51 protein-coding genes (2 of these 51 running past the window's edge) are annotated in these 55,952 nt (G+C 65.8%); 24 read left to right on the forward strand and 27 right to left on the reverse strand.

Annotated elements, in window-relative coordinates; genetic code table 11:
* From ACWCIA_RS07390 to ACWCIA_RS07410, 5 genes are all read left to right on the forward strand, one after another.
* Positions 1-23, forward strand: the 3' end of a protein-coding gene (locus tag ACWCIA_RS07390; protein WP_454161945.1) for an SPFH domain-containing protein. The gene continues 898 nt to the left of window position 1, outside the view; 23 of the gene's 921 nt are visible here — the last part of the coding sequence; the start codon falls outside the window, past its left edge; it ends in the stop codon at positions 21-23.
* Positions 24-187: 164 nt separating this feature from the next.
* Positions 188-613, forward strand: coding sequence for a hypothetical protein (locus ACWCIA_RS07395; protein WP_454161946.1), 426 nt, complete (start codon positions 188-190; stop codon positions 611-613).
* A 404-nt stretch (positions 614-1,017) separates the two neighbouring features.
* The gene (locus tag ACWCIA_RS07400) at positions 1,018-3,726 is read left to right on the forward strand and encodes a TonB-dependent receptor (protein WP_454161947.1); all 2,709 of its coding nucleotides are present in this window, start codon (positions 1,018-1,020) and stop codon (positions 3,724-3,726) included.
* Positions 3,727-3,818: 92 nt separating this feature from the next.
* Complete coding sequence (locus ACWCIA_RS07405; protein WP_454161948.1) at positions 3,819-4,514, forward strand: PepSY domain-containing protein; 696 nt, start codon at positions 3,819-3,821, stop codon at positions 4,512-4,514.
* A complete protein-coding gene (locus ACWCIA_RS07410) occupies positions 4,511-6,310 on the forward strand; it encodes a 2Fe-2S iron-sulfur cluster-binding protein (protein ID WP_454161949.1) in 1,800 nt (599 codons plus the stop codon). Before ACWCIA_RS07405 ends, ACWCIA_RS07410 begins: the two co-directional genes overlap by 4 nt.
* A gap of 9 nt (positions 6,311-6,319) precedes the next feature.
* Here ACWCIA_RS07410 and ACWCIA_RS07415 read toward each other — a convergent pair whose 3' ends face one another.
* The 8 genes from ACWCIA_RS07415 to ACWCIA_RS07450 form a co-directional block, all read right to left on the reverse strand.
* Positions 6,320-7,252 (reverse strand): CopD family protein, encoded by a 933-nt coding sequence (locus ACWCIA_RS07415; protein ID WP_454161950.1) that lies wholly within the window; start codon positions 7,250-7,252, stop codon positions 6,320-6,322.
* 1 nt (position 7,253) lies between these two features.
* Positions 7,254-7,619 carry a copper resistance protein CopC gene (locus tag ACWCIA_RS07420; protein ID WP_454161951.1) on the reverse strand — a complete coding sequence of 122 codons (366 nt, stop codon included), beginning with the start codon at positions 7,617-7,619 and terminating at the stop codon, positions 7,254-7,256.
* Positions 7,620-7,684: 65 nt separating this feature from the next.
* A complete protein-coding gene (locus ACWCIA_RS07425; protein ID WP_454161952.1) occupies positions 7,685-8,023 on the reverse strand; it encodes a copper-binding protein in 339 nt (112 codons plus the stop codon).
* A 27-nt stretch (positions 8,024-8,050) separates the two neighbouring features.
* On the reverse strand, positions 8,051-8,494 hold the full coding sequence (locus tag ACWCIA_RS07430; RefSeq protein WP_454161953.1) for a DUF411 domain-containing protein: 444 nt from the start codon (positions 8,492-8,494) through the stop codon (positions 8,051-8,053).
* Positions 8,495-8,518: 24 nt separating this feature from the next.
* Positions 8,519-9,928: a multicopper oxidase family protein gene (locus ACWCIA_RS07435; RefSeq protein WP_454161954.1), complete on the reverse strand. Its 1,410-nt coding sequence runs from the start codon at positions 9,926-9,928 to the stop codon at positions 8,519-8,521.
* Positions 9,929-9,942: 14 nt separating this feature from the next.
* On the reverse strand, positions 9,943-11,364 hold the full coding sequence (locus ACWCIA_RS07440) for a TolC family protein (RefSeq protein ID WP_454161955.1): 1,422 nt from the start codon (positions 11,362-11,364) through the stop codon (positions 9,943-9,945).
* 15 nt (positions 11,365-11,379) lie between these two features.
* Positions 11,380-11,763 (reverse strand): hypothetical protein, encoded by a 384-nt coding sequence (locus ACWCIA_RS07445; RefSeq protein WP_454161956.1) that lies wholly within the window; start codon positions 11,761-11,763, stop codon positions 11,380-11,382.
* 143 nt (positions 11,764-11,906) lie between these two features.
* On the reverse strand, positions 11,907-12,317 hold the full coding sequence (locus ACWCIA_RS07450) for a hypothetical protein (protein ID WP_454161957.1): 411 nt from the start codon (positions 12,315-12,317) through the stop codon (positions 11,907-11,909).
* 224 nt (positions 12,318-12,541) lie between these two features.
* Here ACWCIA_RS07450 and ACWCIA_RS07455 point away from each other — a divergent pair, with 224 nt between their 5' ends.
* Entirely contained in the window at positions 12,542-14,734 is a 2,193-nt protein-coding gene (locus ACWCIA_RS07455) for a copper-transporting P-type ATPase (protein WP_454161958.1), read from the forward strand.
* A 127-nt stretch (positions 14,735-14,861) separates the two neighbouring features.
* Positions 14,862-15,272, forward strand: coding sequence for a hypothetical protein (locus ACWCIA_RS07460; protein ID WP_454161959.1), 411 nt, complete (start codon positions 14,862-14,864; stop codon positions 15,270-15,272).
* Between the two features lies 1 nt (position 15,273).
* On the opposite strand, the gene ACWCIA_RS07465 is transcribed toward ACWCIA_RS07460, so the two are convergent.
* Positions 15,274-17,478 (reverse strand): TonB-dependent receptor, encoded by a 2,205-nt coding sequence (locus ACWCIA_RS07465; RefSeq protein ID WP_454161960.1) that lies wholly within the window; start codon positions 17,476-17,478, stop codon positions 15,274-15,276.
* A 109-nt stretch (positions 17,479-17,587) separates the two neighbouring features.
* Between ACWCIA_RS07465 and ACWCIA_RS07470 the strand changes: the two genes are divergently transcribed.
* The 4 genes from ACWCIA_RS07470 (at position 17,588) to ACWCIA_RS07485 (ending at position 21,017) form a co-directional block, all read left to right on the forward strand.
* The gene (locus ACWCIA_RS07470) at positions 17,588-18,787 is read left to right on the forward strand and encodes a PepSY-associated TM helix domain-containing protein (protein WP_454161961.1); all 1,200 of its coding nucleotides are present in this window, start codon (positions 17,588-17,590) and stop codon (positions 18,785-18,787) included.
* A complete protein-coding gene (locus tag ACWCIA_RS07475) occupies positions 18,784-18,960 on the forward strand; it encodes a hypothetical protein (protein ID WP_454161963.1) in 177 nt (58 codons plus the stop codon). The genes ACWCIA_RS07470 and ACWCIA_RS07475 overlap by 4 nt, the downstream gene beginning before the upstream one ends.
* A gap of 88 nt (positions 18,961-19,048) precedes the next feature.
* The gene (gene lepB / locus ACWCIA_RS07480) at positions 19,049-19,732 is read left to right on the forward strand and encodes a signal peptidase I (RefSeq protein WP_454161965.1); all 684 of its coding nucleotides are present in this window, start codon (positions 19,049-19,051) and stop codon (positions 19,730-19,732) included.
* A 118-nt stretch (positions 19,733-19,850) separates the two neighbouring features.
* The gene (locus tag ACWCIA_RS07485; RefSeq protein ID WP_454161967.1) at positions 19,851-21,017 is read left to right on the forward strand and encodes a multidrug effflux MFS transporter; all 1,167 of its coding nucleotides are present in this window, start codon (positions 19,851-19,853) and stop codon (positions 21,015-21,017) included.
* A gap of 73 nt (positions 21,018-21,090) precedes the next feature.
* Here the strand turns inward: ACWCIA_RS07485 and smpB are convergent, their stop codons facing one another.
* Positions 21,091-21,540, reverse strand: a complete 450-nt coding sequence (smpB, locus tag ACWCIA_RS07490; protein WP_136221348.1) for an SsrA-binding protein SmpB — start codon at positions 21,538-21,540, stop codon at positions 21,091-21,093.
* Positions 21,541-21,635: 95 nt separating this feature from the next.
* Here smpB and ACWCIA_RS07495 point away from each other — a divergent pair, with 95 nt between their 5' ends.
* The 3 genes from ACWCIA_RS07495 (at position 21,636) to ACWCIA_RS07505 (ending at position 23,725) form a co-directional block, all read left to right on the forward strand.
* Positions 21,636-22,067: a type II toxin-antitoxin system RatA family toxin gene (locus ACWCIA_RS07495; RefSeq protein ID WP_454161969.1), complete on the forward strand. Its 432-nt coding sequence runs from the start codon at positions 21,636-21,638 to the stop codon at positions 22,065-22,067.
* The gene (locus tag ACWCIA_RS07500) at positions 22,060-22,386 is read left to right on the forward strand and encodes an RnfH family protein (protein ID WP_454161971.1); all 327 of its coding nucleotides are present in this window, start codon (positions 22,060-22,062) and stop codon (positions 22,384-22,386) included. The genes ACWCIA_RS07495 and ACWCIA_RS07500 overlap by 8 nt, the downstream gene beginning before the upstream one ends.
* A gap of 160 nt (positions 22,387-22,546) precedes the next feature.
* Positions 22,547-23,725, forward strand: a complete 1,179-nt coding sequence (locus ACWCIA_RS07505) for a GGDEF domain-containing protein (protein WP_454161973.1) — start codon at positions 22,547-22,549, stop codon at positions 23,723-23,725.
* Between the two features lie 145 nt (positions 23,726-23,870).
* On the opposite strand, the gene ACWCIA_RS07510 is transcribed toward ACWCIA_RS07505, so the two are convergent.
* Positions 23,871-24,413, reverse strand: a complete 543-nt coding sequence (locus ACWCIA_RS07510; protein ID WP_454161975.1) for a DUF4124 domain-containing protein — start codon at positions 24,411-24,413, stop codon at positions 23,871-23,873.
* Positions 24,414-24,533: 120 nt separating this feature from the next.
* On the opposite strand from ACWCIA_RS07510, the gene guaB reads away from it, so the two are divergent.
* Positions 24,534-25,994 carry an IMP dehydrogenase gene (gene guaB / locus ACWCIA_RS07515; RefSeq protein WP_454161977.1) on the forward strand — a complete coding sequence of 487 codons (1,461 nt, stop codon included), beginning with the start codon at positions 24,534-24,536 and terminating at the stop codon, positions 25,992-25,994.
* Between the two features lie 166 nt (positions 25,995-26,160).
* A complete protein-coding gene (gene guaA, locus ACWCIA_RS07520; protein ID WP_454161979.1) occupies positions 26,161-27,771 on the forward strand; it encodes a glutamine-hydrolyzing GMP synthase in 1,611 nt (536 codons plus the stop codon).
* 122 nt (positions 27,772-27,893) lie between these two features.
* On the opposite strand, the gene ACWCIA_RS07525 is transcribed toward guaA, so the two are convergent.
* Positions 27,894-28,205, reverse strand: coding sequence for a hypothetical protein (locus ACWCIA_RS07525; protein WP_454161981.1), 312 nt, complete (start codon positions 28,203-28,205; stop codon positions 27,894-27,896).
* 357 nt (positions 28,206-28,562) lie between these two features.
* Here ACWCIA_RS07525 and ACWCIA_RS07530 point away from each other — a divergent pair, with 357 nt between their 5' ends.
* From ACWCIA_RS07530 to ACWCIA_RS07545, 4 genes are read left to right on the forward strand one after another with little or no spacing between them, the layout of a single operon-like run.
* Positions 28,563-29,432, forward strand: a complete 870-nt coding sequence (locus ACWCIA_RS07530) for a c-type heme family protein (protein ID WP_454161982.1) — start codon at positions 28,563-28,565, stop codon at positions 29,430-29,432.
* Positions 29,433-29,443: 11 nt separating this feature from the next.
* A complete protein-coding gene (locus ACWCIA_RS07535) occupies positions 29,444-30,136 on the forward strand; it encodes a toll/interleukin-1 receptor domain-containing protein (RefSeq protein WP_454161984.1) in 693 nt (230 codons plus the stop codon).
* Positions 30,129-30,638, forward strand: a complete 510-nt coding sequence (locus ACWCIA_RS07540) for a PGDYG domain-containing protein (protein ID WP_454161986.1) — start codon at positions 30,129-30,131, stop codon at positions 30,636-30,638. The genes ACWCIA_RS07535 and ACWCIA_RS07540 overlap by 8 nt, the downstream gene beginning before the upstream one ends.
* 6 nt (positions 30,639-30,644) lie before the next feature.
* Positions 30,645-31,670 carry a hypothetical protein gene (locus ACWCIA_RS07545; RefSeq protein WP_454161988.1) on the forward strand — a complete coding sequence of 342 codons (1,026 nt, stop codon included), beginning with the start codon at positions 30,645-30,647 and terminating at the stop codon, positions 31,668-31,670.
* 42 nt (positions 31,671-31,712) lie between these two features.
* Here ACWCIA_RS07545 and ftsZ read toward each other — a convergent pair whose 3' ends face one another.
* From ftsZ to ACWCIA_RS07570, 5 genes are all read right to left on the reverse strand, one after another.
* Positions 31,713-32,840: a cell division protein FtsZ gene (gene ftsZ / locus ACWCIA_RS07550; protein WP_454161990.1), complete on the reverse strand. Its 1,128-nt coding sequence runs from the start codon at positions 32,838-32,840 to the stop codon at positions 31,713-31,715.
* Positions 32,841-33,552: 712 nt separating this feature from the next.
* The gene (locus ACWCIA_RS07555) at positions 33,553-36,480 is read right to left on the reverse strand and encodes a TonB-dependent receptor (RefSeq protein ID WP_454161991.1); all 2,928 of its coding nucleotides are present in this window, start codon (positions 36,478-36,480) and stop codon (positions 33,553-33,555) included.
* 137 nt (positions 36,481-36,617) lie between these two features.
* A complete protein-coding gene (locus tag ACWCIA_RS07560; RefSeq protein ID WP_454161993.1) occupies positions 36,618-37,940 on the reverse strand; it encodes a pectate lyase family protein in 1,323 nt (440 codons plus the stop codon).
* Between the two features lie 177 nt (positions 37,941-38,117).
* The gene (locus tag ACWCIA_RS07565) at positions 38,118-39,719 is read right to left on the reverse strand and encodes a carboxylesterase/lipase family protein (RefSeq protein WP_454161994.1); all 1,602 of its coding nucleotides are present in this window, start codon (positions 39,717-39,719) and stop codon (positions 38,118-38,120) included.
* Positions 39,720-39,936: 217 nt separating this feature from the next.
* A complete protein-coding gene (locus ACWCIA_RS07570; protein ID WP_454161995.1) occupies positions 39,937-40,794 on the reverse strand; it encodes an alpha/beta fold hydrolase in 858 nt (285 codons plus the stop codon).
* A gap of 103 nt (positions 40,795-40,897) precedes the next feature.
* Between ACWCIA_RS07570 and ACWCIA_RS07575 the strand changes: the two genes are divergently transcribed.
* Entirely contained in the window at positions 40,898-41,749 is an 852-nt protein-coding gene (locus tag ACWCIA_RS07575) for a LysR substrate-binding domain-containing protein (RefSeq protein ID WP_454161997.1), read from the forward strand.
* 39 nt (positions 41,750-41,788) lie between these two features.
* Here ACWCIA_RS07575 and ACWCIA_RS07580 read toward each other — a convergent pair whose 3' ends face one another.
* The gene (locus ACWCIA_RS07580; protein WP_454161998.1) at positions 41,789-44,767 is read right to left on the reverse strand and encodes an EAL domain-containing protein; all 2,979 of its coding nucleotides are present in this window, start codon (positions 44,765-44,767) and stop codon (positions 41,789-41,791) included.
* A 295-nt stretch (positions 44,768-45,062) separates the two neighbouring features.
* On the opposite strand from ACWCIA_RS07580, the gene ACWCIA_RS07585 reads away from it, so the two are divergent.
* The gene (locus ACWCIA_RS07585; RefSeq protein ID WP_454162000.1) at positions 45,063-47,261 is read left to right on the forward strand and encodes an OsmC domain/YcaO domain-containing protein; all 2,199 of its coding nucleotides are present in this window, start codon (positions 45,063-45,065) and stop codon (positions 47,259-47,261) included.
* A 107-nt stretch (positions 47,262-47,368) separates the two neighbouring features.
* On the opposite strand, the gene ACWCIA_RS07590 is transcribed toward ACWCIA_RS07585, so the two are convergent.
* Positions 47,369-48,286: a LysR family transcriptional regulator gene (locus ACWCIA_RS07590; RefSeq protein WP_454162002.1), complete on the reverse strand. Its 918-nt coding sequence runs from the start codon at positions 48,284-48,286 to the stop codon at positions 47,369-47,371.
* Positions 48,287-48,435: 149 nt separating this feature from the next.
* On the opposite strand from ACWCIA_RS07590, the gene ACWCIA_RS07595 reads away from it, so the two are divergent.
* On the forward strand, positions 48,436-48,660 hold the full coding sequence (locus ACWCIA_RS07595; protein ID WP_454162003.1) for a hypothetical protein: 225 nt from the start codon (positions 48,436-48,438) through the stop codon (positions 48,658-48,660).
* Between the two features lie 44 nt (positions 48,661-48,704).
* Here ACWCIA_RS07595 and ACWCIA_RS07600 read toward each other — a convergent pair whose 3' ends face one another.
* Positions 48,705-49,466, reverse strand: a complete 762-nt coding sequence (locus ACWCIA_RS07600) for a 3-keto-disaccharide hydrolase (RefSeq protein WP_454162005.1) — start codon at positions 49,464-49,466, stop codon at positions 48,705-48,707.
* Between the two features lie 251 nt (positions 49,467-49,717).
* Between ACWCIA_RS07600 and ACWCIA_RS07605 the strand changes: the two genes are divergently transcribed.
* Positions 49,718-50,494, forward strand: a complete 777-nt coding sequence (locus tag ACWCIA_RS07605; RefSeq protein WP_454162007.1) for a class I SAM-dependent methyltransferase — start codon at positions 49,718-49,720, stop codon at positions 50,492-50,494.
* Between the two features lie 133 nt (positions 50,495-50,627).
* Here ACWCIA_RS07605 and ACWCIA_RS07610 read toward each other — a convergent pair whose 3' ends face one another.
* The 7 genes from ACWCIA_RS07610 to ACWCIA_RS07640 all read right to left on the reverse strand — a co-directional run.
* Complete coding sequence (locus ACWCIA_RS07610; protein ID WP_454162009.1) at positions 50,628-51,926, reverse strand: YihY/virulence factor BrkB family protein; 1,299 nt, start codon at positions 51,924-51,926, stop codon at positions 50,628-50,630.
* Positions 51,927-52,286: 360 nt separating this feature from the next.
* Positions 52,287-52,718: a hypothetical protein gene (locus ACWCIA_RS07615; protein ID WP_454162010.1), complete on the reverse strand. Its 432-nt coding sequence runs from the start codon at positions 52,716-52,718 to the stop codon at positions 52,287-52,289.
* A 159-nt stretch (positions 52,719-52,877) separates the two neighbouring features.
* Positions 52,878-53,147 carry a hypothetical protein gene (locus tag ACWCIA_RS07620; protein ID WP_454162011.1) on the reverse strand — a complete coding sequence of 90 codons (270 nt, stop codon included), beginning with the start codon at positions 53,145-53,147 and terminating at the stop codon, positions 52,878-52,880.
* Between the two features lie 199 nt (positions 53,148-53,346).
* Positions 53,347-53,649 carry a hypothetical protein gene (locus tag ACWCIA_RS07625; protein WP_454162013.1) on the reverse strand — a complete coding sequence of 101 codons (303 nt, stop codon included), beginning with the start codon at positions 53,647-53,649 and terminating at the stop codon, positions 53,347-53,349.
* 154 nt (positions 53,650-53,803) lie between these two features.
* Positions 53,804-54,295 (reverse strand): hypothetical protein, encoded by a 492-nt coding sequence (locus tag ACWCIA_RS07630; protein ID WP_454162015.1) that lies wholly within the window; start codon positions 54,293-54,295, stop codon positions 53,804-53,806.
* A gap of 127 nt (positions 54,296-54,422) precedes the next feature.
* On the reverse strand, positions 54,423-54,692 hold the full coding sequence (locus ACWCIA_RS07635) for a hypothetical protein (protein ID WP_454162017.1): 270 nt from the start codon (positions 54,690-54,692) through the stop codon (positions 54,423-54,425).
* Positions 54,693-54,771: 79 nt separating this feature from the next.
* On the reverse strand, positions 54,772-55,952 hold the 3' portion of the coding sequence (locus ACWCIA_RS07640) for a right-handed parallel beta-helix repeat-containing protein (protein WP_454162018.1). The gene runs 298 nt beyond the window's last position; 1,181 of the gene's 1,479 nt are visible here — the last part of the coding sequence; the start codon falls outside the window, past its right edge — the gene reads right to left on this strand; its stop codon occupies positions 54,772-54,774.

Consider the following 55,952-nt stretch of genomic DNA (forward strand, 5'->3'; position numbering starts at 1 on the left):
AGATCGTTAAAACACAAAAATGAGCCGCACCTGATTTGTCACTGAGCCGAGCCTGAGCCGAACCTGCGCAACGTAGGGTCGCGCAGGCGAGTGGATGGCATCGCGCCGGCCCGGACAGATTGCCGGGCGGATCATTTTCCGTCCACTCCTTGCTGTTTCTGCCTGCGGAACGTGCTACATTGCCCACATGCGCCATCGCTTACGTCTCTACGTCCTGTGCCTGCTGATCGTCTCGCTGCCCGTGCAAGGCATTGCAGGCGTGGTGAGGATCGCCTGCGGGATGGCGCACGATGCGCCGGCAGCGACGGACGTCCAGCCGGCAGCGCGGGTTGCCGCAACGGAGGCCGACATCGGCCTGCCTGGTGCCGGGCACCAGCACCCCGGCGCGCCTGGGCCGGGTGCCGGTCCCGATGGCGCTTGCGGCGACGACGGCGCCGGTCACCGCGCCGGCTGCGGAACCTGCGGCGGCTGTTCCATCGGGGCCTACGCGCCGCCACCCGGCCTCGCGGCGACTGCCGTCGAGGAAGCCGCAAACGGCATCCAGCCGCGTCCCCCTTCGCCCTTCTCGGGGCACATTCCTTCCCGCATCGAACGCCCCCCACGTCGCGCCTGATCTGGCGCCCGCCCTCGATTCGCCGCACCTGAGTTGCCGCCCCATGCTGGCTTGACGGGCTGTGCGCTCCCCCGCGCCATCGCCACGGCGCGGCTGCGCGACGCGTCCTGCGGCGGAGACGGGCAGGGCCGCGTCAATGAATGCGGCGCAGGCGGCGCAAGCCGGTCACATAATGTCTCCAAGGACCGATTCCAAACAAGTGTCGGCGATTTCGCACGCCTCCAAAGTTTATTCTGCGGTTTCGAAAAATAATTGATCTTTATTGCATAAAATAAAAAAGGGAACTACAGTAGTACAACGCAATCTGTCTAGACAACATGGCTGCCGAGATCGCGTTACGCTGCCGGCGTCCTGCATGGAGCGGGTGGTTCCAGCTCTTTTACAACAATAAATCTGGAGGGTAGATGGTTCACAAGCACATACCAACAACCGTCAGCGCGCTCGCACTGGTGCTGCTGTACCAGGGCGCCTGGGCACAGCAGGCGACCGGCTCCGGCGACGCCGCGACTCCCGGCGTGGCGCGTGTCCAGGTCACCGGCAGCCGCATCAATCTTCGCCAGGAGCAGGTGTCGGGCGTCGGGCCGGTGACGGTGATCGATGCGGAAACGATCAGCCGTTCCGGGGCGATCTCGGTCGAAACGCTGCTGCAGCGCCTGCCGTCGTCCGCCGGTACCGCGGGCAACCAGAGCAGCGCCTACTGGACCAGCAACGGCTACGGCACGACCCAGGTCAACCTGCGCGGACTGGGCATCGACCGTACCCTGGTGCTCCTCAACGGCCGCCGTGTGGTGTCCGGCGGCACCGGCGCCAACAGCTCGGTCGACCTGAACATGATTCCGGTCGCCATGATCGAACGCATCGAGGTGCTGAAGGATGGGGCATCCGCGATCTACGGCGCCGATGCCGTCGCTGGTGTCGTCAACATCATCACCAAGAAGGCGATCGACGGCGTCGAAGCCTCGGTGCGCTATGGCAGGACCGAGCGCGGCGACGGCGACGAGAAATCCGCCGACATTGTCTGGGGAACGCGCAGCGAGCGCGGCAGCCTCATGGCCTCGCTCAACTATTCCGAGAGCGGTGCGGTCAACCTGGCCAGCCGTGCGCCCTGTGCGCTCTTCGAAGAGGATGGGGAACTGGTCTGCTCGGGCAGTTCCTCCACCATTGGCGGGCGCGCGCGCCTGGCCGATGGACGCCGCATCAATTTCAACCAGGATCCGAACGGAAATCCGCGCGGCTTCGAACCTTACAGCGCCGCCAGGCACGCCTACAACAGCAACCCCTCGCTCAACGCGGTGAACCCGATCAAGCGCATCGGTGTCAGCGCCTTCGGCAACATGCGCCTGTCCGACTCGCTCGACGCATTCAGCGAGCTGATGTTCACGAACCGGCAGTCCGAACAGCTCGCCACTCCGGGCGCGATCGGCGTCTACCGGCCCATCAGTATCGCCGCGAACCACCCGACCAACCCCACCGGACAGGACCTGATCCTGGAGCGGCGCCGGGTTGCCGAGGCCGGAGCACGCAACTTCTTCCAGGAGACGAATACCTTCCGCGTCGTCGCCGGCCTCAAGGGGGCGCTCGCAGGCACCTGGGATTGGTCGGCGTCGGTCAACTGGGGCCGCAATACTGGCGTCGACGGCATGACCAACATCATCAACCTCGATCGCGTCGATGCCACCCTGAACGCCGCCACCTGCGGCAGGAGCGCATCGGCCGCGCCCTGCGGCAACTACCTCGGCTACGGCAACCTCAGCCAGGCAGCGCTCGACTACATCCACTTCACGACACGCGACCACGGCGGCAACGACCAGAAGAGCTTCAACGCCAGCATCAGCGGCGAGCTGTGGTCGCTGCCGGCAGGCGCGGTCGGCTTTGCCTCGGGCTTCGAATACCGCCGCGAGAAGGGCTGGCGCGACCCGGACAGCCTGGTCGTCTCCGGTGCGGCCAACACCACCGCCCAGGACCCGATCGCCGGCGAGTACAGTGCGCGCGAGGTGTTCGCGGAACTCGCGGTGCCGCTGCTGGCCAGGTTGCCGTTCGTGGAGGCGCTGAACCTGAACGCCGCTGCGCGCTACTCGGATTACAACCTGTTCGGCTCGCAGACCACCTACAAGCTGGGGCTCGACTGGCAGGTGATGAAGACGCTGAAGATGCGCGCCAACAGGTCGACCGCGTTCCGCGTGCCGAACGTGCCGGAACTCTTCGGCGGGGTATCCGAAGGCAACCTGACCACCACCGATCCCTGCAATAACTGGAACACGCTCGATCCGAATTCGACGCTCTACAAGAACTGCCAGGCATCGGGCCTGCGCCCAGGCTTCAGGCAGTTCGGTCCGTCGATCCTGACGACGGGCGGGGGTAACCGGAACCTCGGGCCGGAAGAGGCCGACACTTTCACCGTCGGTGCTGTCTGGACCCCGTCGAAGTCGCTGACCTTCACGGTCGACTACTTCGACATCGAGATCGACAACGCGATCGAAACCGTGCCGGGTTCGACCAAGCTGTCGGTGTGCTACAACTCGCCGGGCCTGGCGCACATCTTCTGCGGACCGTCGAGCTTCACCCGCGATCCGCAGACGGGTGAAATCAATTTCTTGTCGTCCCAGCCGGAAAACGCGGCCCAGCAGCGCGTCTCCGGCCTCGACGTCGGCGCGATGGTCGACTTCAGTCTCTTCGGGTGGAGCTCGTCGTTCACGGCGGACGTGTCGCGGCTGCACCGTTTCGACGTGACCCCCTTCCCGGGCGGCGAGACCATCGAGTACGCCGGCCGGATCACCGGGGGCCGCGGCAGCTATGCGCAGTGGCGCTCGAACGTCTCGCTGGCCACGGTTGCCGGCCCGTGGTCGGGCGCGTACACGATCCAATACATCGGACATGCCGACGACATCAACGCCGCGCCGGGAGACATCGGATCGCGCGCGCCCAGCGTCGCTTACCACAACGCCAGCGTGAAGTATGCGCTGAGCAAGGCGGTGGCGATTTCCTTCGGCATCGACAACCTGTTCGACAAGCGTCCTCCCTACATCCAGAGCTGGACCGACGGCAACACGGACACGATGACCTACGACCTGCTGGGCCGCCGCTGGCACGTACGCCTGGGCTACAGGTTCTGAGCGCAGCTCCCTTGCGCAGCCGGCCCGCCGCAGTGTAGCTCCGGATATACTGCCGGGCCGGCCGCGCCGGCTAACTCAACTTTTCTTCGATCATGATGCGAACAGCTTTCTGGGTGCGGCGCGCCCACAAATGGATCGGCCTGGTCATCGGCGTGCAGGCACTGTTCTGGATGATCAGCGGCCTCTACATGGTAGTCGTGCCGCTGGAGGTCGTCCACGGCGACCACCTGGCGCATGTACCGACCGTGCGCCTCGACCCCGCCGCCGGCCGGCTGCCCCAGGCCAGGCTGCACGAAGCCTATCCCGGCATCACCTCCATCCGCCTGAAAAACCTGCTCGGGAAAGAAGTGTACGAGATCCGGCAGGGCAAGCAGGCCAGCCTGGTGAACGCGGCCGACGGCGTCAGGATCAGCCCGCTCGGGCGGGAAGAGATCGTGGCGCTGGCCGATGCCGCCTATGTCGGCGAAGGCGGCATCCGCGGCGTCGAGTGGGTGACGAAGGCGCCGCAGGAAGTCGGCGCCCGGCCGGTGCCGCTGTGGGCCGTCCACTACGACGAGCCGGGCAGGACGACCCTGTATTTTTCGCCCCAGACGGGGGACCTGGTGGCGCGCCGCCACGAACTCTGGAGGTGGTTCGATTTCCTCTGGATGTTCCACATCATGGATTATGAGGAGCGTGCGAACGTGAACAATACCCTGCTGCGCGCGGCATCGATCACCGGCCTGCTGTTCGCCCTGAGCGGCGCCTGGCTCCTGTTCTACAGCTTCCAGCGCAGGAGGGCTGCATGAGCCACTGGATGCGGCGCCTGCACAAATGGGTGGGGCTGGTCCTCGCGGTCCAGTTCCTGCTGTGGATGTCGAGCGGCGTCATGATGAGCGTGCTCGACACCGACAAGGTGGGCGGGGCCGAATTCCGGGTCAAGCCGCCGCCGGTGCCCGCCTGGCCGCGCGGTGCGCTCGACGCGGACGCCGTCCTGGCCGCCAGCGCGGAGGCCGTCATGGCGCTCGATTCCGGCTGGCTGCTGGACCGGCCGGTGTACCGCCTGCAAAACGACAAGCGCAGCTGGCTGGTCGGCGCGCTCGACGGCAAGCCCGTGCGCGTCGACGCCGGCCTGGCCGCGCGGATCGCCCGCGCCTCGTATTCCGGGAGCGGCCAGGCAGCCGCGCCGCGCCTGCTCGCCTGGTCGCTGGAAGCGCGCGAACACAAGGAACCGGTCTGGCGGGTGGATTTCGACGACGCGGCCGAGACCTCGGTGTATGTGTCGAGCGTTTCCGGCGCGGTACTCGAGCACCGCAACAGCACCTGGCGCCTGTTCGACCTGTTCTGGATGCTGCACATCATGGACTACAGCGAACGGACCGACTTCAACAATCCGCTGCTGGTCTCGAGCGCCATCGGCGGGCTGTGGATGGCCCTGACCGGGGTCTGGCTGCTGTTCGCCAGCATCCGGCTGGCGGAATTCGTCCCCGCGCGCTGGCGCCGTCGCGGCGTCGTCCACCTGGTCGGCGCTGACGGCGTCCGGCTGCGGGCGGTCGACGCCGCGCGTGGCGAGACCGTGTTCGGTGCGCTCGGCCGCGCAGGCTTGCAGCTGCCCTCGAACTGCGGCGGCGGACAAAGCTGCGGACTGTGCGCGGTGCGCTGCGCGGGCAAGGTTCCTTCGCCCACCGCTGCCGACCGCGCCCTGCTGTCCCCGCAAAAACTCGACGCCGGCTTCCGGCTCGCATGCAATTTGCCGGCGGGAGACGGCCTCGAGATCGACGCGGGCGAAGCCGGCGCGCTGGCGGAACGCCTCGGCGTCGTCACCGGCGTCAAGGCGGTGACGCCGTTCCTGCGCGAGATCACGATCCGGCCGCAGCAGGCGCTGGCCTGCCGTCCGGGAGCCTACGTCCAGCTGCACGTGCCGGTGTACACCTGCGACGGCAGCCGCCTCGACATCCCCGACGAGCACGCCCGGGACTGGCAGGAGGCCGGCCGTCCCGCCGCCATGGGCAGCGACCAGCCGGTACGGCGCTCGTATTCCCTCTCGGTGCCGGTCGAGCAGGCCGGAGGCCAGCTGACCTTCCTCGTGCGTTTCGTGCCCGGTGCGCGGCCGGGCAGGGGATCGGGCTACATGTACATGCTCAAGGCCGGCGACGAAGTGCGCTTCAGCGGACCCTTCGGCGACTTCGCGCTGAAGCCGGGCGGCCGGGAAAAGGTGTTCATCGGCGGCGGGGCCGGCATGGCGCCGCTGCGTGCGATGATCCACGCGCTGCTCGCAGGCGGGGCCCGCGAGCGGCTGCATTTCTGGTATGGCGCGCGCAGCAGGCGCGACGCGCCGTATGTCGGCGAGATGCAGGCCTTCGCGGCGCACCACCCGAACTTCCGGTGGCATCTCGTCCTCTCGGAGGAGCCGGCGCAAGCGGGCATGACGAACGGGTTCGTGCACGAAGCGGCGCTCGACGGCCTGCTGTGCGCGCACCCCGACCTCAAGTCGCTGGAGTTCTACGTGTGCGGCCCGCCGGCGATGCTGGCCGCGACGCGCGCCATGCTACGCTCCCTCGGCGTGGACGACGCGCAGGTAGCCTACGACGACTTCAAGATCTGACCGCGAGCGTCACGCCGGCGGCGGGGTGGAACTCAGGAAGGCGGCCGCGGCCAGCGCCGCGACCAGGATGCCGGACTCGAGCCGCAGGACGAGCACGAAGCGGCGCGCATCCCGGTCCAGTGCATGGCCCTTGCGCAGGGCGGACAGCAGGGGAGGCATGACGACGAAGCGGTTGAAGCCGCCAAGGGCGGCCGCCGCCAGTACCAGTCCCAGCTTGACCAGCAGGGCCGTCGCATAGGGGTTGCCGGTCGCATTGTCGACGCTGCCGAGCGTTCGCCACGCGCTGGCCGCGCCGGTGGCGAAGATCCCGGCCAGGGCCAGCGTTGCCGACCGCGAGAGGGCCTCGACATAGCGGGCATGGTCCGCCCGTTCGCGCGCTTTCGGGCCCGGCGGCCGGGGCAGCGTGACCAGGCCGGCGACGAGCACCTCCCCGAGCCAGACGCTGACCAGGACCAGGTGCACCCAGTCGATGGCAAGGGCCCAGCCGGCGCCGTCCGCCGCGCCGGCATGGCTGACCATGCTGCGGCTGTAGAGGAGCACGCCCAGCGACGCGGCGCGGACGAAGTGGACGACCGGCGCCGCCTGCGGCGCGGGATCGGTGGCGCTGCAGATGGCGGCGGCGACCAGTGCGCTGGTTCCGATCATCCAGGCGACACCATAGTGGGTGGCCGTCAGGACCGAGTGCACCGCCGCGCGCGCCTCGGCGACGGGCACTTCCGCCAGGAATGCGGCCTGCAGCCAGAGGATGGCGCCATGTAGTGCGATGGCGGCCAGCACCCAGGCCAGCATCGCCTTGCGCAGGCGCGGCACCTGCGCGACCGCCCAGTCGGACGCGCCGCGCCGCAGCCAGGCGGTGGCGGCGCTCGCACCGACCAGCAGCGCGGCTGCAAGGTTGAACAGGAAGCTTGCGGCGCGCTGGGCCAGGGCGAGGTCCCACTCCATGTCACTCGACCCGGAAGCCGAATTCGCCCTTGACCTTGTGGCCGTCGCGCGTCACGGTGCTCCACTGCACGCGCCAGGCGCCGGCATGGAGGGGCGGGACGGTGGCGACCAGCGCCTTGTGGTTGCCCGTGTCGATCGCCATCTTAATGGGCGCGACCACGCTTCCCTTGTCGTCGACCAGTTTGATTTTGCTGAAGGGCAGTTCGAGCGGGTCGCTGAACTGCAGGCGCACCTGGGCCGGAGCGGGACTGGCCACGCTGCCGGCCTGCGGCGAGGACGATTCGAGCTTCGTATGGGCCAGGACCGGAGGGGCGGCTGCGACGCCGGACGCCACGGCCGCGGCGGCAAGGAACTGCTTGATGTTCATGGGCTTCTCCCGGAGCGGCCGGGTCCGGGCGCGCCTGGCGCATCCGGACCCGGCCCCGCCTTCCTTTATTCGACTTTCTGCAGCTGGACGACGGTGATCGCGCCGTTGACGCGGTCGGCCGAGAACTTGACCTTGTCGCCGACCTTGACCTGGTCGAGCATGGCGGCGTCCCTGGTCCGCAACGCCATCGTCATCGCCGCCATGTTGAGGTTGGTGATCTCGCCGTGGCGCAGCGTGATCTTGCCGGTTTCCTTGTCGATTTTCTTCACTTCGCCGTCGACGACCGCCAGCGCAGCGGCCGTGTGTGTTGCGTGCGCACCGTGGTGCTGGTGTTCCTGGGCCGAGGCGCCGGCCGTGGCGGCGGTCATGGCGATGGCGATGGCGAGTCTGGAAATTGCGTTCATGTCGAATCCTTTCGTGTGGTGGTCGGGTCAGTTGTAGTGCTTGTATACCGAGGTGCGGCCGCCCGCTTGCACCAGCAGCACGTCGTACGGGTCCTTGCGGGGTCCTTCCATGCCAGGGGAACCGAGCGGCATGGCCGGTACCGCCAGGCCTTTCGCCTTCGGCTTTTCCGCCAGCAGGCGCTTGATCTCGCGCGCCGGCACATGGCCTTCGATGGCGTAGCCGTTCACCATGCCGGTGTGGCAGGAGCCAAGGGCTTCCGGTATGCCGCCGCGCGCGCGGTAATCGGACGGGTCCTCGACGTTTTTCACGCGGGTCTTGAAGCCGTTCTTCTTCAGGTGCTCGACCCATGCCTCGCAGCAGCCGCAGTATTCGCTCTTGAATACGTCGATGACGGGGGCCGCCGCCATCGCGGCAGCTGGAAGGCAGAGGCTGGCAGCCAGCGCGGTGCGGGAAACGATCGTTCGGATCATGCGTCTTCTCCTTGTCTGTTGCTGTCAGTAATGGCCTTGGTGGCCGGTCGGCTTGCGGACGTTGACTTCGATGTCCTTCCTGGCTGGCCCCTTGGCGTCCGCGGCGGCCGGCATCGACTGGCCGCCGGCGTGGTCGTGGCGCATGGCGGGCGGCGGCGCCCCTTTCCACTCGTAGGCCACCGTGCCGGCCGGATGCTTGTACCATCCCGGATCCTTGTAGTCGCCCGGCTTCTGGTCCTTGCGCACCTTCAGCACGGTGAACATGCCGCCCATCTCGACGCCGCCGAACGGGCCTTGTCCAGTCATCATCGGCAGCGTGTTCTCGGGAAGCGGCATCTCCATGTCGCCCATCGAACCGCCTTTTTCTCCCATGACCATGTAGTCCGGCACCAGCTTGGCGATCTTCTCGGCCACGCCACGGTGGTCGACGCCGATCATGTTCGGCACGGTGTGGCCCATGGCGTTCATGGTGTGGTGCGATTTGTGGCAGTGGAAAGCCCAGTCCCCGGGCTCGTCGGCGATGAATTCGATGGCGCGCATCTGGCCGACCGCGACGTCGGTCGTGACCTCCGGCCAGCGCGAGCCGGGCCGGGTCCAGCCGCCGTCGGTGCCGGTGACCTCGAACTCGTGGCCGTGCAGGTGGATCGGGTGGTTCGTCATGGTCAGGTTGCCGGCGCGGATGCGTACGCGGTCGCCCTGGCGCACGTTCATCGAGTCGATGCCGGGGAAGGCACGGCTGTTGAACGTCCAGATATTAAAATCGGTCATTTCGTTGACGCGCGGCGTGTAGCTGCCCGGCTCGATGTCATACGCATTGAGCAGGAACACGAAGTCGCGGTCGACCGCATGGTGCGCCGGGTTCTTCGGGTGCGTGACCCAGAAGCCCATCATGCCCATCGCCATCTGCACCATCTCGTCGGCATGCGGGTGGTACATGAAGGTGCCCGGGCGGCGGGCGACGAATTCGTACACGAAGGTCTTGCCAGGCTGAATGCCTGGCTGGTTCAGGCCGGTGACGCCATCCATGCCGTTGGGCAGGCGCTGGCCATGCCAGTGGATACTGGTGTGTTCCGGCAGCTTGTTGGTGACGAAGATGCGCACGCGGTCGCCTTCGACCACTTCGATGGTCGGCCCCGGGCTCTGGCCATTGTAGCCCCACAGGTTCGCCTTCATGCCAGGTGCGATCTCGCGCACGACCGGCTCGGCGATCAGGTGGAACTCCTTGACCCCATTGTTCATGCGCCACGGGAGCGACCAGCCGTTCAGGGTGACGACCGGGTTGTAGGGACGGCCGTTGGGCGGCGCCAGGGGCGGCTGGGTCGCCGCGCTGGCCATGCTCGGCGCTTCCGGCAGCGTGGCCGCGCCTGCGCGCGAAACCAGGCCGGCGCCGACCATTGCTGCGGCGCCGGAGAAGAAATGTCGACGGGAAGTCATGGTCTGATCCTTGTTCAATGTTCGGGTGCCGCTTCGGCCGGGGCGGATGCCGCGGGCGAGACCGTGCCGCTGCCGCCGCCGCTGCCGTTGATGGCCGCCTGCAGGTCGGTCTCCGCGACCCAGTAGTCGCGCTGCGCCTGGATGGACGCGTTGACGCCGTTGATCTGGCTGCGGGCGTCGGCCAGCAGTTCGAAGACGCTCATCAGCATGCCGTTGTAGCGCAGCAGGGTCTCCTCGGAGATCTTCTTCTGGAGCGGAACGACTTCGTCCCGGTACTGCTTCGCGACGTCGTAGGCGGTGCGGTAGGCGGAATAGGATTCGCGCACCTGGGAGCGCGCCACCGTCGCCGTATGCGCGGTGCGGTGCACGGACTGCATGTAGAGCGCCTGCGCCTTGGCCACGCGCGCGCCGCCCCAGTCGAAGACGGGGATGGCAAGCTCGATCTCGTAGCCGTTCTCGCGCGGCGAGCCGGACTTGCTGGTGTTGGCGTAGCCGGCGTCGAGCACGTTGACGAAGCCCGTGGCCCGGGTTAGCCCCAGGGCGCGCGCGGTCGACTCGGTATTGAGCCTGGCCAGGCGCACGTCGAGACGCTGCTGCATCGCCAGTGCTTCGATGTTGGCGGCCTCGCGTGGCGCAGCCGGCAGGTCGGGGAGGCGGTCGGGCAGCTGGAAGGCAGTGTGCGCGCCCCATACGCCCATCAGGCGGGCAAGCTGCTCGCGCGCGGCCAGGGCCCCGTGGCGCGCGCGCGCCAGCTGCGCGGCCGCCTCGGCCGAGAAGGCCTGCTCGCGCGCCTGGTCCAGTGCGCTCAGGTTGCCGACTCTGGCCATGCGCCGTGAGAGTTCTGCGCTTGCATCCGCTGCCTCGCGTACCTGCCCGGCGTAGAGCGCCGCCTGGGCGCTTGCCACCGCCGCGAACCAGGCCTTGCGCGTGTCGGCCGCCAGGCGCACGGCCTCGCCGGCGGCGGCCAGCCTGGCGCCCTCGAAGCGGCGCGCCTCGATATCGCGCCGCAGCGGAATGGTCACGAGGCCGACCAGGTCGAACATGATGCTGCGTTCGATCTCGGTTTCGCCGCCGCCGGACATACGGCTGAAACTGAAGCCGGGATTGCGCATCCGGCCCGCCTGCACCAGGTCGGCCTCGGCCACGCCCAGCTCGGCGAGCGAGGCCCGCAGGCCGCGGTTGTTGAGCAGGGCCACGCGCACCGCATCGTCGGCGGACAGCGGGGCCTGCATGAGCCGCGCGACCTCGTCGCGGGCCGGATCGGCGTCGCCGGTAGCGCGCGGCAGGCGCACGTCCTGGCCGCTGCGCTCGGCCGTCATGGCCGAGACGGCATCGAGGCCGCCGTCCCGGGAGAACGTGGAGCATCCGGCCAGGGCCAGGGCCAGGGCGCCCGCCGCGAGGGCGCGCAGCGTTGGAAGAGAAGGCTGTGTCTTCATTGTTCTTGGCTTGCCTCAGTGATGTTTGCTGTGATCGACGGGCGCAGGCTGGCGCGCCGGGGCCGGCGGCACGGCAGGCCGCGGCGCGGGCGCCTGGGCGGGCTGGGCCGCCGGCACGGCGCCGGCGTGGCCCGCATGGGCGGCGTCCGCCTGGTGCGTTCCATGGCCGGCGTGCGCGGAGGACGCGGCTACCTCCTCGTTGGCGGCACGCCAGAGCTTGTCGGGGGTGGCCTGCTCTGCCGCCTGCACGGGGCGCGTGAACACCGATTCGTACACGATCGGCGTCACGGCCGCGCCCGGATCGGCGGGGCCGGCCGTGCCGGGAGTTGGCTGGGCCAGCGCAGCGAAGGGCGCGGCCAGGAAGGCGCCAAGCATGGCGGCCAGGAATGTCTGGTTCATTGTCAGTCCTCAAGATCGGCGTGCGCGGCCATGCAGGATGCAGGCGAACGGGCACGCAAACAGGCGCAGAAGGTGCAACGGGTGCAACGGGTGCAACCGGCGTCAGCGGGCCGTGCAAGGGCCGCGCTCAGCGCTCGGCTGGATCAGGCGGCGTGACGCCGGGGAGGACGCTGGAGGCCCTCCGGAATGAATCCGGGGACCAGGGCCGACGGCGCGGCGCGGAAGGCGTCCGAGCCGTCGAAGGTGGGTACGGGGAGGAAGGCCGAAGGCGGCGCAACCGCGCCGATGCACAGCGCCGAGCAGGCGCTGCAGGATGAATGGGGGTGCTGCTCCGCCTGTGCGTCCGGCGTCTGGGCAACGGACACTGCCTCGCCGCCGCCGCCGCCGCCGCTGCCGGCGTGGTCGCCGTGATGGGCGTGCATGCCGGCATCCATGTCCTGTCCGGCCGGCGCGGGCATTGCCGCGAATTCGCGGTGGTTCGGCGCGCACGACATCCCGACGCTGGCAGCGAGTGCTTGCAGCGGCAGGATGGCCATCAGGAGCCAGACCAGCAATGTCTTGAGCGTGCGGTTCATGGGTGCGGCGAGTATAGCATGGCCGGTTTTGCGCGTGAACGGGTTTAAGCCTGGCCAAAGCCGGCATGTTGCACGCGGCCCGCGAGCGCCGCGGCGCGGAAGGCGCGCGCACTTGACCTTCCGGTTGCGGGAAGGTTTACAGTGACGTCATTGGATGCGCGCAGTCCCGTTACGGGATGTGCCTTCCCGATACAGGAGGAGCCATGGAAAACCGTTCTCATGCGCATCCGGGCCAGCCGCCGGGCCACGACCGTCTCCCCACGGCGGCTGCCATCCCCGCCGCCGCGCCTGCGGGCACGATGTATACCTGCCCGATGCACCCGGAGGTCGGGCAAGCGGAACCGGGAGTTTGTCCCATCTGCGGGATGGCGCTCGAGCCGCTGCTGCCGGTGCCCGACGAAGGCGAGCCGCCCGAGCTGGCCGACTTCAGGCGGCGTTTCTGGTGGACGCTCCCGCTGACCATCGCCGTGGCGGTCCTGGCCATGGCCGGCCACCGTCTCCCCGGCGGCCGGCAGGCCTGGCAGGGCTGGATCGAGCTCGCACTGAGCACGCCGGTCGTCGTGTGGGCGGGCCGGCCGTTCTTCGTGCGCGCCATGCAGTCGATCCGGAACCGCAGTCCCAACATGTGGACCCTGATCGGGCTGGGTGTCGCGGCCGCGTACGGCTACAGCGTGACGGCAAGCTTCGCCCCCGGCCTGTTTCCGCCGGACTTCGCCGCGCACGGCCGGATCGGCGTGTACTACGAAGCCGCCGCCGTCATCGTCTCGCTGACCCTGCTCGGCCAGGTCCTGGAGCTGCGCGCCCGCTCGCAGACCTCGGCGGCCATCCGGTCCCTGCTTGGCCTCGCGCCGCGGATGGCAAGGCGCATCGGCCCGGACGGCGCCGAGGAAGACATCGCACTGTCGCACGTGCACATCGGCGACGCGCTGCGCGTGCGCCCGGGCGAGAAGGTCCCGGTCGACGGCGTGGTGACCGAAGGCGAGAGCGCCGTGGACGAATCCATGCTCACCGGCGAACCGATTCCCGTGACCAAGCAGCCCGGCGACAAGGTGATCGGCGCGACGCTCAACACCAGCGGCAGCCTGGTGATCCGGTCCGAACGCGTGGGCGTGCAGACCATGCTGGCGCAGATCGTCCAGATGGTGGCGCAAGCCCAGCGCTCGCGGGCGCCGATGCAGCGCCTGGCCGACCTCGTGGCGGGCTATTTCGTGCTGGCCGTCGTGGCGATTTCGCTGCTGACCCTGCTGGGCTGGGGCCTCTTCGGCCCCGATCCCGGCTGGGTGTACGGTTTCGTCAACGCGGTCGCCGTGCTGATCATCGCCTGTCCCTGCGCGCTCGGCCTGGCTACCCCGATGTCGATCACGGCCGCGACCGGACGCGCCGCTTCCCAGGGCGTGCTGTTCCGGGACGCGGCGGCGATCGAGGCCATGCGCAAGGTCGATACCCTGATCGTCGACAAGACGGGAACGCTCACCGAAGGCAAGCCGGCATTCGACCGCGCGGTCGCCGCGCCGGGCTTCGGCGAAGACGAGGTGCTGCGCATCGCAGCCGGCATCGACCAGGGCAGCGAGCATCCGCTGGCGCAGGCCATCGTCACGGAAGCGCGCAGGCGCGGGCTGGTCCTGGACAAGCCGGAGTCCTTCGAGTCGTCCAGCGGCATCGGCGTGCGCGTGACCTTGCGGGGCCGGCGCGTCGTGCTGGGTAACACGGTGCTGATGGAGGGCGAAGGCGTCGACTGGACGCCGTTGCAGCGCCAGGCCGAAGAACTGCGCGCGGCCGGGGCCAGTGTCGTGCTCGCGGCACTCGACGGGCAACTGGCCGGCCTCGTCGCCGTGTCGGATCCCGTCAAGAACACCACCCCGGAAGCCCTGGCGGCGCTGCATGCCGCCGGCCTGCGGGTCGCGATGGCGACCGGCGACGGGACGAGCACTGCGAAGTCCGTGGCGGCGCGGCTCGGCATCGACGAGGTCCACGGCGAAGTCAAGCCGCGCGACAAGCTGGCGCTGGTGGAGCGCCTGCAGGCCGAAGGGAAGGTCGTGGCGATGGCCGGCGACGGCATCAACGACGCGCCGGCGCTGGCGAAGGCGGACGTCGGCATCGCCATGGGCACCGGCACCGACGTCGCCATCAATTCGGCCCATGTCACGCTGGTCAAGGGGGACCTGCGGGCGATTGCGCGGTCGAGGCTGCTATCCCTCGAGACGGTGCGCAACATGCGGCAGAACCTCGGCTTCGCGTTCGTCTACAACGCGCTCGGCATACCGCTGGCCGCGGGACTGCTGTATCCGCTGACCGGGCAGCTGCTGTCGCCGATGATTGCCGCGCTGGCGATGAGCCTGAGTTCCGTCTCCGTCATCGGCAACGCCCTGCGGCTGCGGAGCGCGCGCATAGGCTGAGTCGTAAAGTTTCGTTTAAGATATTTACTGCTACCAGCCGGCGAGTCGGACGGCCCGCTCGCCAGCGCGACGCGGATCGCCACACCACAACAAGCGTAACAGCGGAAAGTCATGAATGAACGCAGAAATGAGTACCGAACAAGGCACCCCGGGCGTCGATTCGCCGCACCACATCACGGCCTCGCGCCGCATCCTGGCCGCGATCCTGGTGACGATGTTCGTCTCCGGCCTGATGAGCGGCCTGGCGGAAGAACGGCAGGTGCAGGAGCCGGTGTGGTGGTCGGTGCTGTCCGCTTTCCTGTCGAGCTTCCTGACCTTCTGCTGGTTCCGGCTCGACCGCGACGCCCGCGGCGTGCGCCGCTCGGTGTGGGCGAACGTCGCCATCCTGCTGCTCGAACCGCTGGCGATCCTCGTCTACGTGCTGGTCAGCCGCCCGCGCGGTGAAAGGTTGCGCGGCTTCGGGCGGCTGGTCGGCTTCTTCCTGCTGATGATGGTGGCGGTCACCCTGGGAATGATGGCCGCCATGGCTCTGGCCTGAATCAGAAGTCGATCGACCCCGATACCGTGACCGTGCGCGGCGCACCCGCCACCAGGTAGCCGAAGCCGGGGTAGCCGCCGGCCGACGCCCAGTAGTCCTTGCCCGTGACGTTGTCGACGCGCGCGCGCAGCGTGAGCTCGCGGTCCATCAGGCGCGTGGCCCAGCTGGCGCCGAGGTCGAGGCGGGTCCAGGCGGGCACGCGCTGGGTGTTGGCGGCGTCCGCGAACTGGCTCGAGGTCGAGACGGCGCGCGCGTTCAGGGACAGGCCCGGCACGCCCGGCACGTCCCAGTCGGCGCCGAGGTTGAACTGGACTTCCGGCACGCCGATCGCGTCGCGTCCCTCGAGGGCGGCGCTCGCCGTGCGGCGTTGATCGCTCTCGAGCAGGGTCAGGCCGCCCAGCAGGCGCAAGCCTTTCGTGGGCAGGCCGAACACCGACAGCTCGACGCCGCGGTTGCGCTGCTCGCCGAACAGGCCGAAGGTCCTGTCCTGGATATAGGACTGGGGCTGGGCGGTGGTAAAGAAGGCCGCGCTCATGCCCAGCTTGCCGCCATCGTACTTGGCGCCGATTTCCTTCTGGCGCGAGCGGTAGGGCGCGAACACGGCGTTCGGGTTCGTCAGGGGGCGGCCCTGGCTGTCCGCCGCCGGCGCCACCGCGCCGGGCTGCAGGGCCTCGATATAGTTCGCATACAGCGACAGGCCATCGAAGGGCTTGTAGACCAGGCCCGCGACCGGCGTGTTGGCGCTCGATTCGTAGCGCGAATTTTCCACGCCGCTGACGTAGTCAAAACCGGCATCCTTGATGCGCTGGTGGCGCAGGCCGACGGTCAGCAGCACCTTGTCGTCCATGAAGGAGAGCGTGTCGGCGATGGCGCCGCTGGAGAGGATGGTCTTGCGGGTCAGCAGCGGGTCGGCCATGTCCCCGCCCGGGAAGAAGCCGGTCGGCGGTTCGGCCACGTCGACCGGGCGGTAGATGTTGGTCAAAAAGCCCGCGAAGTCGCCCAGGGCGAAGGCGTTGCGCGACTCCGAATGGTAGCCCGATGCGGTGGCCGACAGGCTGTGCTTCACAAAGCCGGTGCGTAGCGAGCCGCGCACGCCCACTTCGCCGGTGCGCACCTCGTCCTCGCGCACGTTGTCGAAGCGGCTCATGTTGGCGTCGCCATTGACGCCCGTGATGGTGGTGGTCGTCAGCACGTTCAGCTCGTCGCCCTTGCGCGCGCCGAAGGCGGCCCAGGCCACCGCGTCCTTGCCGAGATCGAGCTCGCCGCGCAGGGTGCCGAAGACGTCGCGTTCCTTCGAGATCGTCCACGGTTGCGCCCAGTTGCTGTCGGAATCCGGCGCCTCGATCACCGGCAGGCCGGCCGCCATCGTCACGCTCGGGCGCGCGTTGTGCAGCTGGTGGTTCTGGTAGCCGACGTCGGCCGAGACGCGGTAGCCGTTGCCGCGGTAGTCGGCGCCGACCGAGAACACGGAGAGCTCGCGCTCCTCGCGGTCGATGGCGGTCTCGCCGTCGCGCCGCACCGCATTGATGCGCAGGCCGGCGCGGTCCTCGGGGCCGAAGCGGCGCGCGAGGTCGACTGCGCCATAGACCTGGCCGCCGCCCTCGACGCCCAGCGTGGCGCGGTTCAGCGGCGCGTTCGGGGCGCGCTTGGGCACCAGGTTGATCATGCCGCCGATGCCGCCGCCGCCCGGCGCCGCGCCGTTGATGAAGCTGTTCGCGCCGCGGAACACTTCCACGCGCTCGAGCAGCTCGGAGGCCACGAACTGGCGCGGCAGCAGGCCGTACAGGCCGTTGTAGGCCAGGTCGTCCGAATTCACGGCGAAGCCGCGGATCACGTACAGCTCCTGGTAGTTGCCGAAGCCGCGCGCGACGCGCACCGAAGGATCGTTCTGCACCACGTCGGCCACGCTGCGCGCTTGCTGGTCCTGGATCAGCGCCTGCGTGTAGTTGTTCGCGTTGAAGGGCGTGTCCATCATGTCGAGATTGCCGAGCAGGCCGAGGCGCCCGCCGCGCGCCACCTGGCCGCCGGCGTAGTCGCGCGGCAGGCCCTGGGCGGAGGCGTCGGCCGAAGCGGTGACGACCACGGTCTGGATGGGTTGCTCGGGTGTGGCGGATGGCGTCGGCTCGGCGGTCTGGGCAGCGGCCTGGGAAGCGAGGAGGAGGGCGCCGAGGGCGAGCGGGGTGAGGGCGAAACGTGTGCGGTTCATAAAGATGTTTTGTTATTAGTGAGAATGGTTCTCATTATTATGCGTGCAAAGCTTGCGAATGTAAATGAGAACCACTATCATTTGCCGCTCATCATCGATGTTTGTCCCTATGTCCTCGACTTCCCTACGCCGCTGGAGCTGGATCCACAAATGGAGCAGCCTGGTCTGCACCGTCTTCATGCTCCTGCTGTGCCTGACCGGCCTGCCGCTGATCTATCACCACGAGATCGGCCACCTGCTGGGCAACGATGTCGAGGTGCCGACGCTGTCGGCCGCGCAGGAGGCGAACCCGCCGCGCGCCAACCTCGACGACGTGATCGCCGCCGGCCGCGCCCTGTATCCGAACAAGATCATGATGTACATGTCGCAGGAAATCGACGAGCCGGCGATCTGGAACGTGACCCTGGGCGACCATCCGGAAGACGAACACTACAAGCCGATCGCGGTCGATGCGCGCACGGCGAAGGTCATCACCGAACCGGCCTTCGAGGGCGGGGCCTTCATGTCGACCATGTTCCGCCTGCACGTGGACCTGTTCGCGGGCCTGTACGGCAAGCTCTTCCTGGGTTTGATGGGCCTGCTCCTGCTGGTGGCCATCGTCAGCGGGGTGGTGCTGTACGCGCCCTTCATGCGCAAGCTCGACTTCGGCACCGTGCGCCATGGCCGCACGAGCCGCTTGAAGTGGCTCGACCTGCACAACCTGCTCGGCATCGTCACCCTGGTGTGGGCGCTGGTGGTCGGCGCCACCGGCATGGTCAATACCTGGGCCGACGTGCTGCTCAAATACTGGCAGTCGACCGAGGTGGCCGCCATGCTCGCGCCCTACAAGGGCCTGCCGCCGCCGAAGGAAACGCGGATGGCGTCGATGGACGCGGCGGTGAAGCTGGCCGAGCGCGCGGCGCCGGGCATGCAGGTCGCCTTCGTGGCCTTCCCCGGCACGCCCTTCGCCAGCACGCACCACTACGGCGTCTACATGCGCGGCAGCGAGGCCTTCTCGTCGCGCCTGTACAAGCCGGTGCTGATCGACGCCCATACCGGCGCGATCACCGACCAGCGCGAGCTGCCCTGGTACCTGACGGCGCTGCTGGTGTCGCAGCCGCTGCACTTCGGCGACTACGGCGGCGGCTGGATGCAGCTGCTGTGGGCGCTGCTCGACGTGGCGACGATCATCGTCCTCGGCAGCGGCCTGTACCTGTGGATCAAGCGCGGGCAGGCCGAGAAGCGGCACGTGGAGGCGGCGCGCCAGTCGCGCCAGGCGCCCGAGCCCGCGCCTGTCCTGTCCGCGGCGCGCGGCGGGGAGGGGCGATGAGCGGCCGCTTCATGGCGGTCTGGGGCATGCCGATCCTGCTCGGCGTGCTGACGATGATCGGCCTGGTGAGCGCCTTGCTGGGCGACGGAATCTGGGACCTGGTCTCCGCCTTTGCCCTCGGCGCGCCAGTCGCGGTGGGCGCCTGGTACGGGCTGCGCCGCAAGCCGCGCTGATCTTGCCAAAGCCTTAAGGATTTCCAAAGCAAGCGCAGAAAAACTCCCGGTATAAAGTCGACATCGACACCACAACCAGGAGACTGCAATGAAGGGCTTCATCCGCGCCAACAAGGGGTTTTTGCTGTTCATGTGCCTGTTCGGCGTGTTCCGGACGGCGGTCGCGGACTGGAACCCGGTGCCCACGGCCTCGATGCGGCCCACGCTGCTGGAGGGCGACGTCGTGTTCGTCAACCGGCTCGCCTTCAACGTCAAGGTGCCCCTGACCGACCATGTCCTCGCGCACACCGGCGAGCCGCAGCGCGGCGACGTGGTGACCTTCAGTTCGCCGCTGGACGGCACCCGCCTGGTCAAGCGCCTGGTCGGCCTGCCGGGCGACGTGGTGGAGCTGCGCGGCGAGCGCCTCGTCATCAACGGCGTCGAGGCGCCCGTGGCGGACGCGCGCCAGGTGATGGAGCCGCGCGGGGCAGGGCAGGTGGCGGCCCTGCGCCTGAGCGAGACGCTGGGCGAAGGGGTGGAAAAATCGCGCCACACTATCCAGATCATCCCGCAGGCCCCTGGCTTCGGGCGCGACTTCGGCCCGGTCAAGGTGCCGGCGGGCGAGTACCTGATGCTCGGCGATAACCGCGACGACAGCGCCGACTCGCGCTACTTCGGTTCCGTGCCGCGAAACCTGCTGATCGGGCGCGTCGAGCGCCTGATGGTCTCGGTCAACATGCTCGGCCACTACGCGCCGCGCTTCGAGCGCTTCGGCATGGCGCTGAAGGAGTAGAAGCGGCGGCGGAATGAGGCCGCCTCCGATGTCCTGACGGAAATCTCTGTACAATCGCCGCCTTGTTTGCCATTCGTGCGCCGCCTCTTTGCGGCGCGCGTCGTTTTGAAAGTCCGCGATGCACAGAATTCTTACCGTCGTCCTGGCCTGCCTCGGCATGGCCGGCGCCCTCGCCATCGACACCTACCTGCCGTCCATGCCCGCGATCGGGCGCGAGTTCGGGGTCGGCCCGGTGGCCGTGCAGCAGACCCTCTCGGTCTTCCTGTTCACGTTCGCCTTCATGATGCTGTTCTACGGCACCCTGTCCGATTCCTTCGGCCGGCGCCGCGTGATCCTGGTCGCCCTGGTGCTCTACACGATCGGCTCGATCGGCGCCGTCTTCGCCCCGACCTTCGGCTGGTTGCTGGCCTGCCGCGCGCTGCAGGGCCTGTCGGCCGGCGCCGGTTCGGTGGTGGGGCAGGCCATCGTGCAGGACCGCTTCAAGGGCGCCGAGGCGCAGAAGATGATGTCGAACATGATGATGGTGTTCGGCCTGGCCCCGGCCATCGCCCCCATCATCGGCGGCTGGCTGCACGTGCACTTCGGCTGGCGTTCCACTTTCCTGTTCCTGGCCGGCTTCGGCGTGCTGCTGATCGCGATGACCCTGCGCCTGCTGCCCGAGAGCCTGCCGGCCGAGAAGCGCCAGGCCTTCCACCCGGGGACCATCGCCCGCAACTACCTGAAGGTGCTGCGCCATCCGCAGTTCCTGCTGCTGTCGCTGTCGGTGGGCCTGGCCTTCGGCGGCCTCTCGCTCTACATCGGCTCGGCCGCCAACTTCGTGATGGAAATCCTCGGGCTGCCCGAGACGGCCTTTGCCTGGATGTTCATTCCCCTGATCGGCGGCATGGTGCTCGGTTCGGGCTGGGGCGGCAAGCGCGCGGCGACCATGGCGCCAGGCCGCATGAAGTGGATCGGCTTTACGACCATGCTGGTGGCGGCGGTGCTGAACATCGGCTACAACGCCTTCTTCCCGGCCGCCGTGCCCTGGGCCGTGCTGCCGCTGGCGGTCTACACCTTCGGCCTGGCGGTGGCGATGCCGGCGATCCAGATGAATGCATTGGGGCTGTTCCCGGAGAACCGCGGGCTGGCCTCGTCGATGCTGGGCTTCATCCAGATGATGTCGTTCGCGCTGGTGTCGGGACTGGTGGCGCCGCTGCTGTTCGACAGCGCGTTCAAGCTGGCCTGCGGGGTGGGGGTGGGACTGGCGGGGAGTTTTGCGGCGTGGAGGTTGAGCAAGCTGGCTTGAGTGCAGCGGTATGCATGGGCCGCTTGAACGCGTGGACGGGAGACCCGTCCACCCTACGTCCTGCCGGCGGCGATCACCGCCGATGCGTCTTCATCGCCGACGCCACTTCCCGCTTGGCGTCGCGGTCCTTCTCGGTGGCGCGCTTGTCGTGCTGCTTCTTGCCCTTGGCGAGGCCCACCTCGCACTTCACGCGGCCGCCCTTGTAATGCAGGTTGAGCGGCACGAGGGTATAACCCGAGCGCTCGACCTTGCCGCGCAGCTTGTCGATCTCGGCGCGGTGCAGCAGCAGCTTGCGGGTGCGCAGGGCTTCGGGGTGGCTGAAGGAGGAGGCGGTGGTCAGGGCGCTCACGTGGCAGCCGAACAGGAACAGCTCGTCGCCGCGCACGACGACATAGGCTTCCTTGATGTTCACGCGGCCTTCGCGGATGGCTTTGACTTCCCAACCTTCCAGCACCAGGCCCGCTTCGTAGCGGTCCTCGATGAAATAGTCGAAAAAGGCTTTCTTGTTGTCTGCGATGCTCATGAAATAGCGAAAATTCGCGGGTCGGTTAAACTACGGCTGTGCGCCAGGTTGGCGCAAAATGCAACTTGTCCAACATCATAACAAACGGTTGACCAATGGCAGTAGTGCACAAATCAGTTTTCTTGGGCTACAGCGCTGAACAGATGTTCGATCTGGTGGCGAAAGTGGAAGATTATCCGAAGTTCCTGCCATGGTGCAGCGGCGTCAAGCTGATCGAGCGCACCGACGACAAGCTCGTCGCCAGCCTCGGCATCAACTTCCACGGCGTCAAGCAGCACTTCACCACCTCGAACCACAACATGCGCCCGACGCAGATGAAGATGCACCTCGTCGACGGCCCCTTTAAGATGCTCGAGGGCACCTGGAATTTCAAGGCCCTGCGCGCCGACGCCTGCAAGATCGACTTCGACATGCACTACGAGTTCTCCAGCGTCCTGCTGGCGCAGCTGGTCGGCCCGGTGTTCGGCATGATCGCCAACAGCATGGTCGACTCCTTCTGCAAGCGCGCCGAGGTGGTCTATGGCTGAGCAGGGCGCTCAGTTGCCCCAGTTGGAAGTCGTCGTCTGCTACGCCACCCCGACGGCAGAGTTCCTGCACACGATGCAGGTGGCGCCCGGCACCACGATCGGCCAGGCGATCGAAGGCAGCGGCGTGCTGCTGGCCTTCCCCGAGATCAACCTGGTGACCCAGCCGGTCGGCATCTTCGCCAAGAAGAAGACGCTCGAGACCGTCCTGCGCCACCGCGACCGTATCGAAATCTACCGGGCGCTCGTCGCCGACCCCAAGGATTCGCGCCGCAAGCGCGCCGCCAAGAAAGACGCCGCCAGCAGTAGCCCGGCGGCCTGACACATCCCCATTGCATAAAAAGCGGTTGCAATAACGCAACCCGCATGGTTTCCGTACGGGAATTCTTGATAAGATAGCTGGCTGTCCGTGCGCTACGCACGCGGCGACCATGGCGCCGCGTTCGCTCCGGCGCCGCCTTCCCACCGGCCTCCATCCCGCCATGCCCACCCACGTGCTCGCCGCCCTGATCCTCCTGTTGGTGACCACCGCCATGTCGGTCGTGATGCTGCTGGTGCTGACCTCGCTGAAAACGAGCCAGGTCGAGGGCGTCAGGGAGTGGGGACAGGCGAATGCGATTGCCGTGCTGGCGCTGCTGCTGTTCGCGGCGCGCGGCGTGCTGCCCGACCTGCTGACGGTCGAAGCGGCGAACGGCCTGTTCCTCGTCACCATTTCGCTCATGTATGCCGGCTTCCGGCGCAATCTCGGCCTGCCGGTGCAGGGCAGGCGCCTGCTGCTGGGCGGGCTGCTCACGCTGGGCGGGGTCGCCGCCTTTCACTACGGCCTCGATTCGGTCGAGGTGCGTACCGTCAGCGTCTCGATGTTCCACGGCACGCTCTGCCTGGCGATCGGCGCCAGCGTGCCCGTGGCCATGGATGCCCGCCTGCGCTACCCGACCCTGTTCACGAAAATCGCCGCACTCGCGCTCGGCGCCGGCCATGGCGTGCGCGGCCTGGTGTATGCCATCGAGGCCTGGCGGCCGGGCACGTTCGAGGCCATGCCGATGTTGAACCTGGTTTTCATGGCGATCGGCACCCTGGCGCTGCCGGCGCTGACCCTGGGTGCGGTGATGATGGCCAATGCCCGCATCCTCGCCGCCGCGGCCCATGCGGCCGACCACGATCACCTGACGGGCGCCGCCTCGCGCCGCGCCTTCTTCGCCTTTGCCGAACGCGAACACGCGCGCTCGATGCGCACCGGCTCGCCGCTGGCGCTGCTGCTGTTCGACGTCGACCATTTCAAGCGTATCAACGACCGCCATGGCCATGGCGTGGGCGACCGGGTACTGTGCGAGATTGTGGGGCGGACGCGCGAGGCGGTGCGCGGGATCGATGTCTGCGCGCGCCTGGGTGGGGAAGAGTTTGGCGTGCTGTTGCCGGATGCCGATGGGCCCAGCGCCCTTGTCGTGGCGGAACGTGTGCGGGCGGCGCTCGACCGGGCGCTGGAGCCGGTGGGCTACACGGTCAGTGTCGGCGTGGCGCTGCTGGAGGAGGGCGAAACGTTGGATGGGCTGATGGCGCGGGCTGATGCGGCGCTGTACGACGCTAAGGCTGCGGGGCGGAACCGGGTAGTGGGGGCAGAGGTGGTGCGTCCTGTTGGTCCCATCAAGGCGCGGGCTTGAAGGGGGCGGTTCGCGTTCTGCCGGCGTTGTAACGCGTGGAGTCAGGACTCCACCCTACAAATTGCGCCAGACGTAGGGTGGAGTCCCGACTCCACGCGTTTTGGAATCCCTGCAAACCTGTACCGCCGCGCTCAGCCAAAGAGGCTCAACGGCAATCCACCAACGCCTTGTCAATCGCCGCCGCGCGCTGCGCCCGCTCCCCATCGCCCAGGAACCGCTGCTTCCCATCGCTGCCCACCGCTGCTACCCGCGCGCCGGCCTCAAACATCCGCTTCGAACTGCGCATCTCGTTGCAATACTCCCGACGCGCCGTCGCCTGCCGCGCCTCGTCCTGCGCCTTGCGCTCGGCCTCCACGCGCTGCTCGGCCCGCTTCCGGTAATCCGCTTCGCGCTCGGCCAGCGTCGTTCCCTTGGGCTTGGCCACGGCAGGCACGGCAGCCTCGGCCGGCGGCCCCTCCTGGATCGGCGCGCGGCCCGGCGCCTTCAGGATCTTCGAGGGCGGCGTGCCCGGCGGCGGCGGCTGGTCCGAATACTGGCGTGTGCCGTTGGGCGCAATCCAGACGAACTGCGCCTGCGCGAGGCCGGCGCAGCAGAAGAGGGCGAGGCCGGCCAGGCGGCTGAGGGCTAGGTGGAGAGGCATGTGCTTCATGAAAAACTTTCCGTACAGAACGATCTTCGATTTCCTCATGATTCGACAGCCCTGTCAATGAAAGCCCGCCGCCCGGCTCATCCGCGGTCTTTTTTTGGCAACGGGCGACGCCTTTCGCTGCTTTCTGTATAATTCGCTTTTGCGCCTATAGGAAATGCTATGCGTCTACTTCAAAAAGCACTCACGTTCGATGATGTGCTGCTCGTCCCGGCCTACTCGAATATTCTCCCGGCCGATACCTCCCTTCGCACCAAGCTGACCCGCAACATCACGCTCAACATCCCGCTGCTTTCGGCCGCGATGGACACCGTGACCGAAGCGCGCCTGGCCATTGCGATGGCGCAGGAGGGCGGCATCGGCATCGTCCACAAGAACCTGAAGCCTGCTGACCAGGCCCGCGAAGTAGCGCGCGTCAAGCGTTTCGAGGCAGGCGTCCTGCGCGACCCGATCACCGTGCCGCCGAGCATGAAGATCCGCGACGTCATCGCCCTCCAGCACCAGCACGGCTTCAGCGGCTTCCCCGTCGTCGAAGGCAAGCAGGTGGTCGGCATCATTACCAACCGCGACCTGCGTTTCGAGGAAGACCTCGACGCCGAGACCCGCACCAAGATGACCCCGCGCGAGAAACTCGTGTACGTCAACGAGGAAGCGAACACCGAGGAAGCCAAGCGCCTGATGAACAAGCACCGCCTCGAGCGCGTGCTGGTCGTCAACGAGGCCTTCGAGCTGCGCGGCCTGATCACCGTGAAAGACATCATGAAGTCGCACGAGCACCCGTTCGCATCGAAGGATGCGCAGGGCAAGCTGCTCGTCGGCGCGGCGGTCGGCGTGGGCGAGAAGGACAAGGAACGCGTCGAGCTGCTGGTCGCTGCCGGCGTCGACGTGCTGGTGGTCGACACCGCCCACGGCCACTCGCAGGGCATCCTCGACCGCGTGAAATGGATCAAGGAACGCTATCCGCAGGTGGACGTCATCGGCGGCAACATCGCCACCGCGGCGGCCGCCAAGGCGCTGGTCGAACACGGCGCGGATGCGGTCAAGGTCGGCATCGGCCCTGGCTCGATCTGCACCACCCGCATCGTCGCCGGCGTCGGCGTCCCGCAGATCACCGCGATCTCGAACGTGGCCGAAGCCCTTGCCGGCACCGGCGTGCCCTGCATCGCCGACGGCGGCATCCGCTTCTCGGGCGACATCTCGAAAGCACTGGCGGCAGGCGCCTCGACCGTCATGATGGGTTCGATGTTCGCCGGCACCGAAGAAGCGCCGGGCGAAGTCATCCTCTACCAGGGCCGCAGCTACAAGTCCTACCGCGGCATGGGCAGCCTGGGCGCGATGGCCGAAGGCTCGGCCGACCGCTACTTCCAGGACGTGACCGCCAAGGCCGACAAGTTCGTGCCGGAAGGTATCGAAGGCCGCGTCGCCTACAAGGGCAGCGTGCTCGCGATCATCTACCAGCTGGTCGGCGGCGTGCGCCAGTCGATGGGCTACTGCGGCTGCGCCACCATCGACGAACTGCGCGAAAAGGCGGAATTCGTCGAGATCACGTCGGCCGGCATGCGCGAGTCGCACGTCCACGACGTCCAGATCACCAAGGAAGCGCCGAACTACCGTTCGGAATAAACCAAAAGCGGCCATTCGTGGCCGCTTTTTGCATATGCTCCTTGCGGCTGACGTTGATCGGCCACGAATGTAGGGTGGACTCCCGAGTCCACGCGTTTCACGGTATGCATACCCGCGGCGCGACCGTTGCCACCCCCGACAAGATTCTTATTTTTTGACTGCCTCAATGCACTCCAAAATCCTCATCCTCGACTTCGGCTCCCAGGTCACCCAACTGATCGCCCGCCGCGTGCGCGACGCCGGCGTCTTCTCCGAAGTCTTCCCCTACGACGTCGACGAAGAATTCGTCCGCAACTACGGCGCCGCCGGCGTCATCCTGTCGGGCAGCCACAATTCCACCCTGGAAGGCGACTCCCCGCGCGCCCCGCAAGCCGTGTTCGAACTCGGCGTGCCCGTACTCGGCATCTGCTACGGCATGCAGACCATGGCCGCCCAGCTCGGCGGCAAGGTCGAAAACGGCAAGGTCCGCGAATTCGGCTACGCCGAGGTTCGCGCCCGCGGCCACACCAAGCTGCTGAACGGCATCAACGACTTCGTGACAAGCGAAGGCCACGGCATGCTGAAGGTCTGGATGAGCCACGGCGACAAGGTCCTGGAAATGCCGGAAGGCTTCAAGCTGATGGGTTCGACCGACAGCTGCCCGGTCGCCGCCATGGCCGACGAGGACCGCCGCTTCTATGCGCTGCAATTCCACCCGGAAGTGACCCACACGACCCAGGGCGAAGCCATCATCGGCCGCTTCGTGCACGAGATCTGCGGCTGCAAATCCGACTGGAACATGCCCGACTACATCGGCGAGGCCGTCGAAAAGATCCGCGCCCAGGTCGGCACCGAAGAGGTCATCCTCGGCCTGTCCGGCGGCGTCGATTCGAGCGTCGCCGCAGCCCTGATCCACCGCGCCATCGGCGACCAGCTGACCTGCGTCTTCGTCGACCACGGCCTGCTGCGCAAGGACGAGGGCAAGATGGTGATGGACATGTTCTCGAAAAACCTCGGCGTGAAAGTCATCCGCATCGACGCGGAAAACCAGTTCCTCGGCCACCTGGCCGGCGTGAGCGACCCCGAGCAGAAGCGCAAGATCATCGGCCGCGAATTCGTCGAAGTCTTCCAGGTCGAAGCCGGCAAGCTGACCAACGCGAAATGGCTGGCCCAGGGCACGATCTACCCGGACGTGATCGAGTCCGCCGGTAAAGGTAAAAAAGGCCAGACCATCAAGAGCCACCACAACGTGGGCGGCCTGCCGGAAACGCTGAACCTGCAATTGCTCGAACCGCTGCGCGAACTGTTCAAGGACGAAGTGCGCAAGCTCGGCGTCGCCCTCGGCCTGCCGCACAACATGGTCTACCGCCACCCGTTCCCGGGCCCGGGCCTGGGCGTGCGCATCCTCGGCGAAGTCAAAAAGGAATTCGCCGACCTGCTGCGCGAAGCCGACGCCATCTTCATCGAAGAACTGCGCAACACCCCGTTCGAACTGCCACCGGTCGCCGGCATCGACGCCGGCAAGGCGCCGGTGAACTGGTACGAAGCGACCAGCCAGGCCTTTGCCGTCTTCCTGCCGGTGAAATCGGTGGGCGTGATGGGCGACGGCCGTACCTACGAATACGTGGTCGCGCTGCGCGCGGTGCAGACGCTGGACTTCATGACGGCGCAGTGGGCGCACCTGCCGCATTCGCTGTTGGGGAAGGTCTCCAATCGCATCATTAACGAAGTTCGCGGGATTAATCGCGTTGTTTATGATATTTCGGGGAAGCCGCCAGCGACGATTGAGTGGGAGTGATTCCTCACTGCCGCCGCTAACAATCCCGTTTTAAAAGACGAAAAAAAGCCCCTCAGTTAGGGGCTTTTTTATTGGGTCACGTTAACCCCGCCGTCCGGCAAGGTTCGATCGTGGGCGAATTCTCAGTAAGCGAACGTCTTAGCCTGGGTGCAATCATGACGGGCCATACGCGTGCGCAACGACCAGATTTCGTTGGCGATACTATGCAGTACAAGCTCTTTGTCGTGGACACGACGAAGCACGGCTGCAGGGGCCGATGGCATGCTGTCGGTCAGCTCCGGCCCAGTGCCAGCGACTTTCAGGAACAGGGCGCTCTGAGCAGCGATGTCGGAAGAGAGTTGGGTGCAGAAGGTGTCGCCGTGGTTTGCGGCCTGGGCTGTCGAGCCGAAGGTGCAGAGCGCAAGACAGAAAAGTGCGATTGGTTTTTTCATCATGAGTCTTTCAATTCTAGAATGGGTACTGAGCTGGTGTATCCAGCAAACGTTGGGATAGGTCTGTTGAGCTGCGGGAAGAGAACCCGCTAGCGAACCTGCGAGTTGAGTCCATTTTCTCGATGAAAATAGAGGCGATGCTCCGATTATTGTGCAGCGCACCATCCGACGCCAATTCTTTATGGTGATGTGAGATATTTCCCTAGGGCATAGAACGTAGCGGCACGGTGGTAACTCATGATGCATAAGCGCGACGCAAGCATTTGCAATAATTGCCCAAACGATAATATTTTCTAGACTGGCAATAGCTGAATGTTATGATTTGCGCATAACTCACCGCGGTATCCACCAGGGAACGCCATGCACCTTCTGCTGAAAGTCAATCTTTCCCTGGCTGCGGTGTTTTGCGCCGGCCTGACGGTGACAGGCCTGATCAGCAAGAACGTCTTGGAAGACAATGCCAAGCGCGAAGTGATGAGTCACGCCGGCCTGATGATGGAAGCGGCGTTGGCAGCGCGCAGCTACACGAGCGCCGAGATCAAGCCGCTGCTGGAAGCGCGGCTGCACGAGGAGTTCCTGCCGCAGACGGTGCCCTCGTATGCCGCGACGCAGAGTTTTTCAAAGATGCAGGCCGCGTTCAGGGAGTACGGCTACAAGGAGGCGACGCTGAACCCGACCAATCCGCGCGACCGCGTGGTCGAGTGGGAGGCTGACGTCGTACGCAACTTGCGTGATCATCCCGAGCTGAAGGAAGTGGTGGGCGAGCGCTCGACACCGTCGGGGCAGTCGCTGTTCCTCGCGCGGCCGATCCGGATCAAGGACGCCCAGTGCCTGGCCTGCCATAGCGTGCCGTCCGCCGCGCCGGCGTCGATGCGCGCCCTGTATGGCGACGCCAACGGTTTTGGCTGGAAGCTCGGCGAGACGGTCGGCAGCCAGATCGTGTCGGTGCCACTGGCCGTGCCGATGGCGCAGGCCGACCGTGTGTTCAATCTGATCATGACCGGGATGGTGGCGACCTTCGCCGGACTCCTGGTGGTCGTCAACCTGGTCATGTACCGCTTCATCCTGCGCCCCATGCGCAAGATCACCCGGATCGCGGACGCGCTCAGTGCGGGAAAGGCCGACGTGGAGCCGTTCGACATCCGTGGTAACGACGACATCGCGGTGCTCGGCAATGCCTTCAACCGCATGCGCCGCAGCCTCGAAAAAGCCATGGCGATGCTGGGCTGAGCGGGGACCGGATGGCGCACGATGTCTTCCTCAGCCACTCGCACCTCGACAAGGTATTTGCCGACGCGATCTGCCATAGCCTGGAAGCGCACGGCATTCGATGCTGGGTGGCCCCGCGCGATATCCGGCCCAGCGAGGACTGGGCGGAAGCCATCATCGACGCCCTCGATACGGCGCGCGTGCTGGTGCTGGTGTTTTCATCGAATTCGAACGGCTCGCCGCAGGTGCGCCGGGAAGTCGAGCGCGCCGTGAACAAGGGCCTGCATATCCTGCCGTTACGTATCGAGGACGTGCCACTGTCCAAAAGCCTCGAATATTTCATCAGCACCCAGCACTGGCTCGACGCGATCGACGGCGAGTTCGGCTTTTACCTGGGACAGTTGCGCGACTGCCTGTCGGTGCTTCTCGGGCGTCCGGCGACGGGGCAGGAATCTGGCCACGCCGTCTTGCCGCCTTCCGCACCTGTGCCTCCCGGGCCGCCGCCGGCCCCGACCGCAGCCGGTCCGGTCATCGACAGCGTCGTCCTCGCCAGGATCGAGGGCCACCTTGCCCGGCTGATCGGTCCGATCGCGAAGGTGCTGGTGCGGCGCATGGCGCCCGCCGCGGCCGGGCCGGCGGAACTGGTTGCCCGGCTGGCCGACGAGATCGACGATGCAGCCGAGCGCAAGTCCTTCATCCTGCGCTGCCAGGGCGGACATGAGTAAGCGCAGCAGCGGCGCCGGCGCATCCGTCGTGCAAGCGCCGGGGAGACCGGAGGAGGGGCCGGTGCGCGAATTCCGTTCAGATGGGGCGCGCGGCTCGTCGGCGGCGCTCCTCGGCCGACCGGACGTGGTGCGCGTCCAGAAGCGGCCGGCGCGCGTCATCGTCCGCTTCGCCACGGCGCCGGAAACGGTCCAGACGCGCGAGGGTCCGGTTCACGCCCGCGCCGGCGACGCCGTGGTGAGCGCGCCGGGCGGCGAGCAATGGCCGGTCGAGCGCGCAGCCTTCGAGCAGCGCTACCGGCCCGCCGGCCCGCCGGGCGTCTATGACAGCGTGCCGCAGCCATCGCTGGCCGTCCGGATGGCCGATCCGTTCGCAGTCGTGCTCGCCGACGGGGTGTCGCGCCTGTCCGGCCAGCCAGGCGACTGGCTCATCGACTATGGCGACGGCCACCTCGGCATCGTTGGCGCCGATATCTTCGCCGCTACTTACCACGTGCTCGACTGAGGACTCATGGCATTTCATCAGCGTATCCAGGCACTGCTGCTCCTCGGGGTGCGTTTTCCTGCGCCGCCGGCGTCGCCCGTCGTCACCCCGCCACCAGCAATCGCCGCGCTGGCGAGCGCGATCGCTCCCGCGCACGCAGCCAGCAACGCCCGTGCGATCATGACCGGCAACCGCTATCGCAGCGCATTCTGGGGGCTGTATCTCCTGAGCGCCATGGCAGTGCTGTGCGCCGTGATGCCCCTGGCTCTCGGATGGGACAACGGGCGCCACGCCATGCATGCCTGGGCGCCGTTCTGGGTGGTGCTCGAAGTGATTCTGATTACCGTGCTGGGATTGCTGTATCGCCGCGGTCATCGCCAGGACTGGCAAGGACAATGGCTGGCCAGCCGCACCGAGGCCGAGCTGGCGTGGTACCTGCCGCTGATCGCACCGCTGGCCGTATCCGGCGCTGCAGGCACAGCGCCCAACTGGTATGCGCGGCTGGGGGCGAGTTCGCTCCATGGCGCTGACAGCGCCGCGATCAACGCATTGTGCGCCCGCCACGAACCCGCCGCCGCCGCCACGCTGCGCGACGCATGGCGGAGTCCTGCTTTTGTCGACCAGTACGTGGCCTGGGCCGTGGCGCAGTTCGATTCCCAGCGCACTTACCACGACCGCCTGGCGCTGCGCAGCGAGGCGCTGATGCACCGCATCCATAAAATCAATGCCTGCCTGTTCGTCCTGACCCTGGCGGGCGCGCTTGCGCACCTCGTCGTGCATTCGATGTGGCTGTCCTTCGTGACCATCTTTTTCCCGTCGCTCGGGGCATCGCTGCACGGAGCGCTGGCGCAGACCGAATCCTACCGCCTGGCCGCCACGGCGCGGCGGCTCTCCGCCGAGCTTGGGCAGAGCAAGGCGGCCATCCTGGCCGCCCATGCCGAAGGCGACGACGCCAGGGTGCGCGCGGCCATCGAGGCCGGCCTGAGCCTGATTCTCGGAGAGCACCGCGACTGGCATATGCTGGTGCGGCCGCATCACCTGCCATTGGGATGAAGCCCGTTTGGCCGCAGCGGCTCTTAGTCGAGCCTTCCTTCCTTACTGCGAATCCTCGCCAAGCGTCGATGCCGACTGGCGCGACCCCAACCCGGACCGCATCTCATGCTGGCCCGCCCCCGGCCGGACCTGCGTGTGCAACGCCGTCTGCCGCAAGCTGGAGGGCGGCTGCGCACCCGGCCGCGACATCGCCGGCCGTTTCGCACCATTCGCAAAGTCGCTGGGCCGGTTCAGCCCGGTGGCCACCACCGTCACCCGCATGGCCTCGCCCAGCGTCTCATCGAACACCGCCCCGAACTTGATGACCGCCTCGTCGTTGGTCTGCGAGCAGATCGTGTTCATCACCAGCTTGGTCTCGCGCAGTTTCAGCGTTTCTTCGGACGCCGCGATGTTGACCAGCACCCCGCGCGCGGCGCGCAGGTTCGCGCCGTCGAGCAGCGGGCAGGCGATGGCTTCCTGGGCGGCCTTGACTGCACGGTCCTCGCCGGCATGCTGGGCCGAGCCCATCATCGCCATGCCGGTCTGGCGCATAACCGTGCGGACGTCCTCGAAATCGACGTTGATCATGCCTGGCACGGCGATGATGTCCGCGATGCCGGTCACGGCCTTGCTCAGCACTTCGTCGGCGGCGGCGAATGCCTGCTTTTGCGTGACGTCCTCGCCCAGGACCTCCTCGAGGCGGCTGTTGAGGACGATGATGAGCGAGTCGACGCAGCGTGCCAGCGTGGCGATGCCTTCTTCGGCCACGCGCATGCGGCGCGGGCCTTCGAATTCGAAGGGTTTCGACACCACGGCCAGGGTCAGGATGCCAAGCTCGCGCGCGACTTCGGCGACCACCGGGGCGGCGCCGGTACCGGTGCCGCCGCCCATGCCGGAGGTGATGAACACCATGTCGGCGCCCTTCAGGGCATCAGCGATGAGGCTGCGCTCGCGCGTGGCGGCGTCGCGTCCGACCGCCGGGTCGCTGCCGGCGCCCAGGCCGCTCTCGCCGAGCTGGATGCGTTTTTCGGTACGGGTATTCGACAGCGCTTGCGCGTCCGTATTCGCGCACATGAATTCGAAGGTGGACAGTTCGGAGGATGCCATGTAGTTGACGGCATTGCCGCCGGCGCCGCCTACACCGATGATCTTGATGACTGTCTGCGGATGGGGAAGGTTTGATTCGGACAAGGAAAACTCCGTGTGAAAATGTGCGGTCAGCGGGCAGTGAACTTGCCGCGATGCATGCTGGCGCATGCCAAGCCCGATAGACTAACTTGCCGGAGCAGCCGCACGATAGCGCGTAAACGTTTCAATCGAAACGATTTGTAAGAGGCCGTGCAATCGTCGTGGAAGGATGGCAGCGCGGCAGAAGGGCTGCTGGCGAGGCACACCCGGATAGGATCAGGTCTGCCTGTTGCGTTTGCGCCGCACCGACCGAAACCAGCAAGGCCACGCAGGCTGGAGCGACTGCAGGCATCCGCCATTCGAAGACAGCAGGCGATCGCCGCGACATGCGCTTACTGAATATCGACTATTCTGAAACGCAATTAGATTTATTGCCGTGAATCATCATACTGCTCGTATTGATCATCCTTACCGAGCAAGCACATGCCCCACACCCGAGCAGCAGCCCGATCAGGCACAGTTCCATTTGCCAGCCTGTTCAGCAACATGCTCGCGGCTGTCCGCCGTGTGCTCGGGCGTATTGTCGTACCGGTCGAGTCGACCGCCGAGATGAACGACATCTGGCGCCTGTACCGCTTGACGCCTATATCCGATTCCGCCCGCCCGGTGGCGCCGGACACCGCTTGCGAAGCAGGCAAGCGTTAGGCTTGCCTTAAAAAACAGGCGGCGCTGCATGGCAGCGCCGCCCTTGGCGTGATCGCGCGCCGGTCCCGGATCAGAACTTGTAGCGCGCCCCCACCAGGAACTCACGCCCGGTCACGTGATTGACCAGCACGCTGTTGCGCGCCCGGCTCACGAACTGGTCGTTCTCCTCGTTGGTCAGGTTCACGCCCTCGAAGGTGAACTCGAGGTTGTCGTTCCACTTGTAGGACAGCGACAGGTCGACGTTGAAGGTTTCGTTCTTGCCCTGCACGTCGTTGTTGTTCTGCGCCGGGACGACCTGCAGGTAGCCGGAGCGCGAGGCGCCGGTCAGGCGGGCGCTGAACTTGCCGTCGTCGTAATAGAAGGTGGTGTTCCACGATTCCGGCGACAGGTTCACCAGGTCGTCAGTCACGGTGGCGCTGTTGGCCGAGGTGCCCGAGATCAGGTAGTTGATCTTCGACTTCACCTTGGTGTAGTTGGCGATCAGGCCGAAGTTGCAGCCCCAGCCTGGGAGGAAGGTGAAGGGCTGCTGGTAATTGAGCTCGTAGCCGCGCAGCTTGCCGCCGGGCGTGTTGGCGAACGAGGTGACGTCGAACACTTCCGAACCGTTGAAGCTCGACGGCAGCAGCGACAGGGGCAGGCCGGTCTGGTTGAACGGCAGCGACTGGCGGATGCCCTGGATGTAGCTGTCGATATTTTTCTGGAACAGGCCCAGGCCGAGGAAGGCCTTGTTCTTGAAGTAGTACTCGAACGAGGCGTCCATCGTCTTGGCGCGGAACGGGGCCAGGGTCGGGTTGCCGGAGTTGATCGAGAGCGAGCCGGAGGTCGCTACGGAGCCGCCCGGGTTCAGGTTGCCCAGCGGCGGACGCGACATCACCTTGGCGGCGGCCAGGCGCACCAGGAAGTCGGGCGTGACGTTGGCGGTCACGTTGAAGGACGGCAGGAAGTCGTCGTACTCGTTGGTGGCCGTGACGGCGCTGCCGCCGCCGGTCGCCAGGTAGCCTTGCGCAGTCAGCTCGGTCTTGACGTAGCGCCCGCCGATGTTGCCGCGCAGCGGAATGCCGGCCAGCTCGCTGTCGAAGTCGGCCTGCAGGAACACGCCCTTGTCCTTTTCCTCGATGTCGCGGTTGCTGCCGCGCGCGTTGCCGTTGGTGATGGACGTCAGCGTGAAGTCGCCGGGGCCGCCCGCCGGGCCGCTCTTGAGGCAGTTGCAGTAGGCGTCGTACAGGCGGGTCATGGCGCCCACGTCCGGGATCAGCCAGCTGGTGGCGCTGCCGGCCGGCAGGTCGAGGCCATTGCCGAAGCCGGACAGCACGCGCGTCACACTGGACAAGCTGGTGCCGGCCGGCAGGCTGTAGATGGCCTCGCCCGAGGTGGTCGCGCGGCGCGACTCGTAGGTCTTGAACTTGTAGGTTTTCAGGTCGGCGCCGCCCTTGATGGTCCAGGTGTCGGTGGCGCGCCAGGCCAGGTCGAGGTGGGCCACGTCATTCTGGTTGCTCGATCCCTGGGGACGGATCCGGATCTCGCTCGGCGTCACGGTGGTGACGCTGGCGGCGCCGGCCGGCACGCCGTACACGCCGAGCACGCCGCCGCCGGTGACCGGGTCGAACGGATAGGTGATCACGGGCAGGCGGTCGCTGTTGCGGAAGTCGATCGTGTAGCCGTTGACGTTCGGCGCGTCCAGCGTCACCGTGGTCTGGAAGGGGTTCTTGAAGTCGGACTTCGCGCGGCCGAGGCGGGCGTTCATCTCCAGGTCGTCGCTGATGCGATGGGCCACCGTCAGGGTCGGCTGGGTGAACCTGGTGGACAGGTCGTCGAAACGGGTCTCGGAACGGATGTCGACGCCGTTGAAGACGCCGTACAGCAGGCGGCCCTGGGCGTCGTACTGCGCCTGTACCACCGAGGTCTGCGGCTTGCCGCCCTGCGAGGCGGAGCGGCTGAACGAGATCGCTTCCAGGTAGCTCTCTTCGCGCGTGGCCGACAGGTCGGCGTACAGCATGTCGAGCGAAATGCGCGTGCCGCGCATCGGTTTCCATTCGAACGAGGCGGTCAGGCCTACGCGGTCCTGGTCGTGGGTCAGGCGGCCGTAGCGCGGCAGCCGCGGATGGAAGTTAGCGGCGTTGAGGGCGGTGTTGTAGGCTTCCGTCGCTGCGGCGCTGGCCGGCAGGCGGGTGGCGGTAGGGAAGCCGGCGACCGGGGCCGAGCAGTTGGCGCCGGTGACGCTGCCGCCGAGCGGAGCGCACCAGCCGCCGGAGGAGGGGCCGTTATCCCAGCGCACGGTCGAGAAGCCTTCCTCGTACACGTTACGCTTGGAGAAGGCGCCCGAGATCAGGAAGCCCATCGTGTTGTTGTTGAAGGTGTTCGACAACATGAAGGCGGCGCGCGGGTCGGTGTTCTTCGAGATGTCGTTGTAGCGCGCTTTGGCCATGACCGTGGCGTTGAAGCCGCGCTTCGGGGTGTCGAAGGGGCGCATGGTCTGCAGGTCGACAGTGGCCCCGAGCGAGCCTTCCTCGATCTCGGCCGACGAACTCTTGCGCACCGTGAGCGAGCTGAAGAGTTCGGAGGCGAACACGTTGAAGTCGAAGCCGCGGCCGCGGTTGTTGCCGCCCGAGCTGTCGGTGCCGCCGGTCGTCGCCAGGCCTTCGATGCCGTTGATGCGCACGCGCGTGAAGTCCGACCCGAGGCCGCGCACGGTGATGCTGCGGCCTTCGCCGGCGTCGCGGTCGATCGCCACGCCCGGCACGCGCTGCAGCGATTCGGCCAGGTTGGTGTCGGGGAACTTGCCGATGTCCTCGGCCTTGACCACGTCGACGATGCTGTTTTCCGTCCGCTTCGCGCTCAGGGCACTTTCCAGCGAGGCGCGCAGGCCAGTGACGTGCACGGTCTGGGGCGCGCCGGCGGCGTCGCCGCTCGCCGTGTCCTGCGCATGTCCGGGGGCGCCGATGGCCAGCAAGGCCGAGGCGATGATGGTGTGCTTGAGCGGAAGCTTATGACGATGCATGCGGAGTCTCCTGTCGCGGGTTGATATTGATTTTGTAGTAATGCAACTAAGGTAACCCAACATTTAGATTTGGTCTAGCCACATGTTGTTTTTTCAGGCCACTTGCGGATTGTGGTCTGACTGGTCGAGCTTGCGGGTCAGCGGAACAGCGAATCCCAACCGGCCTTGGGCGACATGTCGGCCAGGTTCCATGCGGACGGATCGAAGGCGCGCTGCGTCGGCGCATAGGCGGGGTAGCCGCTCGATTGCGCTTCCGAATCGACGATCAGGCCGCGCCCTTCGGCGACGTCGGAGAGGATCTTGAAGTCGACCGGGTCGCGCGCCCAGGGCCGCATGCCGGCGCTCAGGTAGATCGCGTTTTCCAGCCGTGCGCTTGGCAGCGGCTTGAAATTCGGAGGCAGGTAGGGCGCCTTGGCCTGGACGATGCGCGCGCCGGAGGCCGTATAGCTGCCGGTCTGCGGCAATGGCTTGCCGTGGGCGTCCACGGCCACGTTATCGCCCAGGTACAGGTTCACGTCGCCGGCGCCGCCCAGGCTGAAGAGCGGTACGCCCGGCAGGGTGTCGGCGCCGCCGCGCGCCACGTTGCCGACCAGGGTCACGATCCCGGGCTGCGGCGCATGTGTACCCCATTCGTGGGCGATCAGGTTGTAATGGATGGCCCGGGCGCCGAAATCGTGGATCAGGTTGTTCACGACGGCGACGTGGGCGCCGCCCTTGATGAGGGGATTGCGCTCGTGGTTGGCGTTGTAGACGTTGCCGAAAATGAGCACCCGGTTCGCGTTGTCGTGGATGAGCGAGCCTTTCGAATGCTCGCCCTTCTTGTGCGTCGAATGGCGCAGCCCTTCGGCGACGATGTTGTGGCTGAAGGTGATGCGGCGCGACGTCGCCTGGCGCCATTCCTCGGCCGTCGCCCCATTGAAGCGCGGGCCGGACGCCGACAGGTTTTCGTCGGTGGCCCAGCTGAAGCTGCAATGGTCGACGATGACGTTGTCGGCGGCGCTCATCGACAGGCCGTCGGCATCCCAGCCGCTCTTTTTCGCGCGTCCGAATTCGCCCGGCCGCACCGCAATGTGCTGGACGATCACGTCGTGCGTGGCGACCGAGAATTCGCCGCGGATGAAGGTGATGCCGGGATTGGGCGCGGTCTGGCCCGCGATCGTCAGGTGCGGTTCGCGGATGCGGATGCTCGCACCCTGCAGGTCGATCACGCCGCCCACCTCGAACACGACGATGCGCGGACCGGTCTCAAGCACCGCCGCGGCGAACGAGCCTTCGCCGGATGCGTTCAGGTTCGTCACCCGGACGATCCTGCCGCCCGCACCGCCCGTCGTGTCGGCCCAGCCCTTGACGTCGATCCCCGCGCGCGACAGCCCGCGCGCTTCCTGTAAAGGCTCGGCCGCCGGGGCGTGCAGGCACCAGCACGCCATCGCGAGCACTGCCACGCGTAGTGAGTATTGCATCGTCGTCTCCTGTTTTGTTGTGCAGAAATTATGGCACAACAGTGCGAAACTGGCTCGACCAATATTCTGTTATTGGCTGGACCATGTGCGAGCAGGGGCGGGAAGCAACACTCACCCATCCGGGTGCGCCGCAGCGTGCGTACGACGACCGGGCTGAGAAGCCAGGGGAAGCGCCCCTCAGGTTCCGGGCTGGACGTAAGGCACCTTGGCGAACAGCCGCCGTTCGGCGCCGCGCGGGTCGTCCTCCATGCGCGCCGGGATATCGAAGACCATGGTCTGGCGGCGCGCCAGGTCGTAGGGCTCCCAGCGGGGAAGCTGCCGCGCCGCGGGCGTGCCGGTCCGGGCAAAGGCAATGAAGGCCTCGCTCATCATGTCGGCCATCGGCTGCGCCTGCGGGCCGATCGCCGTGGCCCCGGGTTGGGCGATGTTGTCGAAGACCAGCTGGATGTCCGACGCATGCGGCGCGCCGAACCTGCCGCCATCCTTCGGCGTCGCCCAGTCCAGCTGGTAGACGAAGGCGGGGCTGCCGGCCCTGGCACGCTCTTCGGCTTCGATGATCGCGCCGCGCCAGGAGCGCGAAGCGGTGGTGATCTTGAAGAGCAAATCGCTTGCCGACAGGTTCGGGTACAGCTTGCGGTAGGCCGCGATGACGGGCTCGGGCGCGATGTCGACGCGCATGTTGGGCGCCAGCTTGGCGGGCAGCTGGTCCCAGGTCAGGTGGAAGTTGGCGGGATCGCCGCCCAGGAAGGCACGGGTTTCGTCGTGGGTGTTCCCGATCATCATCGGGATGTGGGCGGACTGGCCCGGTGCGTCGGGGTAGAACGGATGGCGCAGCAGGTTGCGCTCGTCCAGCACCGGCGCGAACGACACGCCGCCGAAGGGCAGCACGGGGTCGCGCGTGCCCAGGACCTCGACCAGCCTTTGGAATGCGATGGTCCGGATCTCGCCGGCGCGTTGCGCCGGCAGCTTGAGGGCGTCCATCACGGCCTGGGCGCGCAGCGTGGCGTTCAGCGGGCCGCTGGCGGTCACCTGCTGGCCGCTCATGGTGGCGGCGCGGTGGAACAGGCCGGCGGCGAGGGGCATGGCCATCAGCGTGGCGATCTTGGCGCCGCCGCCGGACTGGCCGAAGACGGTCACGTTGTCCGGATCGCCGCCGAATTCGGCGATGTTGTCGCGCACCCAGCGCAGCGCCAGGATCAGGTCGAGCTGGCCGGCATTGCCCGAATCGGCGTAGGGGTTGCCGGGTGCTGCGCCCGAATGTTGACCACTGAGGCGTGCGAGATACAGGTAGCCGAAGGCGTTGAGGCGATGGTTCACCGTCACCACGACCACGTCGCCGCGGCGGCACAGGCGCACGCCGTCGTACAGCGGGCTCGATCCCGAGCCGTTGTTGTAGGCGCCGCCGTGGATGTAGAACATGACCGGGCGCCTGGCGCGGTCGCGCAGGCCGGGCGTGTAGACGTTCAGGAACAGGCAGTCTTCGCTGACCGCGTCCTCGCGGCTGGACTGGGGGCTGGAAGGGCCGTGCCCGAGCGCGTCGCGCACGTCGGCCCAGGGCTGGGGCGCCAAGGGCGCCATGAAGCGCCGCGGCGCGGTGTCGGCGCCATAGCGCACGCCCTTGAAGACGTTGATGCCTTGATCGCGATAGCCCCGGATGCGCCCGTGGCGGGTCGCCGCGACCGGCGACTCGCTTGATGCGGCCCAGGCGTCGGCGCCAGCGAGGCTCGAGGCGACAAGGAGGGATTGCTGGAGGAAGGCGCGACGGTTCGGTTCGGTCATGGAAGGCTGGCGTCAGGGTGTTGGGTGGCGAAGTCGGACAGGTGCGCACACCTGCGCGGAACTGTCCGGCACGGCGGCATATGCTAACCCGCCGGCGCACAGGCCGCAGCATCCATGTGGTCAAATATGCTGAGCGACTGCGGCGCCATCGGATACGAGGCACCATCGCGAGCCACCGTCGCGGCCAGCCGGACAGGCGAAGCCTTGCGCGTACGCGCTAGCGCTGCGCCGCTACGAAAGCCCCCACCAGCCGGTTGAAGCTCGCCGGATGCGTCACATTCATCCCATGCGACGTCCCGGCGATGCTGCGCTTGTCCACCTGCGCTATCCACCCCGCCAGCCTCTCCACATTGTCCCGGTACATCCGCGGGCTTTTTTCGCCTTCGATGAGGAGGGTCGGGCAGGCGACACCCTTGGCCGCCGCACGCGAATAGGCCGGCAGCGGATCGCGGAACTGCTTGGGCAGCGTACCCGCGTTGGCCAGCGCCATCGTGCGGAATGAAGCGCTGCTGGGGCGCCAGATGCCCGGCATGCTGACCGAATCCACGAACAGCTCCAGCCCGGCCTCGAGCTCGCCCTTGTCGATCAGCTGCGCAACCTGCGCGCGCAGGGCCAGCGTCGCCGGGGGCAGCACCGCCTCCGCGCTGCCGTCGACGTCCAGCGGGCCGCCGGGATCGGCCAGCGTCAGGGTCTTCACCAGCGCCGGGTAGTCGCGCGCCAGGTGGAAGGCGACGCAGCCGCCGCGCGAGTGCCCGACCAGGTGCACCGGCCCGGCATCCATGGCGGCGATGAAGGCGGCGAGTTCGTCGACGTGGGTCTTCCAGCTGAACACGCCCTGAGGCTGGACGCCGTCGTCCGGCCAGTAATGGCTCAGGCTGACCGACACGCAGCGGAAGCTTTTGGAGAGCGCGGCCGTCTGCCCGGACCAGTAGCGGTAGTCGCACAGCGAACCGTGCACGAACACGAGGGGCTCTCCGGCGCCGGACGCGACGTAGGGCATGCGCTGGCCGGACGGCAGGGTGGCGAAGCACAGTTCGGGGGCGGCGAAAAGGGGGGTATGGGCTCGGGCGTTCATGGGTTATCTCCTTGACGCCACTATGCCCGATGGCGAGCCTTAAAAAAATCGCATAATATTGATCGTATCTATCTGATTTTCTTATACGTACGAATCGATACCGATGAAAGCACTCGACCTGGATGTACTCTCGATGATCGTGGCGGTGGCCGACACCGGCAACATCAGCCGCGCGGCCGAGCTGGTGCACCGCTCGCAGTCGGCGGTGAGCATGCAGATCAAGACGCTCGAGCAGGCGCTCGGCAAGCCGCTCTTCGTGCGCCGGCCGCGCAGCGTGACGCCGACCCAGGACGGCGAAGTCCTGCTGGTCTTCGCGCGGCGCATGCTGGCCTTGCGCGACGAGGCCTGGGCGGCCGTGGTGCGGCCCGATGTCACGGGGCGCGTAGTCATCGGCGTGCCCGACGACTATGCCTCGTCCCTGCTGCCTTCGATTCTGAAAAAATTTTCCGCCACCTACCCGAAGGTCGAGATCCAGGTGGTCGGGCTGCCGAGCGTGCAGCTGGGGCCCCTGGTCAAGGACGGCTCGGTCGATCTGGCCGTTGCGACGCGGGTGCAGGGCCTGTCGGGGGAGTTCATCCGCTTCGAGCCCATGGTCTGGGCCGCGACGGCGAGCGCGGGAGAATTGTGGAAGGAGCGGCCGCTGCCGATCGCGGTGTTCCTGCCCGGCAGCGTCGCGCGCGAAAACGCGATCCGCAGCCTGGAGCGGGCGAAGATCCCTTACCGCACTTCGTACGAGAGCCCCAGCATCCTGGGCCTGCTCAGCATGGTCGAAGCGGGCCTGGCGGTGGCGCCGCTGGCGCGCTGCGCGGTGCCGGCCCATTTCACGCTGCTCGACCAGGCCCACGGACTGCCGGACATCGACCCGCTGGAGATGATCCTCGCGCGCAGCACCAAGTCGCGCCGGCCGCCCTGCGACTTCCTGGCCGAGAAGATCATGGCGGAGCTGCGCCGATAAGCGGTCGATAAGCGGCCGATAAGCAATAAGGGAGGGCGCTCAGGCCCCGCCGCCGCCCGGCTCCGTGCCGGCGTCCGCCCAGTTGTCGGCGGGTATCGCCGTGGTGGACTGCGCATGCAGCAGCGCCTCGAAGGCACTGGCCTCCATCGGCCGGCCGAAGAGGTAGCCCTGGCAGCAGGCACAGCCGATTCCGGCGAGGAAGCTGCGCTGCTCCCGCGTCTCGACGCCCTCCGCAATGATGGCCAGCCCGAGGGACTGGCCGAGGGCCACGATGCTGCGCGCTATCGCCGCATCGTTCGGATTGGAGAGGATGTCGCGCACGAACGAGCGGTCGATCTTGAGCTGGTCCAGGGGCAGGCGCTTCAGATAGGCCAGCGACGAGTAGCCGGTGCCGAAGTCGTCGAGCGAAAAGCCGATGCCGGCCGCTTTCAGCAACAGCATCTTGCCGATGGTGTCGTCGACGTCGTCGATCAGGACGCTCTCCGTCAGCTCGAGTTTCAGGCTGGACGGGGCGATCCCGTACTCGGCTGCGATGTCCAGCACCTCGGCGGCGAAGCCAGGCTGGCGGAACTGGTGGGTGCTGACGTTGACCGCCATCGTCACCCGGTCCAGTCCCGGCATGCGGCGCCAGCTTGCCAGCTGCTCGCAGGCGCGCCGCAGGACCCAGCGGCCCATGGAATGGATCAGTCCCGATGCCTCCGCGACCGGGATGAATTCGTCCGGACCCACCGGCCCGCGCGAGGGGCTGTTCCAGCGCAGCAGGGCCTCGGCGCCGGCGATCCTGCCGCTGTCGTCGACCTGGGGCTGGAACAGCAGGCGGCAGCCCGTTCCATCCTGGGCGGCGCGCAGTTCCGATTCCAGCGCGAGGCGGCGGGTTACCTGCAGTTCCATGTCCGACTGGAAGAAACGCAGGGTATCGCGCCCGTCGCGCTTGGCGCCGTACAGCGCCATGTCGGCGCGCTTCATCAGGGTGTCCATGTCGAGCGCCGTATCCTCGCCCAGGGCGGCGCCCAGGCTGCAGGTGGCGTGGTGGATGTGGCCGTCGAGGTCGAAAGGCGCGCGTATCGCCTCGATGATCTTCCAGCCGGTCGCCGCGGCGTGGTGGCTGGCTTCCAGCTCGTCGCGGCCGACGTCCTCGAGCAGGATCACGAATTCGTCGCCGCCCACGCGCGCCACCGTATCGCCGGCGCGGGTGCAGGCGCTGACGCGGGCGCCCACCTGGCGCAGCAGCTGGTCCCCGGCCTCGTGGCCGTGCACGTCGTTCAGGTCCTTGAAATTGTCGATGTCGAGGAACAGCAGGGCGGCCAGCTGGCCGCTGCGTGCATGCTGGAGCAGGCAGTGCTCGAGGCGCTCGCGCAGCAGGCGCCGGTTCGGCAGCCCGGTCAGGGGATCGAAGTAGGCCAGTTGCGCGATCTCGTCCTGGGCCAGCTTCTGCGCGCTGATGTCGCCCTGGGTGCCGACGAAATGGGTGAGCCGGCCGGCATCGTCGCGCACTTCGGCCAGCGTGAGGCGGGCCGGATACCATTCGCCTCCCTTGCGGCGGCTCCAGACTTCGCCCTGCCACTTGCCGCCGCTCTCGAGCGCCGCCCACATCGGGGCGCCGGCATCCTCGCCGCCGGGGGACAGGGCGTAGGGCGGCAGGGGCTGGCCGATCAGTTCTTCGGGCGCCCAGCCGCTCATGCCGCAAAAGGCCGCGTTGACGCGCAGGATGCGGTGGTCCGGGCCGGCGATGAACATGCCTTCGGAGGACTGGAAGACCGTGGCCGCCACCCGGTTGGCCTCCTCGGCCGCGCGGCGTTCGCTGATGTCGATCGAGATGCCGCACATGCCGTACACGGCGCCGTCTTCCCGGAACAGGGGAATCTTGGTGGTGAGGAGGGTCACGTCCCGTCCATGGACGTCGGGCACGGTTTCCTCGGTCACCACCCGCGTACGGTCGGCCATCGCGCGCCGGTCGTCGCGCGCGATCCGGTCTGCGTCTTTCGAAGCGAACAGCTCGGCGTCGCTGCGCCCGAGGATGTCCGGCCCGGCGCGGCCGAGGAAGGCGTGCAGGGCCCGGTTCGCGTAGCGGTAGCGCGAGCCGGTGTCCTTGATGTAGACCAGGCTGTCGATGCCGTCGAGGATGGTCGCCAGCCGGTGTTCGGTTTCCTTCAGCACGCCGCCCTGGCGCGCGACCTTGCGCCGGAGCCAGGCGGCCGTGGCCAGCGCCAGGGCCAGCATGGCCAGCACCAGGCCGGCGCCCCACCAGGCCAGGGGCGGAACGCGCGCCAGCAAGCTGCGCGAACTCCAGCGGTCGAGGATCTCGAAGTAGACCGAATGCGGGTCGGCCTGCCAGGCGCCCAGCCTGCGGTCGAGGGCCGCGCGCAGGTCCGCGTTCCTGCCCTTGCCGGTGGCGTAGAAGAGGCGGGCCGGCTGGAACATGATGGGCGTCTCGCGCAGGCCATAGCGCGGCGCCTGGACGTCGCCCACGAACTTGCTGGCGACCACCGCCTCGGCCCAGCCGCGCCGGACCAGCTCGAAGCCTTCGGGGACCGACATGACCGGCACCAGGGTGGGGGCGGCCCCGAAGCCGCCGGCGAATTCAGAGAAATAGCGTTCCTGGATGGAGCCGGACAGGACGGCGATGCGCTTGCCGCCGAGGTCGGAGACCGAACCGATCGCGGTGCCGCTGCGCCGGTACAGCTGCGACCAGCTGAACAGGGCCGGCACCCGGGGGAAGTCGAATACCCGGGTGCGCTCCTCGGTCCAGGCGACGTCGGGCAGCACGTCGATGGCGCCGTCGCCGAGGGCGGCGAGGCAGTGCGACCACTGGCAGCGGACGAATTGCAGTTCCCAGCCTTCGAGGCGGGCCACTTCGCGCAGCAGCTCGACCATGATGCCGTCCGCCCGTCCCCCGGCGTCCGCATACACCTTCGGTGCGTTGTCGTAGATCCCGACCCTGACCACGCGTTCCGGCGCCGCCCCGTGGGCCAGCAGGGAAACCGACAGGGCAAGCAGGAAGAGTATCCGCTGTATCAAGAAGCAAGCCTTTCGCTGGGTCGTTACCGGCAGGCGCCGCAGGGTTGACGCGTCATCTTATCTTATGCAGCCGGGGTCGCGGCGTATGTACCGCAGCGCACGTTTTGGCTTCGACAGGGCGACAGCCAGGCTGCGCCGTGTGCGGGCCGATGGCGACAGGGCAGGGACGATGTGAGACAATGCCCGACTCCTTACCGATCCTGTAAAGCCCTGTTATTGCAGGGCTTTATGTTTTGCATTTGCCATATCGCCGGAATGACGCGTCGTCGTCCTGGCACGAATCTGGATACTTTCCATGGAAATCAAAGTCAACTTCCTCGACAAGCTGCGGCTCGAGGCCAAATTCGACGACTTCACGGTGATCGCCGACCAGCCGATCCGCTACAAGGGCGACGGCTCGGCGCCGGGTCCCTTCGATTACTTCCTGGCCTCGTCGGCCCTGTGCGCGGCCTATTTCGTGAAGTTGTACTGCAATACCCGGAATATCCCGACCGAGAATATACGCCTCTCGCAGAACAATATCGTCGACCCGGAAAACCGCTACAAGCAGATCTTCAAGATCCAGGTCGAGCTGCCAACCGATATTTCCGAGAAGGACCGCCAGGGCATCCTGCGCTCGATCGAGCGCTGCACGGTGAAGAAAGTCGTACAGGAAGGGCCGGAATTCGTGATCGAAGAGGTGGCGAACCTGGATGCCGATGCGCAGGCGCTGCTGACCCTGCAGCCGGATGGCGCATCGATGACCTACATTCCGGGCAAGGACCTGCCGCTGGAGCAGACCATCGCCAACATGTCGGCAAAACTGGCCAGCTGGGGCATCAAGATCGAAATCGCGTCCTGGCGCAATATCGTGCCGAACGTGTGGTCGCTGCATATCCGCGACGCGCATTCGCCGATGTGCTTCACCAACGGCAAAGGCGCGACCAAGGAAAGCGCATTGGCGTCGGCGCTGGGCGAATACATCGAGCGCCTGAACAACAACCACTTCTATGCCGGCGTGTACTGGGGCGAGGACATCGCCAGGGCTGACTTCGTGCATTACCCGAACGAGCGCTGGTTCAAGCCGGGCCGCAACGACGCGCTGCCCGCCGGGATTCTCGACGAGTATTGCCTCGGCATCTACGATCCGGAGGGCGAGCTGCGCGGCTCGCACCTGATCGACACCAATTCCGGCAACGTGGAACGCGGGATCGTGTCGCTGCCGTTCAAGCGCGAGTCAGACGGCGAGACCGTGTATTTCCCGTCCAACCTGATCGAGAACCTGTATGCCAGCAACGGCATGAGCGCCGGGAATACGCTGGTCGAGGCACAGGTGCAGTGCCTGTCCGAGATTTTTGAACGCGCCGTGAAACGCGAAATCCTGGAAGGCGAGCTCGCCTTGCCGGACGTGCCGCAAGAAGTGCTGGCGAAATACCCCGGCATCCAGGCCGGGATCGCGGGCCTGGAAGAGCAGGGTTTCCCGGTGCTGGTCAAGGATGCCTCGCTCGGCGGCCAATATCCCGTCATGTGCGTCACCCTGATGAACCCGCGCACCGGCGGCGTCTTCGCCTCGTTTGGTGCGCACCCGAGTTTCGAAGTGGCGCTGGAACGCAGCCTGACCGAATTGCTGCAGGGGCGCAGTTTCGAAGGCCTGAACGATTTGCCGCAGCCGACCTTCGCCAGCGAAGCCGTCACCGAGCCGTATAACTTCGTCGAGCACTTCATCGATTCCAGCGGCGTGGTGTCGTGGCGCTTCTTCAGCGCGAAGTCGGACTACGATTTCGTGGAATGGGATTTCTCCGGCGAGGGCAAGGATTCGAACGCCCAGGAAGCAGCGACCCTGCTCGGCATCCTCGAGGAGATGGGCAAGGAAGTCTACACGGCGGTCTACGACGAACTGGGTGCGGTTGCCTGCCGTATCCTGGTGCCGGGTTATTCCGAAATCTATCCGGTCGAAGACCTGGTCTGGGATAACACCAACAAGTCGCTGCTGTTCCGGGAAGACATCCTGAACCTGCACCGCCTCGACGACGACGCTTTGTCCGACCTGCTCGACCGCCTGGAAAACAACGAGCTCGACGAGTACTCCGACATCGCCAGCCTGATCGGCATCGAGTTCGACGAAAACACGGTGTGGGGCCAATTGACGGTCCTGGAACTGCGGCTCCTGATCAACCTCGCGCTCAACGAATTCGAAGCGGCCCACGACCTGGTCGGCGCCTTCCTGCAGTACAACGACAATACCCTCGAGCGCAAACTGTTCTACCAGGCGCTCAACGTGGTGCTGGAAGTGGTGCTCGACGAGGAACTGGAACTCGACGACTACGTCGCCAACTTCCGCCGCATGTACGGCAACGAGCGCATGGATGCCGCCCTGGGTTCGGTGGACGGCAGCGTGCGTTTCCATGGGCTGACCGAGACGAGCATGAAGCTGGAAGGGCTGGACCGGCACCATCGCCTGATCGACAGCTACCGCAAGCTGCACGCGGCGCGCGCGAAGGCGGCCTTGCGGTAAGGCTTAGAGCGCCTAACAAAACCTCCATGGCTGCGTTGCATCGTCTCGCCGTACCCTCGTACTGTCTTCGACGATGCGCCTTGCCCTGAAGGTCTTGTTAGGCGCTCTTAATCCCCGGGCAGCCAGGGATCGCCGTGCGGCCGCGGGAACTCCGCGGCCATGAAGTCGACGAAGCTGCGCACCTTGGCCGACAGCAGGCGCCGGCTCGGGTAGACCATCATCACCGACAGCTGGCCCACGTGATGGCCCTGCAGCAGCTGCACCAGGCGGCCGCTGGCCAGGTCGCCTTCGAGCGTGAACGAGGAGCGCGGCATGATGCCCATCCCGGCCAGCGCCGCCTCGCGCAGGATGTCGCCGCTGTTCGACACCATGCGGCTGTTGACCGGCACGTCCACCACCTCGTCGTCCCAGGCCACCGGCCAGCTGTGGCGCAGCTGCTCGAAGGCGAAGTTCAGGCAGTCGTGCTGCGCGAGGTCGGCCGGGCTGGCCGGCGCCCCGCGGCGCGCCAGGTAGTCCGGGGAGGCGGTCAGCACGATGTTCGAGGTGGCCAGGCGGCGCACGATCATGCTGGCGTCGAACTTCTGCAGGCCGATGAAGATGCCGACGTCGAAACCCTGCTCGACCAGGTCGACGTCGTCGTCGGCCAGCGTCACGTCGGGCACCACGCTGGGCGTCGCCTGCGCGAAGCGCGGCAGCAGCCGGGCCAGCTGCGACTTGCCGAAGGTCGGATGGCAGTAGATGCGCAGGGTGCCGCTCGGCTGCTGCGAGCTGGACGAGGCGGTGGCCTCGGCGTCGTCGATGTCGAGCAGGATCTGGCGCACCCGCTCCAGGTAGTGCTGGCCGGTCTCGGTCAGCGACAGGCGGCGCGTGGTGCGGTTCAGGAGGCGGGTGCCGAGGTGGGCTTCCAGGTCCGCGACATTGCGCGTCACGACCGCCGCCGACATGCCCAGGGCCCCCGCCGCGCCGGCAAAGCTGCCCTGGTCGACCACCTTGGCGAACACCCGCATCGACACCAGCCTGTCCATCCCTGTCTCCATTATTTCGATTCCCGCAATTATACCTTGCCAGGAATGCCATTTATTGCAGGGCTTGGAAGGACTAGACTGGGTGCATTCGAGCTGAAACGCTCTCCACGTGAGCTTCGAGGCTCAGTCAGTTTTTTCGGGAGATAGTCATGAACGTCAAGAATTTCATCGCCGCCGCCGCATTTATCGCCACCGGGACCGCGTTTGCTGCGGAGACGCCAGACGCCGCCGCGGCTGCCGGCACGACCGCTACGGTCGCCACCGCGAGCGCGCCGGAAGCCAGCCAGGCGCCCGCACGCAAGGACGACACGGCCGACATTGTCAAGGAGTACAAGACGCCACTGGCGATCCAGCTGGACCAGTATAAAAACTGAGCAAGAACTAAGCGCCCAGCCCACTTCGGTGGGCTTTTTTTCGTTTAGAGCGGCCGCACCCAGATGTTGCGGAAGCTGACCGCGTCGCCGTGATCCTGCAGCTTGATCGGGGCAGGGCCGTGCTTGCGGTAAGCCGGCTTGCCCGCATATACCGTTTCTCCCTGGAGGGCGGCGTGGTTCTGCACCACGACGCCATTGTGCAGCGCCGTCACATGGCCCGGCGCTACCAGCGCCCCATCGCTTGCGAAACGCGGCGCGGTCCAGATGATGTCGTAGGCCTGCCATTCGCCGGCCGCGGCGCAGGCGTTGACCAGGGGAGGGTGCTGCTTGTAGAGGCTGGCCGCCTGCCCGTTCGCATAGGTCTTGTTATCGCTGCAGTCGAGGATCTGGAGCTCGTAGCCGCTGCCCTTGCCGGTCGATGCGAGGAACAGGCCGCTGTTGCCCCTGGCCTGGCCGCTCCCGGCCAGCTTCGCCGGCGCGCGCCATTCGAGGTGGATCTGGTAGTCGGTGAACAGGCGCCGGGTCTGGATGTCGCCGCTCCCGCCGCGCACCGTGAGAGTGCCGCCGTCGACGACCCAGGCGGCCGGCTGGCCTGGGGAAACCGACGAGACCCATTCGCGCAGGTCCTTCCCGTCGAACAGCACAATCGCGTCCGACGGCGCCGCGGCCGGGGAGCCGGGCAGCACGCGCGCCGGTTCCGGCGCCCACGCTTCCGTGTCTTTCGGATCCGGCGGCTGCCGGTCCTGGGCGGTCGATGGCAGCATCAGCGACCATCCAATCAATGCCACACCGAGTTTTGCGATCATGCCTGGCTGTCCATATGAGAGGGCAGGCAGCAGCATAACAGGTTGCCAACGCGAAAACTCACCGACCGTCACGAAACCCACCTTCCGATACGGTAAATCCGATCTCCTGCAACTACGCAGTCAACGCGACATAAGCAGAAATCGTAACGTCGCCAGCACGTCCGGCAGCGAACGCCGCTACACTGGTCATTCCGATTCACGGCAAGCCTGCCGACGTCACTGCAGGCGGCGACTTCTTACGGAAACCGATTATGCACCGCACCTGCTTGCGCAATGACCGCACATCACACACCCGCCGTAGGCTACCGATTCTGCTGGCCTGCCTGTCGGCTCTGACGCTATTCACATCCGCTACTATCGATGCTGCGACACAAGTAGCGCCCACCGGTGCGCGCTATGAACGCGTCGTACCCAGCCCGGATGGCATCGGCAAGCGCTACATGGGCCGCGAAATCGCCGGCGTGATGGGGTGGGAGGGCGCGCAATGGCTCGAGCGGGAAAGCCGGGCACGCGAGGAGCGACCGGAATTGCTTCTGCGGGAACTGGCACTGACGCCCGGCATGAACGTGGCCGACATCGGCGCCGGCACCGGTTACTACACGTGGCAGCTGGCGCAACGGGTCGGGCCTGGCGGACGGGTATATGCAGTCGACGTACAGCCGGAAATGATCAGGATGCTCGACAGCCAGATGGCAAAGCGCGGCGTGCGCAATGTGGTCTCGGTGCTGGGCAGCGAAACCACCGTCAAATTGCCTCCGGCCAGCGTCGATTTGGCAATCATGGTCGACGTCTATCACGAGCTCGCCTATCCCTCGGAGGTCCTCGACAGCATTGTCGACGCACTCAAGCCGGGCGGGCGCGTCGTTTTCGTCGAATACCGGGCCGAGGACCCGGCGGTCGCGATCAAGCCGCTGCATAAAATGAGCGAGCGGCAGATACGGCGTGAGGCCACGGCGCATGGACTGACATGGGAGCGCAGCATCGAATCGCTGCCGATCCAGCATGCGATCGTGTTCCGGAAGCCCTGAGCGCAGATGTTCCTGCCCTGGCTAGCGATGCGTAGCGACCCGAGGGCTGAAGTGGCATAGCCTCGTCGCCAAGCAGACATAGCATGTCGCTACCGTACCTTGTCTTGGCCGGGCACCCGAATCTCGTCGCAAACTAGTGGCGGCCGGAGCCGCCGTTCTGTACTTTGCTGTTTGCGTACACCCACGTGTATTCGGCGCCAAACAGGAAAATCTGCGCAGAATAGTAGAACCACGCGACAAGAATTACAAACGAGCCGGCTGCGCCAAAGCCGGAAGCCACGCTCGATTTCGCGAGGTACAAGCCGATCAATGATTTGCCGATGTTAAAGAGCAAGGCCGTTACGGCGGCCCCCATCCAGACATCGTGCCAGGATATCTTCGCGGTTGGCATGAGCTTGTAAATCATCGCAAACAGAACGGTAAAGAGAGCGAGCGAGGCGGCGAAATTCAATATATTCGCTAAAACGCTTTCCGCCGCAGTCCCCCCTCCCAACCATTCGCTCGTCGCTGCGAGCGCAGCGCTGACGACGAGCGAAATCATCAGCATGAACGCGAATCCGAGAACCAGGCCGAAGGATAATACGCGGCTGCGCAACCAACCCCAAATGCCTGACGGCTTCTCTTTCGCTGGAACTTGCCAGATGCGGTCCAGATCAGTTTGCAGCTCGGCAAAAATCGCGGTTGCGCCCAGCAGCAGTAGAAAACCGCCAACGACACTGGCGACAATCCCCGTGGACGGTTCGCGCGCGGCCTGTAGCAAGCCCTGCACAGCCGTCGCTCCTTCTTGACCCATGATGCCTTGAAGCTGGGCGATAATTGCTCCTTGCGCAGCTTCCTGTCCAAATACCATCCCGGCAATCGCGATGATCAGCACCAGTAGCGGTGCCAGCGAAAACAGCGTGTAGTACGACAGCGCTGCTCCCATGCTCGGCGCGTAATCATCCATCCATGCTTTCGCTGCCGCCACGATGATTTGCCATTGCCTACCGATCCAGCTCGCCGAGGTTTGCTCGAACCTCGGGCGCGAGGGAGTGCTTGCAGCTTTTTCCGCCTCCTTTGCGTCGGGTTTGCGGTCTTCTGAAGGCGGCGGAGCATGTTTTGGCCCCTGGACTGGGGCGGATGGGGCGACGCTGGCATTGTTCATGGCCGAGGCAAAAAGCCCGACGAGAGGTACAAGAAAACTACCAGCTTTCAGAAGCTCGTCCGTGTCGTTGCTGTGTTCAGGTGCCCTGGTGTAGTTCGGCGTTTTCTTGCGCCTGAGGAGCGCATAGCCCGCGGCTGCAATCCCTAGCACTGCGGCACCACGCACATACCGAGAGGAAAGCACATCTGAAGCCTTGGATTTGAACACATTCGATTGCTCATCGATTCCCAACTCGGCGGCAGCTACGCAGTTTTTGGCTTCTTGCTTTTCTGGAACGGTAGCGGTCATATTGTCCTCATGTAGTCTGCATTCGTGCCGGGCCGCCTTGGCATGACGACAAAATGCTTCGTTTTTTTTTGCTCAATTGTTTCGATGGCATGCTCGTCGCGTATTACTGCCATCGCATCCGGTGGCTACCAGGGATCTGCATGCAGGTTCCTGGAAAGCTTTACCGTAAGCCTTTTTTGAGGACGGTTCGGTACGATGACTCACCGTCTGCAGAAGCGAAGAGAGGATTATTGCCACTGAAGGTGCTGCTGTCGTACTGAGGCCGCGTTGTTGAAGGAGCGCAGCCCAAAGGACCGCTGACGACCCGGAGCGGACGTTTGGTAGCGTCCGCTTTCGACCCGAAGCAGACGGTCGTTCTGGTCATTTCTTGGATGACCTTTTGCTCATGGCTGCCTTAACTTTTGCGGCGACTTCCTTCTCTTGAAAGCCGTAGATTCCGTGCGATCCGTCGCAGTCGTGGATTCCATCTATGCCTGCCTTCTTGAAGATGATGTAGGTCTGAGCGACAGACATCGAAACCCCGCAATCCCCTCCACCCAGGCCAGTTTGCAACATCATCTCGCCGGTACGGGAGGCTCCTTTAAGCGTTCGCCGAACTTCAAACCGGCCTTGGATGAAGGGCCACTTACGGTTGGGATCCACTCTTATAACTCTCGCTTCTTCAAGCGTCGCGAAGTAGATCTCGTCAGCATCCTTTACGAACTCGTTGAAAGACTTTACGGGACAGCTGCATGCTACCGCCTGATTGCAGAACAATCCCAAAAGCGAGACGACGAGTAAAAGATTTTTCAAGAATGGCTCCGAGAGGTCTACTGAAGGTCCGCTTCTGGCCGAAGGCAGACCTCAGGTAACGTCCGCTTCCGACCCGAAAGCAGACGTCCAGAATGGCTCAGTGTATGGTTTTGCTGTCAGAACAAGCGATGGGTTTGATAGGCCCTTACCCGTCAGCTTTTACACATCCGACATATTGGACGCTGCAGCGAACACAGCAACTAAGAGCACTGTTAGCGCGAACGACATCCAGAGAATGCGACTTCTTTTAGGGTGGTTCCGGTCGAGAGCAATGCCTATGGTGATGCCTACAAACATTCCCAGCCCTTGTCCAAGAGTGAAGGGAAATCCAAGTACGACAGCCAAAGCGCTTCCGATTCCCATGCCAAGAAAAAGTCCGGCTACTACTGGTTGGTGTTTTCCTATCGGGGGAATTGCAAGTTGTTCCATTTATCTTCTATGCTTGGTTGCCGGAACGCTTGGCAGGATGGCCTGGTGGTAAGGTGCTACACAACCGTGTTAGGTCGATTGCCGGAGTTCTGTTACGCCAGTCTACTGCAAGAGGTTGGTCAGGCGGAAATTTTTGCGAGCTGCAGGGTGGGCAGAATGGTCTGCTCTCGACCCGAAGCAGCCATTCACCCCGGCTCGGCTACGCCTCTTTTAAATCTCGGAACCACGCCGGCCAGTCATCATGCACGGCGTAATGGGCGACGAACTCAGCAGCTGTTTTTTCGCTGACCTTTTTCTCCGCCAAATAGTCGAGTTGGGTAAGTAGGTCTTCGTGATCGAGTACAACCTCGAAGCCCTCATCTGCAACCTGCGAAGGCATGCAAAAGTCATCCGTAAGTACGATATACCTGGCATCGCTGCCCCATGTGAATGGTGGCTTGGCGACCAATACCATGTCGTCCGACACCCCGCGCGCTTTCGCAATTGCTTCTTGAAGGTTCACACCTTCTCTCCCAAGGTAACGCTCTTAACGAGCTGATGATAAGTAGTTTACTCGACATTGCTTACGTCCGCTTCTGGCCGGTTGCGGACCTATTGTAGCGTCTGCTTCCGACCCATTGCGGACGTTCATGGTCGCATTTCTTGCAGCAGCTAGATCAGCTTGGCTCGTAGTCTGCTTCACAAAATATGCGTGTGTGGTTTGCGAACTCAGTACCGGCGAGATCTTCTTCAATGACTGCCTTCGCCATTTCGAAGTCAACGACGTAGCTGCAGACCTCCATAGAGCCGCCACCAATGCTTCCCCCGTCGCACATTCCTAAACCCGTCCAACCTAAAATCTCGTTCATGCGGTCTTCAAGCCGATGCCGTTTCTCGAGATCGTCGCCTGTACCCATGCCATCGACGGCGTATTCAACAAGCAGAGTGTGGTGGTCGTCCAGGTCGATTGGACAAAAGCCTAGCTTGACCAAACGATCTATCTCTTTCTGAATGGTCTTCTCAGCCTTAGCGAACAGATTAGATCGGACGTTTCTGGATTCACCGTGGGTACCGAGTTCGCCCCAATGGATGGTGTGCGAGCCACTATCGTCCTCCCAAGTCTCCCAGTATTCCTTTTTTCCATCGGCAAAACGATATAGCTTCAGCACACAGATTCCTTAGGTTTGTAGGTCACCCACTAGTGAGGCGCTGCGGTAAATCTTTGGACGTCCGGTATTGGCCGAAAGCGGACCTATTGTAGCGTCCGCTAACGACCCAGAGCGGACGGTCGGGTGATCAACTTTTGTGTGCAATCGATTCTGGCAACGGTGTTCCATCCTCAAAGGCGACCAGTTCTTCCCTGGCCATTAGCACTAGCGCTTCAACCTGCGCAAATGGCAACCCGTCGGAAAACAGCGAGACCGTTAGCGAGTTGTTAGCATCACATCTAAATACCTCGGCGAGCACGTTGCCAACCTCGTCGGTGAGTTCCACCCCTAGGCCATCACGGCGAATATCCGAAGCGATCTGTAACCGATACTCCATATATTTCCCTGAGTGTTTCAACGGCCGCTCCTGGCCGATACCAGACGTGCAGTGTACGAGCTTGTTGCTAATACATCAATAACAGGTTTTGCCAGGGATGCTAAGCGTCTTCACCGCGCACCGTCCCCAACACCTGAAACGGCGTACCCCAATAGATGTTGTTGACCACCACCACATTCGACGAGGTCCCGTCCACATACACGCCGCCGCGCGTCGGTCCCGTGAAGAGGTTATTGGTGATCAGGGTCCGGGTTCCGTAGATATAGGCAAGCTGGATGTGGTACTGGAACCGGCTCGGCACGGTGCCGTCGCTGCGGCGGTCGAGGACGGAGTAGGTGCAGTTCGAGTCCAGCAGGTTGCTGGCGATCATGTGCCCGCCCGTGTCCGGTATGCGCCCGGGGGCGCCGCCGCCGTAGAGCTGGATGCCGTTGCCTTCGTTGTTGGCCACGTGGTTCCAGTGCACGGCGCAGCGGACGACGCCGTCGTCCAGGCCGATGCCGACGCCCTCGGTCCCATTGTCCAGCGTGCCGCCGTAGTTGACGTTGAACATGCAGGTGTTGCCCCGGACGGTGTGGTCCGCCACGGCCCCGGGCCCGGCCGCCGACGACAGTTCGATGCCGCGCCCGTAATAGGCCGGGCCGAAGAGACCGCCGTTTCGGTTGCAGGTGTTGCCTTCGATGAGGAAGGAAGTGGCGAAGCCGCCGATGTGGATGCCGAAATGCTTGTTGGCGCTGCAGTCGTTGTTGCTCACGTGGTTGCGGTCGCCGTTGACGATGAAGAGTCCGCTGAGCATGCCGGTGACGACGTTGCGGGCGAAGGTCGCCGCGCGGCCGTTCACGAGATAGATGCCGATTGCACCCGGATTGGCGTTGTAGGGCTCTCCCAGCGGCGGAGATACCCGGTTTCTCCGGATGAACAGCCTGGTGAGCGCGGCCGCGCTGCTGTAGGTTTCGCAGCGGATGCCGTGCGATGCGGGGCTGCCGCCGCCGCGGTGGTACACGGTATTGCCGGTGATCCTGATGTCGTCGATGCCGGTATTGCCGGCGACGAGGATGCCGTGGTTCGCATACGCGGGGTCGCAAGCCACGACATCGAGCGTGCAGCGGGCGATGGTCACCTCGCTCTTCTCGAACACGTAGATGCCCGCGCAGTTCGAGGTGAGTGCACAGTTCTCGACCGTGCAGCCGTGGCCCAGCCAGATCAGCGCGACGTCGCTCGCTTCCGGCAGGGCGGGGTTGCGGATGTCCAGGTCGCGGTAGGTGACGAAATCGCGCTCCTGGC

The organism is Massilia sp. SYSU DXS3249 (genome assembly GCF_053668055.1).

Excerpts from the sequence above, each read along its gene's own strand:
- ACWCIA_RS07500 (WP_454161971.1), top strand. The coding sequence starts at position 22,060 with ATGGCTGAGCAGGGCGCTCAGTTGCCCCAGTTGGAAGTCGTCGTCTGC.
- ACWCIA_RS07445 (WP_454161956.1), bottom strand. The coding sequence starts at position 11,763 with ATGAACCAGACATTCCTGGCCGCCATGCTTGGCGCCTTCCTGGCCGCG.
- ACWCIA_RS07590 (WP_454162002.1), bottom strand. The coding sequence starts at position 48,286 with ATGGACAGGCTGGTGTCGATGCGGGTGTTCGCCAAGGTGGTCGACCAG.
- guaA (WP_454161979.1), top strand. The coding sequence starts at position 26,161 with ATGCACTCCAAAATCCTCATCCTCGACTTCGGCTCCCAGGTCACCCAA.
- ACWCIA_RS07600 (WP_454162005.1), bottom strand. The coding sequence starts at position 49,466 with ATGATCGCAAAACTCGGTGTGGCATTGATTGGATGGTCGCTGATGCTG.
- ACWCIA_RS07555 (WP_454161991.1), bottom strand. The coding sequence starts at position 36,480 with ATGCATCGTCATAAGCTTCCGCTCAAGCACACCATCATCGCCTCGGCC.
- ACWCIA_RS07525 (WP_454161981.1), bottom strand. The coding sequence starts at position 28,205 with ATGATGAAAAAACCAATCGCACTTTTCTGTCTTGCGCTCTGCACCTTC.
- ACWCIA_RS07430 (WP_454161953.1), bottom strand. The coding sequence starts at position 8,494 with ATGATCCGAACGATCGTTTCCCGCACCGCGCTGGCTGCCAGCCTCTGC.
- ACWCIA_RS07530 (WP_454161982.1), top strand. The coding sequence starts at position 28,563 with ATGCACCTTCTGCTGAAAGTCAATCTTTCCCTGGCTGCGGTGTTTTGC.
- ACWCIA_RS07465 (WP_454161960.1), bottom strand. The coding sequence starts at position 17,478 with ATGAACCGCACACGTTTCGCCCTCACCCCGCTCGCCCTCGGCGCCCTC.
- ACWCIA_RS07585 (WP_454162000.1), top strand. The coding sequence starts at position 45,063 with ATGGAAATCAAAGTCAACTTCCTCGACAAGCTGCGGCTCGAGGCCAAA.
- ACWCIA_RS07475 (WP_454161963.1), top strand. The coding sequence starts at position 18,784 with ATGAGCGGCCGCTTCATGGCGGTCTGGGGCATGCCGATCCTGCTCGGC.
- ACWCIA_RS07440 (WP_454161955.1), bottom strand. The coding sequence starts at position 11,364 with ATGAAGACACAGCCTTCTCTTCCAACGCTGCGCGCCCTCGCGGCGGGC.
- ACWCIA_RS07460 (WP_454161959.1), top strand. The coding sequence starts at position 14,862 with ATGAGTACCGAACAAGGCACCCCGGGCGTCGATTCGCCGCACCACATC.
- ACWCIA_RS07405 (WP_454161948.1), top strand. The coding sequence starts at position 3,819 with ATGATGCGAACAGCTTTCTGGGTGCGGCGCGCCCACAAATGGATCGGC.
- lepB (WP_454161965.1), top strand. The coding sequence starts at position 19,049 with ATGAAGGGCTTCATCCGCGCCAACAAGGGGTTTTTGCTGTTCATGTGC.
- ACWCIA_RS07560 (WP_454161993.1), bottom strand. The coding sequence starts at position 37,940 with ATGCAATACTCACTACGCGTGGCAGTGCTCGCGATGGCGTGCTGGTGC.
- ACWCIA_RS07610 (WP_454162009.1), bottom strand. The coding sequence starts at position 51,926 with ATGACCGCTACCGTTCCAGAAAAGCAAGAAGCCAAAAACTGCGTAGCT.
- ACWCIA_RS07425 (WP_454161952.1), bottom strand. The coding sequence starts at position 8,023 with ATGAACGCAATTTCCAGACTCGCCATCGCCATCGCCATGACCGCCGCC.
- ACWCIA_RS07540 (WP_454161986.1), top strand. The coding sequence starts at position 30,129 with ATGAGTAAGCGCAGCAGCGGCGCCGGCGCATCCGTCGTGCAAGCGCCG.
- ACWCIA_RS07565 (WP_454161994.1), bottom strand. The coding sequence starts at position 39,719 with ATGACCGAACCGAACCGTCGCGCCTTCCTCCAGCAATCCCTCCTTGTC.
- ACWCIA_RS07395 (WP_454161946.1), top strand. The coding sequence starts at position 188 with ATGCGCCATCGCTTACGTCTCTACGTCCTGTGCCTGCTGATCGTCTCG.
- ACWCIA_RS07455 (WP_454161958.1), top strand. The coding sequence starts at position 12,542 with ATGGAAAACCGTTCTCATGCGCATCCGGGCCAGCCGCCGGGCCACGAC.
- ACWCIA_RS07400 (WP_454161947.1), top strand. The coding sequence starts at position 1,018 with ATGGTTCACAAGCACATACCAACAACCGTCAGCGCGCTCGCACTGGTG.
- ACWCIA_RS07435 (WP_454161954.1), bottom strand. The coding sequence starts at position 9,928 with ATGACTTCCCGTCGACATTTCTTCTCCGGCGCCGCAGCAATGGTCGGC.
- ACWCIA_RS07595 (WP_454162003.1), top strand. The coding sequence starts at position 48,436 with ATGAACGTCAAGAATTTCATCGCCGCCGCCGCATTTATCGCCACCGGG.
- ACWCIA_RS07485 (WP_454161967.1), top strand. The coding sequence starts at position 19,851 with ATGCACAGAATTCTTACCGTCGTCCTGGCCTGCCTCGGCATGGCCGGC.
- smpB (WP_136221348.1), bottom strand. The coding sequence starts at position 21,540 with ATGAGCATCGCAGACAACAAGAAAGCCTTTTTCGACTATTTCATCGAG.
- ACWCIA_RS07535 (WP_454161984.1), top strand. The coding sequence starts at position 29,444 with ATGGCGCACGATGTCTTCCTCAGCCACTCGCACCTCGACAAGGTATTT.
- ACWCIA_RS07505 (WP_454161973.1), top strand. The coding sequence starts at position 22,547 with ATGCCCACCCACGTGCTCGCCGCCCTGATCCTCCTGTTGGTGACCACC.
- ACWCIA_RS07545 (WP_454161988.1), top strand. The coding sequence starts at position 30,645 with ATGGCATTTCATCAGCGTATCCAGGCACTGCTGCTCCTCGGGGTGCGT.
- ACWCIA_RS07570 (WP_454161995.1), bottom strand. The coding sequence starts at position 40,794 with ATGAACGCCCGAGCCCATACCCCCCTTTTCGCCGCCCCCGAACTGTGC.
- ACWCIA_RS07620 (WP_454162011.1), bottom strand. The coding sequence starts at position 53,147 with ATGGAACAACTTGCAATTCCCCCGATAGGAAAACACCAACCAGTAGTA.
- ACWCIA_RS07470 (WP_454161961.1), top strand. The coding sequence starts at position 17,588 with ATGTCCTCGACTTCCCTACGCCGCTGGAGCTGGATCCACAAATGGAGC.
- guaB (WP_454161977.1), top strand. The coding sequence starts at position 24,534 with ATGCGTCTACTTCAAAAAGCACTCACGTTCGATGATGTGCTGCTCGTC.
- ACWCIA_RS07420 (WP_454161951.1), bottom strand. The coding sequence starts at position 7,619 with ATGAACATCAAGCAGTTCCTTGCCGCCGCGGCCGTGGCGTCCGGCGTC.
- ACWCIA_RS07575 (WP_454161997.1), top strand. The coding sequence starts at position 40,898 with ATGAAAGCACTCGACCTGGATGTACTCTCGATGATCGTGGCGGTGGCC.
- ACWCIA_RS07495 (WP_454161969.1), top strand. The coding sequence starts at position 21,636 with ATGGCAGTAGTGCACAAATCAGTTTTCTTGGGCTACAGCGCTGAACAG.
- ACWCIA_RS07410 (WP_454161949.1), top strand. The coding sequence starts at position 4,511 with ATGAGCCACTGGATGCGGCGCCTGCACAAATGGGTGGGGCTGGTCCTC.
- ACWCIA_RS07510 (WP_454161975.1), bottom strand. The coding sequence starts at position 24,413 with ATGAGGAAATCGAAGATCGTTCTGTACGGAAAGTTTTTCATGAAGCAC.
- ACWCIA_RS07415 (WP_454161950.1), bottom strand. The coding sequence starts at position 7,252 with ATGGAGTGGGACCTCGCCCTGGCCCAGCGCGCCGCAAGCTTCCTGTTC.
- ACWCIA_RS07605 (WP_454162007.1), top strand. The coding sequence starts at position 49,718 with ATGCACCGCACCTGCTTGCGCAATGACCGCACATCACACACCCGCCGT.